The sequence below is a fragment of the Pseudomonas sp. SCPG-7 genome (assembly GCF_002156405.1).
GTDB classification, from domain to species: domain Bacteria; phylum Pseudomonadota; class Gammaproteobacteria; order Pseudomonadales; family Pseudomonadaceae; genus Aquipseudomonas; species Aquipseudomonas parakoreensis.
This window is the reverse complement of sequence record NZ_MVOO01000008.1, coordinates 57,672-112,355: the sequence shown is the minus strand read 5'-3', so window position 1 is coordinate 112,355 and position 54,684 is coordinate 57,672. Positions and strand designations below refer to the sequence as shown.

Sequence of the window (54,684 nt, the reverse complement as noted above, 5' to 3'; positions counted from 1 at the left end):
AACAGCAGCAGTGCATGCTCGCTGGAAGCGGTGTCGATGCGGCTCCACAAATGTTGCGTATTGATCGTCGGCACTGTCGGCAGTTGATTGTCCGGTGTACCGGGGATGCGGCTCAGGGCCAGACCCATGGCCGATTGCGTCTGTGCGTTAAGGCCAACGGCCAATCCGTCCCAGCGCGAAGTTGTCCACAGCTGTCTGGCGTCGTTCGACTCGACGGCCGATGGCAGGCAATGTTCAGGCAACGCCTTGAGCAGCTGACGGATTGGTATCAACGGCGCTTCCGGCCCTGCGTTGGCTGAATCGGCGTCAATTTGCGTCAGACATTTCAGCGCGTGTTCCAGGACACCGGGCATCGGCTCCTGCAGTCCCGTCAGTTTCAGCAGCCACTGAGTGCCGCTGGCACTGAACGCGATTTCGACGCCGGCCTGCCGTGCATCTTCCTGAGTTTCCTGCAGACTGCGTTGCAGCTTGCCTTGCAGATCGACGCCAGCCTGCGCTGCGGTTTGCCAACGCAAGTAGATCGCGCCGTGATCAGTGTGGTCCGGCAGCGCCTGACTGAACTGCATCGGTGAACGCTCACGCCGCCCGCGCGAGCGATCCTGAGCGAAAGTGCGCAATCCACGATGGGCGCTGGTCTGGCCGCGGATCAGCCCGGCGTTGGCCAGCGGTTCGCTGGAACCGAGGAATGGGTTGGCGGCAGGCCGATGCCAATGCGCGCTGAAGTTATCCACAACACCGATGTCGCGCAGGATGTGTTTGAGCACAACGACGCCGTTTTCCGACAAGCCGTGTGCAAGCTGTTCGCTGTCGCGGCGCGCCAGATGCAGTGCGCCACTGACTTGCTGCTGGCGTTCCAGCAATTTGGCGTATTCCTCGCGCAACGCTGCCCAGTCCCGTTGCGCGGCAAAGAAGCTCAACCAGTCCAGAAACTGTTCACGAATGGCGCTGAAGGATTCGGCTGGGGCGGTGAATTGCAGGTCCAGCAACGCTTGCCCGGCGAACTGATACAGCGGCACCGCTTTCAAACCGTCCGCGAGGCGTTGTTGCTGCAAATGGGCGAGCAAACCGCCGGACTTGGCGCTGTTCAGCCAATGGCAGAGAAACGCCAGCGCTTCGGCGGACGAGTCGGGCAACGCTTCGAAAGCGAACAACAGATGGCTGCTTCGCTCGCCGACCTGTTGATAACTGTTCACCGCCAAAGGCAGGGTCGCTGCCTGTTCGACCTTATCCCCAACCGGCAGCGCGGCGGCAAACTGCTGCGCCAGTACGCGCAATTCTTCAATGCTCTGCGGTCCGACCAGGCTCAGGGTCATTTGTCCGCTGCGATAAAACTGCTGATGGAAATACTTCAGCGCCTTTTGAAAGGCTGGTAACTCAACTTTCAGGCTGTCGCGATTCCCCGCATGAAATCCGCGCAGCGGATGTGTTGCCGGCAAACCGTCGTACAACGCCAGTTCCTGCTGAGCTGTGGGATCTTGCGACCACGCGACAAATTCCGCGTCCAGTACTTCCCGTTCGCGCAATTGATCGTCCGGATTCATACGCGGCTGGGCGAGCATGTCTGACAGACGCTCAAGCCCGGCACTGAAGGCCGAGGTCGGCAGTTCGAAGAAGAAGTCGGTGGTGCGTTCGCGGGTGCTGGCGTTCACTTGGCCACCGTGACTTTGCACGTAGGCCATCAACGCCTGACTCGCAGGAAAACGCTCGGTACCGAGAAACAGCAAATGCTCAAGAAAATGCGCCAGCCCCGGCCACTCGAGTGGCACGTCATGGCTACCGGCAGCCACCCGCAATGCAGCGGCACTGCGCTTCAAACCGGGCACCTGACGCAGGGTCAAGCGCAAGCCGTTGGCCAGGGTTTCAGTGTGGGGGCGGGGGTGAGTCGGCGCAGGCATGGGCACTTCCATAACAGTGAAGTGCCCATGCTAGCGGATTGCGTAGGGTCAGCGCTTGTTCAACGCGTGGTAAAGCTCGGGGCGACGGTCGTTGAGGTAGCGGTTGGCGGCGCGGGAATCGGCCATCAACTGCCGATCCAGCTCACCGACGATCAACGCTTCATCGAGGCCGGCCTGGGCGATACGGCTGCCGTCCGGCGCAGCGATGCTGCTTTGCCCGCAATAGTGGATCTCGCCTTCCTGTCCGCAGTAATTGGCGTACGCCACGTAGCATTGGTTTTCGAAGGCGCGGGAACGCACGGTGACGTCGGCGACGAAATCGAACGGAATCATGTTCGCCGTCGGCACCAGAATCAGCTCGGCACCGGCCAGCGCCAAACGCCGCGCATTCTCCGGAAACTCCAGGTCGTAGCAGATCAGGAAACCGATTTTCCAGCCGTTGAGTTCGACGATGGGAAAATCATCATCCCCCGGGCTGAACATCGACCGATCCAGATCGCCGAACAGGTGGGTCTTGCGGTAATTGCACAGGCGCTCGCCGTGCGCGTCGATCAACTGCACGGCGTTGTAGATCTGCCCGTCGGCCGTGCGCTCGGGGTACCCGTAAGCGATCGCCAGCCCGGCGGCTTTGGCGATTCGACCGATCTGTTGCGCCCATTCGCCGTTGTAGACCTCGGCCAAGGTGCTGACCGCTTCCTTGCCGATGTTGTAGCCGCTCAGAAACATTTCCGGCAGCACCAGCAGGTCGGCACCCTTGGCCTCCATCGCCAGTTGCTGCAGGCGATGCAGGTTGGCGGCGGGTTCCAGGGGCAGCGGTTGACATTGGTAAAGGGCTACACGCATCGGGGATTCCTCTTACTCGGGCAGGGCGATAGGGCCGATGTCTTTGAACACATCACCCGGGCCCGGGTTCTCTTTATGTGTCGAACCGCCGAAGTGTTTCATGATGCCCCACACCGCGTTGAGTGAAGTCTGCACCGCGCCTTCGACCCACGCCGGGGTCCACGACACGTCGTCACCGGCGATGAAAATCCCCCGCTGCTCCGCCGGCATGTCGTCCTGCATGAAGTGCGCGTACATCCGCTGGTTGTAGCGATAGTGGCCGGGCAGGGCGCCTTTGAATGCACCGAGGAAGTACGGGTCGGCTTCCCACGACACGGTGATCGGATCGCCGATGATCCGCGCGGCGATATCGACTTTCGGGTAAATCTTCTTCAGCGCGTTCAACGCCAGTTCCACACGTTTTTCCACAGGGTGCGGCAGCATCTTCAGTGCGTCGCTCATCCACGAGTACGACAGACAGATCACGCCGGGCTTGTCGTCACCGTTGTCGAACAGATAAGTGCCACGGGTCAGGCGATCGGTGAGGGTCATGCTCATCAGGTCGCGGCCGGTTTCCGGATCCTTGTCCTTCCAGAATGGGCGGTCGACCATCACGAAGGTCTTCGACGACTGCATGTAGCGCGTGCGATCCAGCGCCATCCACATCTTCTGCGAGAACAGGGTTTCGTCGCATTCGATCTGGGTGGTCAGCAGCCAGCTCTGGCAGGTGGTCAGCACGGCGGCGTATTCGCGGGTGTCGCCGTTGTTGTCGGTGACAGCGAAACGGCCGTCCGGCGCGTGGGCGATTTTCTTCACGCCGGAGCGCGGCGCGCCACGGTGCAGGGATTTCAGGCTGGTGCCTTGCGGCCAGTGCACGCAGCGCTCCGGCACATGGCGCCAGATGCCTTGCGGCACTTGCTCCACACCGCCCACCACCAGGTGCTGGTGATCGTCGCAGTTGGTCATCACCACGCGAAAAATTTCCAGCATCGAGTTGGGGAAGTCCGAATCCCAGCCGCCCGTGCCGAAACCGACCTGACCGAACACTTCGCGGTGATGAAACGACAGTTTGGCGAAGGCCTTGGAGGTGGCCACGAAGTCGTAGAACGTGCGGTCGTCCCACAGCGGCACGAGTTTGTTCCACAGTTCTTTGAGGCGTGGCACATCGCGGTCACGGATGGCTTGCTGGATATCAGCGAACTGCGAGCCCGCCTCCAGCGCATCTGCCCAGGCGTCAGCCACTTCCTGGAACAGTGCAGGAAGATCCTTCAGGCTTTGTGCGTAATGGGTTTTGCCTTCCAGATCGATCACCGTGCTGCCGGAGGCTGGCGTCAGCGGGTTCGGGAACGGTTTGGTCTCAAGCCCGAGCTTGTCGACGTAGTGGTAGAACGCCGTGGAGGACACCGGGAAACGCATGCCGCCCAGTTCCGCGACGATGCCGTCGGTACCGTTGAACGCCTGCGAACGCAGGCGTCCACCGAGCTTCGAAGCTTCGTATACCACCGGTTTCAGGCCGAGCTTCATCAGCTCGTACGCGGCCACCAGACCAGCGATACCGGCACCGACAATTGCCACTTCAGCGCCATGGTGGTGTTCAGGAATGCTGCCGAGACCGGCCGGGTGTTCGATCCAGTCGTCAAACGCGAACGGAAAGTCCGGGCCGAAAATGGTGACGGGTTTCTTACCGTCTGCAGGATGGCGATTGTTCTTGTTCATGGCTGACCCTGTTGGCGACCCGACGCAAGACGCGCGTCTGAGTATAGGAAAAGATGCCAGCCATTTTAGGGAGCGTAGAACACGTTAATAAGACGCAATATGTCGTCGTTTTGCCATTTAACTGATCAATATGACGATGGGTGACTGCATACCGACCAGGTGTAGAAGAGAACCTGCTCGCGAAGAGTCCCTCTCAGCCAACACATTTAAACCGGCTGCCCCCGATCGATCTTGCTACTCAAAATGATCGACGTCGTCGTCTTCTCCACCCCATCCACACTGCCAATCTGATCCAGCAACTGATCCAGCTGCTCCGGCGAGTCCGTGCGCAACCACGCCACATAATCAAATTCGCCACTCACCGCACATAGCTGCTGCACCTGCGCCATCGCGCTCAGCCGGCGCAACACTTCCTTGCCGGAACGCGGCTGCACCTTGATCCCGACATACGCCTGCAACCCGCCATCGACCACGCGCTGCCCCAGACGCACGCCATAACCGGTGATCACCTTGGCCTTTTCCAGCCGCGCCAACCGCGAAGTCACGGTGGTGCGCGCAATGCCCAGCTGCCGGGCAAGCATCGCCACGCTTTCGCGGGCGTTGATTTGCAGGGCGGCGATCAGCTGGCGGTCGATTTCGTCGAGGGCGGGGGGGCGGGTGTCTGGCAAAGGGGCGGCTCCTTAGAACGCGGTTCTTGGAGAGAGCATGTTACAGGCTCAACCGACGGGACGCTTGTGGGCGGTAATCGAATGTCTGGTCAATGGGGCGCGAAGAGCGGAAACGAAAAATCCGCGTAACTTCGCGGATTTCTATGCGCTGGATTGACCGTTATCTGGCCATTCTGCGTAAGGCTTGATCGATAAGTTCGATCTGGAAGCGGTATCGAAGATTCACTCGTTTGAGCAGTACCGCTCCTATGGAAAGACCGAGTACCAAGGCAATGATCATCAATAGGGCGCTATTACCCCAGTTCCCGTTCACAGGTCCGGCCAATAAGGTCTTACTGATCCAGGGAAAACCGCCGAATTTTTCCGCGCAGACGTAGGCCGTTCCCAGCAGAGCAAGGGCTGCAGCTTTTTCTCCAAAAAACAGGGCGACACGCGCTTCTGCTCGATTGATTCTGAGTTCGAGCCAATACTTCGCATCCAGAAGTGCCACTTCCGAATGAGGTTGAAGCGAATCCACTAATGCATTCTCGTGTCTGAAATCGGCAATCATGCTTTTCAAGGTGATGGTCTCCCATCGGAAGAGCGCATAGATCAGTGCCAACATGGGGGTAAGCAGTGACAGCAAAGTGGATATTGTCGAGAAGAGCACAAGATAGAGAGCCAGATACTTGGCCCCTTCCGGCAGCGGAGCCTGCGATGTATGCCAGTAGGCCATGCAGGCAGCGACGGCCATCCCGCCACCGCCGATAACGAGACACCAATTGGCAAATTTCTCCGCATTCAATTCGAGCCTGCTACGCCTTGCAGATGCCTTCAGCGGTCTGCATGTACTCAAGTGTTCAAGAACTTTGATGGTGTCGCCGATGTGTATTTCTGGAAGTTCCTTTTCCATTACGCTCATTGCGTGCTCCCTTGCGATTTGATTTTACCCATGTCCCGCATGCACCATTCACGTCCAGGTGGATGGGTTCGACTGATTGTATGACGAGCTACAAAAACAAAAGGCCTACGCCATTAAGCATAAGCCTTTGATTGTTTGGTGGGCCCACACGGACTTGAACCATTATGTGGTGCGTGAATTGTTCGTCCGAATACTGTCCGTCCGGTCTTGATCGTGTCAATCGTCAGTAGACACTGAGGAATGCTGGCGTTCATTGATTGCCGTGTAATATTTGTATAAATACAACCCGAGTGTTGTATTTATACGACTCCCTATCATTCCATCCTTTAGAGATGGGCTGAGCGGACTTAGGGAGAGATTGAGCCTGTGCGGTTGGCTACCCCTGCAGCGTACTGAGCCGATCCTAGCCCCTGTTGGGATGGTTGTTTTGACTACGCCCACCAGGCTTCATGCGGAGCGCTTTTGGATCAGATTCAGCAGCAATTGGCCATCGGGCATGGGAGACATCGTGCGCAAGAAGACGACATTTTTCTGTACCGCTTTCTTGATCTCCGCAGCCGAAATCGGCTTATCCAAGATGGTGAAATCCATCAGTCGCTGAAAATGGCACTCTTCGAGATAGCCGTGATGCTCACGTTTTTCAGTTTCGCCAGTACCTTGGCCGAAGGCGACGATCCCCTTGCCATTTTCGTACAAGAAGACCACGTCACCTTTCTTTATACGGTCAATGTTGTACTTCCAAGGGGCATAAAAAGCTGCTGCGCTACCCTCGCTCAGCATACGGTCATGGTCTTCCAATGAGTGACGCTTGTTCGTATTCAGAAGGTGGAAGCTCGACGGTTCGAGTAACTCGATGTCTACTGCCGCCTGCTCTTTGTCATCAAGCTTCAGAGCAGCCTTGGCAGCTTCAACCCCCTTCTCTAGCAGTTTCAGCATTGTCTCCTGGCGACTCAGATCGAGCTGATCAGCCAGACCTTCGATAAATGAGTAGAGCTCCTTGGGCATGCGGATAGATGCGGACGCCAGGTCACTCTTCGTCTTTGCGGCGTTTTCGATGAGCGAAATAATGTCGTTCATGGGATAGATCTCCTGTCAGATGCTAAGAAGCATCCCATAGCGATAAAATAAAAGCAATTATTGCTTCTTTATAAAAGCACCAAAAGAATCTCGAAAAATGTAACCCAGTGCTCAGCGTTCATGCACGCTTAAACACGCTTACCAGTGAGCCTTCCATCGGACAAGTGATCCTGGGTGGGGCCAAACGGCAGCCAACCGCTTTCTATAGGTGTATATTCATACAGTAATTCGTATGCTATGCCCTGCGGGGGACGCTAGGCATAACGCTGAAAAGGTGCTTACATCAATGCTTAATGTCATGTCGCCACCAGCAAGGATGAGGATTTAATTTGGCCACTCTTACGGATAAAGAAATCGAAGCCCTGAAAATCGAGAATTTCATTTTTCACGTGGTGCATCATCGAGCCGATGATCCGATCCTTTTTGACGACACCCCCTTAAGCACCTTCGAGCCGTTCTTCATTGACCGCATCAAAGAAACCCTCAAGGGCAATAAATTCTCTTTCGCTGAAATATCTCAAGTACAGGCCAAATTGAATAGTTGGGAAAAGGGCGAGTCGAATTTTGTCGATATCTCCAAGAGCTTGGCGCGGCAATTTCATCGCCTTGGTGATAAACGGATGAAGTCAGGCGTGTTGATTGTAATTGGTTTAATTACAGGGGCTAAAAGGTTTTATTCCTTAATCAAGTACGACTCTGAAAAAGTCGTGACATTTGAAACTAAGGGCGCCCAGGCAATACTTCAGGCAGTTACTAACAACTTTACTGAATCACCAAAAGCGTTGCAGAAATCAGCTCTTATTGATTTGGATTCCAAAGACTCAGAAGTAGTGATCATTGATAAAATGAGCCGCTCAGGAATCAGTGATTTCTTCAAAGAATTCCTGGGAGTAGAGCGCCTCCGGAACTCAAAGGAAATGACGGTAGATTTGGTTAAGGCAATCAAAAAAACTGTAAGGACACACCTGGGTGATCTGCCGCCTGCTATCACATCGAAGGTCGCTGAGAAAGTCGTTGAGATTGCGAAAAAGCGTAAAGACTTTGAAGTCGACGAATTCTTCACAGATTTTTTTGGCATCAATGGCCAAGATAAAATCCGGGCGACCTTTGACAAAGAATTGGAAAGCCTAAATTTGACTGGTGAGGTGTTCTCCTATGATGAGGAAGAGCTACCTACCAATGAGGCAAAGAAATACGTAACAAGTGAAGGCATAACCATCAATATGCCTGCGCGTGCAAAGGGAAGCTTAACTATTGAAAATGGAAAGGATGAAACTGTTATTACTATTCGTACAAGTCGCTTGCGTGAATCATGAAACAGCTAGCGCTGGAACTTCGCAGCTTCTTTGAGCGACTTACGGCGTCAGGTGGTTCTGCGCAGGTTGAAACTACGCATATTTTTCGAATTGATGAAGTAAGCGTTACATCTTCCGGGTTTGTTCGAGAATTGAAAGATCTTGCCCAGCGTGTTTGTTCTGTGGGCATCGGAAAGATGGAGCTTTTTGGAGAAGTTTCCGACAGCATCGAGATCAAAGATTTCGATTTGGAGGATGTGGAAAATGACAGACTGACAGTCATCTTGGAGAAGCCAACGGATGATGGCTGGTGTTATTTCCTAACTTTAAAAGGTTTCGAAAACTGGTTGAGGTCAAACCAATTTTCAGCACAGAACTCACAGAAAATGTGCGTGTGGGTTGCAGGTGAAACCTTTGAATTTTCCACTCATCAGTTCCTAGTGAAAGAAATGGGTGGAGATAAAAATTTACCGACCGCCACTCAACATCCTGAAAAACCTTGGAAAATGGTACGGGATCTTACCCACTCCCTTACCCCTCCGTCGCTTGAGCCATGGCTGCTGACTGCTGAGCCAATTGCTGAAAGCGAACCTTTTACAGCCTGGAAACGCGTGGCGGTGGAAAAGCTTTCCTTTTGCTTGCCAGCCGAGATTCGCAAGGAAGATGATGAGACTCATGTAATATTTCGAGGCGGGCGCTCACTCCCCATAGCTATAGACCAGCCTATTAACTGGGCTGATATCAATTTTGAGACGCTTCACGACACCTGCCAGTGGATCTACTCCACCCCTAGGGAGTGTGAAACGAAATTCCAACTTTTCAACAACCACATTGCTATCAACTGGAACAGTGGAACGACGTGGCCCTCTGGCTCAACGCCACTCTTAAAAAATAGCCTCTCGGGGGCCAAGGAAGCGTTCGCCTTTCATCTCCAGGATCAAAGCAAGGAGGCTGTCAAAAGCTTAGGGGATCTGCGCAAGGGTTTGCAGGACGAGGTTAATAAGACACAAACTGCGACAAGGGATTTAATATCAGCTCTCTGGCGTGATTTCGCGGTGGCGGGTGTTGTTTTAGCTCTCAAGACTCCGATAGCGACTGCAGGCGTGGCCGATACAGCTACCACGATTCTGTATCTCGGTGTCTCTGCACTTCTCATATTGAGCATAGTTATCAACACTCTATCAACCTTGCGTTTTAACAGTCTTGCTGACAGCAGTAGAGAAGGGTGGCGGAAGAAGATCTACAACTTTATGTCTGCCGACGACTGGAAGCGCTTGGTTGAAAAACCTATATCGTCCGGACGCACCGTTTACTGGCTTGCTTGGACTGTATGCTTCTGTCTATACGCAGCCATTGTCCACTACTTCCTATCGCTTGCGGCACCTAGCTTCGTGGCGAACCACGTCGATTATTATTTTTTCTGCGCGTGGAGTTACATCACAGCCTTTCCTTTATAAAAATATAAATAAAGCTACGGCTGAATCTTTATGGTGCCGTGTTACTACACAGATATTTAGAAACTATTCCAGGAGCCATCAAGGGGTTGCCTCAACATCAGAAGATAGCCTGGCTGAAGTTGGGGGCTATAGTCATTATTGGTCGCATTCCGTTGCTCAGCGTAATGTACCCAGATAGGGCCATTAAGCCCAAAAACGATGGTTAATGTCCCGTATTGGGAACATTAACGCTGCGAGTCATAGCCACGTACACCATCGCACGGCCCTAGGACGGCAATTAATTCTCTGATTCGCGGGCCTCATGGCGAGCCCAGCGCAAGGTAGCTATCGACATGAATTGCCTAATCGCCAGCGCTCCCCGTTCATTTCTGGCTTTCGAGCCAGGTAGGGTCAGTGCCGCCTCTACCTTGGCACGACTCGCTTCGTACATTGCAAATGCGTTGAACTCAGAATCAAGCAGCACCAAGAGCACTGTATCGAAGGGTTGTCGTAAATCAATTGCACCCATACGTCCCGTAATCTTTTGCGGGTTCAGGATACAGCGGCCCTTGATCTGGATTCTCGCGACGCCATCTTCCAGCGCCTCTGTAGCGTCGTAACCTGCCTGCCTTGCAGGATGTAGTAACAGGCCGAGCCTAGCAGCAGCTTCGTACTCTGCGACCTCGCCGGTCACGCCCAGCGGCTTGCCGGTCAGGCGATAGAATCTACGCGCAAGCACCTTGTCTTCTTTCAAGATATCTAGGATTTCATCCTGGATCAATGCAGCCCGCTGAGGTTCGTCGTAATTACCGAGCTCAGTCATCCGCAAATGCCTCAAGCGCAGCGAGCAGCTTGGCAAGCTCAGCCAGGTTGGGTGCGGTCACGATGTCATATTCTCCCCGACTACTCAGCCGATATACCTCTCGAGCCTTTTTGACCCGTTCCAGTAGAGGAACAACAATGCCTGACGCTCTTTCAAGAAATTCGTTAATGTCTGCCCGTGTTTGAGGGATCTTGTAGCCTTTTGCCGCGCTTGTGATGATGACGTCCGCATCCCGAAGCTTGGCAATGCCACTGGAACGAATTCTCTGGCCGTTGACCTCTCCCAGTCCGCTGTCTTTTAGATGGGCCATGATCTCCGTAGTCAGCACGTAATCCTTGGTGACGAATTCGCTTTGAAATCTTAAGAACCGCAGGATACTCAATTGCAGGCGCTCATCCTCATCAGGATGTTCACCAGCCCGCTCGCTAAAACGATCAGCTTGGCGGATAGCTTCTTGGTGTACCTGGTAGTCTGCATACCCAGATTCATCCGTCGGCGGTGGCAGAAGAGACTGGTACTTGGATGGCCACTCAAGCATTCCAAGAGTCAGACTGCGAAGGATTTTCTTGTAGGCAAGAACTGCTTCTTCCGATGCTTTCTCTTCGTAGATCTGAGCGACTGAGCCAGCAAAAAAGTCTGCGACCTGAACCAATACGTTGTCCTTGCTGGCCATCGTCTGGAAGGCATCCTTATCGCCAAAGAGGTCGTCCACGAATCGTTCTGCAACGTAGCTTTTGAGGCTCTCCTGAAATTCCTGGCCACCATGCTCGTCTACGATCATCTGGAGGTCAGGGTATGTGCGGAACAAACGTTCATAGAGCAACCCGTTCACGTATTTTATGAACGAGGTCTTGATACGGAGCCCGCCGTCTTTGTGAATTCGGGATTTATCAACGACGGTGAAATAGAGCTTGAATGGCAGCTCAGCTAGCTCGTTGAGGATTCGGACACGGCGATCTGAATCCTTCGGCTTCAGATTGCTGGATTTGATCTCGCCTGTTTGAAAATGACGCATGCGGAGTGCTTCAGCTTGGGCATAAGCAGCTTCCAGGTCTTTCTCTGCCACCAGAATGGAGCACACGACGAAGAAGCCCGAGCTTCCTCCCTTTGACGTATCAAGGTCGGAATTCCCGGACTCATCCACGAAGGCATAGGTTCTGTCCATGAGCTTGCTCCATCAACAACGTGCTGAGCGCAGTGGGTCGCCCAATGGCAAGGTGGCGAACTTAGTTCGTCGCAGTGGTAGTGCCTGGAGCGGGGCCTTCACTGAACGTGTAGTTGATGACCACGTCATTTCGGATCAAAACGTCGAGCGTTTTCTGAGTGCCCGTAGTCGTCACCTTCATGGTGACCACGTAGCTCTGGGCATGGGCTGAGCCATTGGTGTAGGTGTAGATCCACTTCTCGTCGGTCTCGCTGACTGCGCTCTTAGCGTAGGGCTCACCAAATAGCGACTTCAACTCAGCAGTCGTAGTTTTGCCTTTGGTGATGCTCGCTACACTAGCCGACGGAAAGTCTCGACCTGCGGTGTAGTGGGATGTGGCGCAACCGCCGAGCGCGACACACATCCCAATGACTGCGATGAGCTTTTTCATATCTATCCTTGATCGGAGAAAGCTCCAAATCTAGCTGGCATCGAGGCTAAAAGCCATCACCACCTTGATCACCTGCGCTCGCGCTTGTCGACAGCTCATAGCACACCATCCTGCACTGGGGCTGCAGCGTTGTTCGCCCTCGAGATCATCTCGGCATAAGGTGTCCTAATCGGCACATTAAGCCCTTAAACAAGGATTAATGTGCCGTTTTGGGATCACTACGCCAGCATTTATTCGGTGGGAAGCGCAAGGCTTGTGATGAAGCTAATCGCCATTAAAACGCACATACCAACCAACAGCGGGATTGAACCAAATTTCTCTAGAACAAGTGCTGCTGCTACAGGGCCTGCAGCCTGGGCGATCAGCATGGGGCGAGCCAACAGCCCCATGCGTGTTCCGTAGCCATCAGCGCCGAATAGAGCCAAGGGTAATGTTCCGCGAGCAATGGTCAGAATTCCATTACCTGCTCCGTAAAGCGCCAGGGCTACGAAGGCTAGCCACGGGATGGCCGGTAAAAGTAGGGCAATACCCACACCGCATAGCAGGATGGCGATACGAGCCGACCAGGTAGGGTGCAGGTTTCTCCCAATCGAATACTCAGCAAGGCGTGCCACGACTTGAGATGGCCCAATCATCATTCCTATGGCTAATGCCGTTGAGGTTGCGATGCCAAGCAGTTTCAGCACATCAAGTAGATGGACTGAAACGGAGGAAATCACCAGGGATTGGAATGTCAGTAGCGCTGCCAGCAGGATGAATATGCGATTGGTTAATTTGCTGGCAGTTGCAGTGGACTGGATACTTGCAAGAGGTGCAGATTCATCTGGGGGGCCTTTCTCGCTGGGAATTGCCAGAAGATGGATTGGTAGACCAACTACCAGATGCGTTGCAGCTAAGGCAAAGCAGCTGTACCTCCACCCGATCTGGTGCTCTAGGCCTGCGATCAGTGGCCAGCCTAAGGTGCTGGCAAACCCACCTAGCAAGGTTAGACCAGTCATCGAGGCACGTGCATGGTCGCCAAGTAGTCGTCCGAGTGTCGAAAACGCTGCGTCATAAAGACCAGCAGCCATGCCCGCGCCGATCAGCGTCCATGCTAGGTAATAAACGGCTAAGTTACTGGCTAAGCCCATCAACAGCATACCCATCGCCAAAAATAACGAGCTAGCTGCCAACACGGGGCGTCCCCCACTTCGGTCGATCCATCGTCCCACCATGGGCGAGCAAGCTCCTGCGACCAGCAGTCCCCAAGACAATCCAATTACTACGCTCGTAACTGACCATCCTGTTTCTTTGGTGATTGGTGTCGCAAGAACTGCTGGCAGGTAATAGGTCGAACTCCAAGCGAGGATTTGTGCGATGCCTAATGCCCACACAAGCCTGAGTCGGTTGATAGGTTGCTGGCTGCTTTCTAGGTTTTTCACTAGCTACGGGCTCTTGTGTTTTTCAAACGTAAGCTGCTCAGTTTTGCGTTACAAGCGTGGGGGCGGCTTCCAAATTACGAACTCGCTTTAGCAAATACGGGAGTATGTGTTCTGCATCAGGCCCCACGCCTCGTAGGGTTGCAGAGGCGAAGTTGCGTTGTTTGGGCAAGCCTACAAAGTACAAGCCTGGGACATGAACTGCTCGCCCGTCGCGTTGCGCCACTCGTCCCTGCTCATCCATTACTGGAAGGCCTTGGAGAAATGGCAGGTTCGGACGAAAGCCAGTGGCAAAAACGAGGCTATCAACGGTTTCATGCTGACCTTCGGCCCAAATCACGCCTGTTGAAGTGACCTCGGAGAACATTGCTGCTTGATTGAAGTATCCGGATCTCAGAGCCTTTCTGTACGTGCCGTCGTCCAGTACAGGCGTGCTTTGATCGTTTAGCCACTTAGTTTTCTCTAGGCCTGTCCATTTCAACCAAGTATGAAAATCTGCTCCTAATATCCGTTGTGGCGCGAATCGAATCGCCTCTCGCGTGGCCAGAGTCACTGTTGCAACGTTGGATAAGTCGTAAGCGATTTGTACAGCGGAGTTAGCAGCGCCAACTACGACGATGCGTTGCCCACTAAATGCTTCTGCATTCCGATAATGAGCACTGTGAAGCTGAGTGCCGCTGAAGTTTTTGAGCCCAGGGATATCGGGTACGTAGGGACGACTGAAGGCTCCTGAAGCCACGACAACTGCTCTCGCCGAAAAGCATTGTCCGTTCGTGGCAGTGATCCGAAATCCTTCGCCTTCCTGACATACGTTTGCGACCCTAATCCCTTGGAGAATAGGTAGCCGGAAGAAGTCGGCATACCGCTCCAGGTAACGCACGACTTCATCTCTAGTAGGGTAGTGGCCTGCTGCTCCAGGGAAAGGAAGCCCCGGAAGAGAGGAATATGCTGCTGGTGAGAACAATTCAAGGCTGTCGTAGTAATTACGCCAGTTCCCCCCAGGCAGCGGTTGCCCATCGAAAATAAGGAAATTGAGGCCTTGCTGCTTCAGGTGCCAACCGCTAGCCAGCCCTGCTTGGCCAGCACCAATGACAACAACATCAAACATCTGATTTTTTGCGTTCATGTATGCGCACTCATGCACGTTTTTATACAAAAAAGGATCAGTCTTTTTTGCCTGGACAGCACAACGGGGCGATGCTTTTGGTGTGGAGGAGGATGGCTTCTAGACGCTTGATAATGGCTGGGCCGTCCACTTCATAGAACATCTGGCGCCCTACCTTAGCAGCTCGAACAATCCCTGCTTCCAGTAGCACCTGAAGATGACGAGATACAACCGAACGCTCCTGAGGCAGCTCAGCCGCAATTTCAGTTACATCAGCGCGACCTAATAGCATGACTCGCTTCAGCACGGCGATTCGCGGTGGCTCACACAGGGCCTTGAAGAATGCGCCGTCCAACGATTCGATGGCGGCCTCAATGGCTTGGGTTCGGGTTAGTGATGTAGTCATAAAGGAACTATATGTGCATGTATGTGCACATGTAAAGGCTAGGTCGAAACTGGACACTACCTCCCAGGCTATCGGATGGGCAGACTATCAGCCATTGTCGAATGGTAACGCCTTGCACATGTAGCAAGCCGAGCCAGGGCAAAGCCCCATGAACTGCTCCGTCTGAGAAATCAGAGGCGGCGCAGAGACTCGTTGATTTACTGCATAGCCCTGCTGCTCGAAAAAGCTTGACGCAGTTGTTGTCAGCAAATGAAATCGAGCGATTCCCTGCTCGGCAGCTATCACTTCAATGACCCGAAGCACCGCGATACCGACCCCCTTCGATCTGTATGTCGACACTACGACCAGAGAACGCAACAACCCGTCCGTACCATGCGTTTCGAATCCTCCCCATGCGACCGTCTCACTGTCCAGTGTGAACTCAAAAAAGGTTCGGCCTGGAAGATCAATGTCGTCTGCTGGAAGATCAGCAGATTTCAGCGCATCGCGAAAGCTCTGCCACTGTCCTCCGGCTATTTCCTTTGCCTGAATCATCATCTTCCCCTCCAACCTCTCATCTCGTTTATGCCGACACGCATGGAACGTTAGGGCGCATACCGAAGCAGCAAACATCATATTCGCTTTACCGGATATCTGCCAAAGCGTATATTCGATTTTCCATATGCGTCGAGTTCAACCATGAGCCCTGCTATCAAAGTGCTTTTCGTGTGCGTTGCCAACTCGGCCCGCTCCCTGCTTGCAGAGGCTTTGCTGCGGCACACCGACCCGCGCTTCGAGGCCTTCAGCGCAGGATCTGAACCGTCTGAGGTTGATCTGCGCACGACTCAAGCATTGGAGGCAGTTGGAGTCGATGCAACGGGCCTGCGCAGCAAGTCCATCAGCGAGTTTCAAGCTGGCCGATTCGATTACGTAATCACTCTTTGTGATAAATCCGCAAGCGAGTGCCTACCAATACCCAATGCAGGTGAAGTCATTGCCTGGGATTTTCCTGACCCAGTAACTAGCGATGATCCTGGCGCATTTCGCCACACGCTCCACGACATCCACGAGCGCATCAAGCTCTTCGTTTTGGTCAAGACCAAACACCTGGAGGATCTATGACAGAACCCTTGAACCCCACCACCTTATTCAAGTGCCTGGCGGATGACACCCGAGCCAAAATTTCCCTGCTTGTCGTGAGTGAAGGTGAGCTGTGTGTATGCGAGCTGACGGCAGCACTTGACCTGAGTCAGCCGAAGATTTCTCGTCATTTGGCGCTGCTGCGCTCCGCCGGTTTGCTGTTGGATCGTCGCCAAGGCCAATGGGTGTACTACCGACTGAATCCTGATTTGCCCGCGTGGGTGACTGCAGTTTTGAAGGAAGTAGTAGACGCCAATCAGCAATGGCTGGAAACCGAGGCTAAGCGCCTCTGCGCCATGAACGACCGTCCGATCAACCAAGCCGTGTGTAGCTGATTCACGCCCAACCGGATTAATGAAATGCTGATTGCCGTATTGATCTTTATCGCCACCATCGTCCTTGTCATCTGGCAGCCCAAGGGGCTTGGGGTTGGCTGGAGTGCGATGTTCGGTGCCATCGTGGCGTTGCTGGCAGGTGTCGTTACCCTTGCCGACATACCAGAGGTTTGGCGCATTGTCTGGAATGCCACTGGGACTTTCATCGCGGTCATCATCATTAGTCTGCTGCTTGATGAGGCAGGTTTTTTCAAGTGGGCTGCGCTGCATGTGGCCCGATGGGGAGGCGGGAGCACCCGCAAGCTGTTCGCATTTATCGTCCTGCTGGGCGCAGCTGTGTCGGCCCTGTTCGCCAATGACGGAGCAGCATTGATCCTCACACCCATTGTGATCGCGATGTTGCTGGCGTTGCGTTTTTCTCCTGCTGCTACGTTGGCATTCGTCATGGCAGCCGGTTTTATCGCGGATACGGCGAGCTTACCGCTGGTGGTTTCCAACCTGGTCAACATCGTCTCTGCCGACTACTTCGATATCGGCTTCAACGAATATGCCTCGATCATGGTGCCGGTAAACATCGTCAGCGTGGCGGCGACATTAGCCATGTTGCTGTGGTTTTTCCGCAAAGATTTACCAAAGACCTATGACCTCAACCAACTGGACAATCCGGACGAAGCAATCCACGACCGGGCCACTTTTGTAGCCGGCTGGTGGGTGTTGGCACTACTCCTGATCGGCTTCTTTGTCATTGAGCCATTGGGGGTGCCAATCAGCGCCATTGCAGCGGTCTGTGCATTCATTCTTTACGTCATCGCGGCTCGTGGTCACGCCATCAATACAAGCAAGGTGCTCAAAGAGGCGCCATGGCAGGTGGTGATTTTTTCTTTGGGTATGTACCTGGTTGTTTATGGCCTGAAGAACGCCGGTCTGACCGACCACATCGCGCAGATCCTGAACGTGTTCGCCGGTTATGGCGTTTGGGGCGCGTCCCTTGGTACAGGGCTGCTAACAGCGTTGCTGTCTTCGATCATGAACAACATGCCCACCGTTTTGGTAGGCGCCTTATCCATTCATGCCGCCGAAGTCGATGGTGTTGTCCAGCAAGCGATGGTTTACGCCAACATCATCGGCTGCGACCTGGGCCCGAAGATCACCCCAATTGGGAGCTTGGCAACTCTGTTGTGGCTGCACGTGCTCGCCCGGAAAAATATAACGATCAGCTGGGGTTACTACTTCAAGACCGGGATCGTGCTGACCGTGCCCATCCTCGTCGCCACATTGTCCGCCCTGGCACTGCGCCTCAGTTTTTGAATCAAGGAATCGTCTGATGAAAGTCTTGTTCATGTGCACCCACAACAGCTGCCGCAGCATTCTGTCCGAAGCGCTTTTCAACCACTTGGCGTCCGAGGGTGTAGAAGCCGTCAGCTCAGGAAGCTTTCCCAGTGGCAGGGTGAATCAACGGGCATTGCAAACGCTGGAGGCGGCGGGTATCTCCACGGCGGGCTTGAGCAGCAAGGCTTCGGATGCTTTTGAAGCCTCACCTCCAGACATCGTGATCACTGTCTGTGACCGGGCAGCGGGTGAGGCATGCCCAATCTTCTTTGGGCCAGCTTTGAAGGCGCATTGGGGTCTGGCCGACCCGTCTGACGCTAGCGGTTCGGAAGCCGAGATCACCGCAGCTTTTGAAACCACACTCGCCAAAATTCACGAGCGCGTGAGCGCATTTCTTGCGCTGCCACTGAAGACCATCAGCGCTGAACAGTTGAAAGCTGAACTGAACCGCATCGGTTCGCTTTAAAGATCAACCGAGGCGGTGCCCAACCTGGCGCCGCCGTAGGAGTTTTTATGCAAGACACATTGCCGAACGTACACGCCGACCTGATCGACATTCCTTCGCTGGAGCAACTGTCGCCTCGTACGCCTTCGCTCCATAAACCTCGCATTCTTCTGCTGTATGGATCAACGCGAGAGCGCTCATTCAGCCGGTTAGTCACGCAAGAGGCTGCACGCCTGCTGAATGAGTTTGGTGCTGAAACCAAGATCTTTGACCCATCGGGTCTGCCGCTTCCGGATGACGCTCCCGATACACATCCCAAGGTCGCTGAGCTGCGCGAGCTGATGCAATGGTCTGAGGGACAGGTGTGGTGCTCCCCTGAGCGTCACGGCTCCATGAGTGCAGTATTCAAAGCCCAAATTGACTGGGTTCCGCTGGCGATTGGCGCTGTACGACCTACGCAAGGCAAAACCCTTGCTGTGATGCAGGTCTGCGGCGGCTCGCAATCTTTCAACGTGGTCAATCAGCTGCGCGTACTGGGTCGATGGATGCGGATGTTCACCATCCCAAACCAATCTTCGGTGGCCAAGGCGTTCACCGAGTTCGACGAGGTAGGCCGCATGAAGCCGTCCTCGTACTACGACCGACTGGTGGATGTGATGGAAGAGCTAATGAAGTTCACGCTGCTGTTGCGGGGTCGCCAGGACTACTTGGTTGATCGCTACTCCGAGCGTAAAGAGTCCGCTGAAGAGCTGTCCAAGCGCGTCAACCAGCGCTCCATTTAACGTCACCGCGAGGAAACTGTATGAGTCAGATAACGATCTACCACAACCCGCAATGTGGCACCTCTCGCAACACCTTGGAGCTGATCCGCAACAGCGGAGAAGAGCCGACTGTTATCGAGTACCTACAGACCCCACCTGACCGCACCACGCTTGTCAGGTTGATCAAGGATATGGGTATCGAGGTGCGGGCCCTGCTTCGTATCAAAGGCACTCCCTACGAGGAGCTGGGACTCGGTGATACGTCACTTACTGATGATCAGCTCATCGATGCCATGATGGCTCACCCCATCCTGATCAATCGCCCCATCGTCGTGACGCCTTTGGGGACGCGTTTGTGTCGTCCGTCAGAAGCTGTGCTCGATTTGTTACCGCAAGAACAGCGTGGGAGTTTCGCCAAAGAGGACGGCCAAGTGGTCATTGATGAGAATGGCCGCAGGGTTTAAACCGATGTAAAGCAGATGGGCCTGGAGGGATGCTGGTGAATCAAATCTCGAAATTTGATGTAGTGGTCATTGGCGGTGGCCAATCCGCGCTCACCGTAGCCTATTTTTTGAGGCGTACAGGCCTTTCCTACGTATTACTCGACGCCGAGTCAGCACCGGGAGGGGCCTGGCGGCATGGGTGGGACTCTCTGAGACTATTCTCGCCGTCTGCTTGGAGCTCAATTGCCGGCTGGCCCATGCCAGCAGTACCCGAGGGGACTCCTGGGCGGGACGATGTTGTCGACTATCTAACTCAGTACGAGCGCCGATATGACTTCCCCATCATCCGTTCCACGCGGGTGACCCATGTCGAGAACATCGAAGGCGGGTTGCGCGTTTTTTCCGGGGATACTTACTGGGATGCTAAAGCGGTCATCAGTGCAACAGGCACATGGAGCAGTCCGGTCATTCCAACCTATCCAGGGCAGGAGCTTTTCGAGGGGCAGCAAATCCATTCCGCCCATTACGTGGGGCCGAGAGAGTTCGAAGGGAAGGCAGTGCTTGTCGTTGGCGGTGGTAACTCGGGTGCCCAGATTTACGCCGAAGTTTCAAAGGTGGCTCACGCAACCTGGGTGACTCAGCAATCGCCAAAATATCTTCCAGATGAGGTCGATGGCCGCGTCCTGTTCGAGCGGGCCACTGCTAGATTGAAGGCGCAACAAGATGGGATTGAGCCTCAACAGCCCGTTGGAGGGCTGGGAGACATTGTAATGGTGCCACCGATAAAGGAAGCTCGCGAGCGCGGCGTGCTGAACACGGTGCGGCCATTTACGCATTTCACCTCAACAGGTGTTGTATGGCCATCGGGGGCCGAGACGAAGATCGATGCCGTCATCTGGTGTACTGGATTTTCTCCAGCGCTCGACCACCTGAGCAACCTGGGTATCGTTGGCGATGACGGCAAAGTCGCCGTGAATGAAAACCGGAGTGTTGCTTCACCTAAACTGTGGCTGGTGGGCTACGGCGATTGGACGGGGCTTGCCTCTGCAACATTGATCGGAGTGACACGCACCGCTCGAGATGTAGTCAACCAAGTCCAAAGCTATCTCAAAAGCGAACTCTGATCGCTCGCGACGCAAATCGAGTGCGCCTACTGTGATGCGACTTCAAGCTCAGGAAAGAGAATAGGCTCCAGTGGAGGAGTTGTCTGGCACAGCCCGAACCGCCAGTAACCGACGTCGTGCCATTTCCCGAGCTTGAAGCCTACCTCCGGATATGTCCCGATATGGACGAATCCCAGCGACTCGTGCAGACCCACACTGCCTTCATTGGGTTGAGCAATTCCGGCGTAAGCTGCGCGAAAGCACTGTTTTTCAAGGATCGGAAGCAAAGTCTCATAGAGCTCACGGCCAACGCCCTGTCGGCGAGCCGATTCAGCTATGTAAACCGTCACGTCCACCGCCCACCGGTAGGCCGGACGTGCGCGGTGCTGGCTGGCATAGGCGTAGCCCTTGATCTCCCCACCTTCTTCGGCCACCAAGTAGGGATAAATCTGAAGCGTTGTCGCTATTCGCTGAGCGATTTCTTCAGCGCTTGGCGGGATCTCTTCAAACGAGATCGCCGTTGCTGAAACGATGGGGGCGTAAATGCGCTGGATGGCTACAGCATCTGCCACCACTGCCGTACGGATTTTCATACCCATTGCAGTCATCCGTGATTCCAAAACACGAACATTACCTTTTTCGGCCACCTCTTGATAAGACTGGTATATGACGGTAGCGGTTTTTTTGGGGGGCCACAGAGCCTCAGCGTTGGCGAGGCTCTGTGGTTATTTCCAGGCAAGCTTACCGAGTAAGATTAACCGTGACAGGGGCAGGGAGAGCGCTGCGGCGCAGAATTAGCACGCCGCCAATTGCCGCTAGAGTCGAGCCAATCAGCACCCCGACTTTCACTTCATCGATCAAATGAGCCGAGCCCGCGAATGCCAAATTGCCTATGAACAGGCTCATGGTGAAGCCAATGCCACACAACAGCGCCACACCGTAAAGCTGTGCCCAATTGCTGCCTTCTGGCAGCTTGGCCAAGCCCATTCTGATGGCCAGAGCCGCGAGCAGGAAAATACCTACCTGCTTACCAACCAACAGACCCAGCGCTACTCCGAGCGGAACCGGATCGACCAGGTTTTCCATGGAGATACCGGCCAGTGAAACGCCCGCGTTGGCAAAGCCAAAAATTGGCACCACTGCAAACGCTACCCACGAGTGCAACCGCTCTTCTAAGAACAGCAGTGGAGATCGTGCCTCTTCCTCGGCTTTACCTAATGGGATGCACAGAGCTACAGCGACACCTGCCAAGGTGGCATGGACGCCGGACTGCAGTACGAAGAACCACAACACCCCACCAACAAGAAGATATGGAAAGAGTCGCCTAGCTCCCAGTCGATTCATTGCGACCAAGATTACCAGGGTTGCGAGCGATGCCAGCAACATCGGCATGGAAAGCCCCGAGGTGTAGAAAAAAGCGATGATGAGCACTGCGCCCAAATCGTCGATGATTGCCAGGGCGGCTAGAAAAACTTTCAGAGAAGTGGGGACTCGTTTGCCAAGCAGGGATAAGACCCCCAGGGCAAATGCTATATCGGTGGCGGCTGGAATCGCCCATCCTTTCAGAGTTTCGGAATTTCCCCAGTTGACTGCGATGTAGATCAGCGCAGGGACAACCATACCGCCAACGGCACCAAAGCCTGGCAGTGCACGTTGGCCCCATGTAGATAGTCCGCCCGCTAGGACTTCTCTTTTGATCTCTAATCCGACCATTAAGAAGAAAATTGCCATCAGACCGTCGTTGACCCAATGCTCAACCGACAGGCCTAACCAGACGCTGTGCAGTGCAGAGAAGTAGCTTTGGGAAAGAGGCGAATTAGCCACAATCAACGCCGCTAGGGCGGCGCCCATCAAGACAAGACCGCCGGCGGACTCCGACGACAGGAAACGAGCCAAAATTGCGGCGGCCCTAGGAGTTTCCACGGGGATCTTATGGTCTTTCATCACTGTCCTTGCACTTAAAACTAGATTGAGTATTTTAACAGCCGCGCCATATCTTTAACGACTCACCAAACAATCTGAAACAGTTGTAGCGAAGGGCCAGGAACGTTTCTTTCCGCGATAGATGCGGCAGTCCGGGTGTATTGACGTGCAAAATTAAAGACCGAAAACTCAGGGTTGGGGCAATCAATGGCGCCGAAGGAAAGAAGAGCAAAACCAGTTGTCTTCACCAGCGGTGCTGTAATTGGAGCCTTAGGTGGTCTGATCGGGTTGGGCGGTGCTGAGTTCAGGCTGCCTTTGCTCATTGGTCTGTTTGGCTTTGGCGCCTTGGAGGCAATCATCCTCAACAAGGCTATGAGCTTGGTGGTGGTTGCCTCAGCCTTACCGTTTCGCGCTTTCAGTGTCCCCTATTCACAGGTTTTCGAGCGTTGGGACATCATTGTTACGCTGCTGACGGGAAGCCTCGCCGGCGCATGGCTCGGAGCTGGATGGGCTACCCAGCTCAAAAGCAAAACGCTATACCGCGTTCTGGCTGTCCTGCTTGTTGGTATCGCCGCAGCTTTGCTGCTCGGACATGAGGCGAGCACCTCGGGTATCCCGTTACTTCATGGAGTAGCCCTGGCTATCACGGGAGTCGCGGCAGGGTTCGGAATAGGCGTGGTTGCTGCTTTGATGGGGGTCGCAGGTGGTGAGCTTCTGATACCGACAATCGTTCTGCTTTTTGGGGCTGACGTTAAACTCGCTGGCAGTCTCTCCCTTGCTGTGAGCCTGCCTACGATGATAGTAGGGTTTACACGCTACAGTCGTGACCAGAGCTTTTCCATCATACGAGCTCAACGCCCCTTCATCCTTATAATGGCTCTCGGCTCTATCTTGGGGACTTTCATTGGAGGTCAGTTGCTCGGGTTGATTCCGACGACATATTTGCTTCCCTTGCTCGCAGCCATCCTTCTCGTCTCCTCTGTAAAGGTTTGGCGTCATGGCTGACTTCTGTCAGGGCTTCTTGGCGATGACTAATAGGCCAGCGATGATGAGACCGGCCCCGGCAATCATGCGCAGAGTGATAACTTCTCGAAGCACCAGTCCGGCTAGCAACATCGCAACGACTACGCTGCCCTTGTCGATCAAGGCAACCGTGGCAACATCCCCTACCTTTAGCGCTTTGTAATAAAATATCCAGGATAATGCTGTGGTGACACCTGACAGCCCAAGCCAAGACAGGTTTCGGCTAGTGACGCTCGCAACCTCATGCGTAGGAACGGCCCAAGCAGCAAATATAAGGACGAAAGCACACACAAATAGCGTGCGGATTGTCAGACCGAGTTCGCCTGAAATCCCGGCGAGTCCCATCTTGGCAATTACAGAAGTGAACCCGGCAAAAAACATTGAGACAAAGGCATACGCCATCCATTTTTCCATGCGCACAATTCACCTAAGCAGTTGATGAGTAGTGCGCTGAGGTGGTGATTATCCCCACCTCAGCGCTGTAGGCTGGCTCGCTTTCTATTTTGGAACGTACGCAGCTACCGATTTGCGAATCTCTTCCCGCGCTTCATCTGCACTACCCCAGCGGCCCATCTTCACCCACTTACCCGGCTCCAATGCTTTGTAGTTTTCGAAGAAGTGCTGGATCTGCGCGAGGAGTAATGCAGGGAGGTCTGAGCACTCCTTAACGCCGCTGTACATAGAGCTGAGTTTTTCATGAGGCACAGCGATCACCTTGGCATCCGCTCCAGCTTCGTCAGTCATGTACATCACACCAACCGGGCGACTGCGGATGACAACGCCAGGTGATACCGGGTAAGGACAAATCACCAGAACGTCGAGAGGATCGCCGTCATCGCTCAGCGTATTTGGAATGAACCCGTAGTTGGCCGGGTAGAACATCGGCGTGCTGAGGAAGCGGTCAACGAAGATCTGTCCGCTTGGCTTGTCCACCTCGTACTTGATCGGCGAGTGGTTTGCAGGAATCTCGATAACGGTGAAGAAGTCATCGGGAATCGCGTTACCAGCTGGAATGTCCGTGTAGCTCATGCTCATATCTCCAAGCGTCTATGAAAGGCAAAGGCCGCTGACTTTTTTGCCAACGGATACACGTGATTCGATTTTTTACGCTGACCAACCAACAGATTTACTGGCTATACGACAAATAACCTTCTGATCGCATCCAAGTCAGCCCAAGGTTGCGAAAATTGCGAGCTGACCTCAGCACAGCCAAAGCCATGGGCGAATGGTTGATTACTCAATGTCTCGGGCTGTTGCGCCGCGCACTTTCGACAAATGACAATGCCGCTTTGGATTCTCCATCTCTTGTTCCATTCGACTAGCTTCTCGGACGGGGTCATTACTTCTCTCTCGCGTCAATCTGCTTGGCCTCAAATCGGTGGGTATCACCGCACAAATGCATCATGTCCTGCATAAATGGCACGGCTTCCCAGGTGCTCTTCTATCCGCAGAAACTGATTGTATTTTTCGACCCGCTCCCCCCGGCATGGAGCTCCTGTCTTGAGATGGCCAGTCCCCATCGCGACAGTCAGATCAGCGATGAAGCTGTCCACCGTCTCACCGCTACGATGAGAAACCATCGCCCCCCAATTTGCCCCATAGGCCATTTCGATGGCGGCTTTGGTCTCAGTCAGGGTTCCGATTTGATTGGGTTTGATCAGTACGGCATTGGCGACGTTTTCTGTGATGCCTCGCTGAATCCGTTCGACATTGGTGACAAATAGGTCATCTCCAACCAACTCGATCCGGTCACCCAGCGCAGTATTCAATAGCTTCCAGCCCGACCAATCGTCTTCCGCGAGGCCATCTTCCAGTACCGCAATCGGGTACTTGTCGACCCAGGAGGAATAGAGGCTAATCAGCTCTTGGGCATCGACCTTACGACCTTCCGAACGCAGATGGTAAAGACCGTTTTCATAGAAACCGCTGGATGCTGGATCGATAGCGATCTCGATCTGAGATCCAGGGGCGTAACCGGCCCTTTCAATTGCCTTGATGATCAGCTCAATGGCATCTGAGTTTTTCTTGAGCGTCGGAGCAAAGCCGCCTTCATCTCCGACCGCAGTTGAGTAGCCGGCGTCCTTAAGCACCACTTTCAGCTCGTGGTACACCTCAGCGCCCCAACGAAAGGCTTCCTTGAAACTGCCAGCCCCTGTAGGTGCAATCATGAATTCCTGAAAGTCAGGGCCTTGCCAGTTGGCGTGAACACCGCCATTGAGAATATTGAACATTGGGACGGGCATTCTTGCTGCTTGCTCGCCGCCCAGATATTGGAACAAGGGCAAGTTCAGCGCAGAAGCCGCCGCTCTGGCAACGGCGAGGCTCACGCCCAAGATCGCGTTTCCTCCAAGCCTGGATTTATCAGAGGTTCCATCCAGCTTAATCATCAGATGATCAATCTGTTCCTGGTCAGCCGCATCCAGGCCTCTCAAAGACTCAAGTATTTCGGTATTTACATTGCTAACGGCCTTCAAAACTCCTTTGCCGGAATACCGCTGTATATCTTGGTCACGCAACTCAACTGCTTCGTGAGCGCCTGTAGAGGCACCGGACGGTACTGAAGCCCGGCCCATGGCGCCGCACTCCAAGGTGACGTCGACTTCAACGGTAGGGTTGCCGCGTGAATCGAGAATTTCACGTGCATGAATGGCCTGGATTTGCGTTTTCATAGATCTTCTCCAAGTAACGATTCGGGAACGTCATTAACGATGTGAAACCGTTGAGAGGCCTCTATGTCGGACGTCAGCTTTCCCTGAGTATCCTGAACAGCTGGACTGTCGACACCGCAATGGCGGGAACCAAGAACCCTCCAATAATTAGTTCAGGAACCTCTCCCACCAAGGGCATGAACTGCCCTCCCTTTGCCATCTGGAAGAGCTCCAGCATCTGGTTTGACGCAACCATCACGGAGCAGCAGTACGCAGTCTGGGCTTGTAGCCTGGCCCGCCTTTGATTGAGCAGATGAAAGGTCAGCAATGACACGCCAATGCTAACGATGAACAGCACGGCGAATTCATAAACGGATCCTGTAAAAAACCTGCCCATCACAAGCCCAAATACGATGCTCGGCATCACTGCGCTCATGTGGTCTCCCATTTCTCTAGAGTGGTTTTGATGAGCCGACGTCGGTGAGCTCCAATTCGCAAGCTCATTTTTGGATTGCCCACCACCGTCGCGCTCGTAACGTTCAACGTTGGTGTGCTCTCAGCTCGTAGCCAGGTACACAGGTCTGGGCCAAATCGGCCTTACAGGATTTCTCACTGGGCATACGCATCGTCACCAAGGCGCCCTCAAGCTGGGTTACGACGTACCAGCCATCACTCGATACGCGCTGGCTACCTGCGATGCCCGCAAGAAAAAGTGACCAAAAAACCAGGCCCACGATGAGGTGCCTATTGTCACGGGCCCAGTTAGCAGGAGCTGGCTGTGGACGGAGGTTATAAACTCGATACATGGCGCTCATCCTTTTTTGTTGGTTGTCCAAAACGGGATTTTTTAGTTTTTCGCCTGGCCCACTCGACCGTACTCGATGGGTAATTTGATATAGCTCAGCGAAAACGATTCTTGAGCCAATGCTTCCAGCAACCTATCGCACACAGGTTCATCAGCGGATATCGTCACCGTGACGGGATGATCTGCACCACTCAGGAAATGTGCGGTGTGCAATTGTCCCAGATGGTCTAGACCCTCAGTACCGCTCACCAGAGTTGCACCCAGTACACCTTGTCGCTTGGCGAAGTCGACCAGCCACTCCCCCAGTGGGAGGTGCTGGTAGTTGGTACTCTGTTCAGTGAAAAACGTCAGTTGAAAGCCGTTCATAGCAACATCCTCTAGTGTTGGGAGAGCGACCAGCGCTTCGGTCAGCCTATTTCTTCAACCTAAATTACGAAGCGTCACTGAGCGGTAACTCGCATAAGAGGAGAACTGCCCGCACTTTGCGTAGCTCATCGGCGTGCTCGCGCAGGAAGGTGCGCAGCTTGCTCTCTGTATCCAGCAATTCCAGGCACTGGGGATGACGCATATCACCGAGCTCCGGGTGATGGTGGGAAATGCGATGGCCCGGCAAATAGCCTGCGGATATCGGCTTCAGCATGACTTGCTCAATCTTGGCTTTTTGGGCCACTTTAAGTAGGTGCTGGGCAAGCGCGGGCGCACTCAGGTGATGCCAGAAATTAGTTACTCGAGCCCTGCTAGCACCAGGAAAATAGAGCTGCAAAGCTGTCAGGCGATCTTGGTGATGTTCGGTCATTTCTCTTCCCCCATAAGAGTCACTTTCCGCTCGCTGGCGGATTCACTTTGAGCATGAAATTGCTTGATATCAGAGAGCCGGATTTCCTCCGGAAGAGGACGGTGATGCTTGCTGTGGCCGACGCGCTGGGCGTGATAGATCCCGGTGTGTCCGGATACGAGGTAACTTGCGATACAGGCAATGGCTGCAAGCGGAGCAATTTCGGGCCCGAAGAGCTCCATGGCCATAACGATGGTTGCCAGTGGCGTATTAGCTGCACCGGCAAAGACGGCGACAAAGCCGATACCAGCCAGCATGCCGAAGGGAAGGTGCAAGAGGGGAGCCAGCGCATTCCCCAAGGTGGCACCGATGTAAAACAGCGGTGTCACTTCACCGCCTTTGAATCCAGTGCCCAAGGAGACAACGGTGAACACCATCTTTCCGAGCCAATCCCAAGGGGCCATTGGCATTTGAAAGGATTGGACGATGCTCGGAATGCCTAGCCCGATGTACTTATCAACGTCGATGTAATGGTTACTACCGAGCGCCCACACTGCGACTGCGATCAGCAGGCCGCCGGCGAAGGGTCTTAATGGTGAATAGGTGATAAGCCGCTTAACGAAGGCTCCGAGCTTGTGGGTCGCTGTCGCGAATAGCAGGCCGGTAAGACCAAAGACAATCCCAGCTGCCACCACAGCCATGACGCTCCACAGCTGCACCGGAACCACTTCGCCAATGACGTAATGCGTGTGAACCACTCCCCAGGCTTGCCCCACCTGGTCAGCAACGATTGCGGCAACCACACAAGGGAACAGCGCGTCGTAACGCATACGTCCAATGGCCAATACTTCAAGTCCGAACAAAGCTCCCGCGAGAGGTGTGCCGAAGACGGACGCAAAGCCAGCACTGATACCGGCCATGAGAATCACCCGACGATCTTCGCGGCGTAGCCTGAAGATATGCGTCAGTTGATCGGCAAGAGCACCGCCCATTTGCACAGCCGTACCCTCACGTCCCACAGATGCACCGAAGAGATGGGAAACCACGGTTCCGATTAGCACCATCGGCACCATGCGCAAAGGCACGATCTTCTTAGGATCATGGATTTCATCGATGATCAGGTTGTTTCCGGCATCAACGGGTTTGCCTATCAAGTGATATGCAAGTCCCACAGCAAAGCCAGCCACTGGCAGGAGCCAGATCACCCAGGGATGGGCTTCTCGCCACTGGGTGGCATGATCCAAAGATAGGAGGAATAACGCAGAAGCAGAACCTGCCAACAAGGCTACAAGACCTGCAAGCGCAAGCCATTTCGCTATATAGGGCAGTAAGTCGAGTTGTTCAGGTCGTCGAAATTTAGACATTTGGCCAGCCACAAAAAAGTAAGTGGGCCTGACCAAAAAGGGGATTCTGAGCGCGAACGCCTACAGACCTGGTTTGATCAGGTTTCTGTAGGCATCATCAGCTGCTACGGGCGCAGCGGTTGGTTAATGGAGGAATGCCATCTCCAATGAATCGATCTTAGCTAGCCGCGATGAAAATGTAAAATCTTGTTACGGATTCCGCAGGCTTGGTCAGGGAAAATGCTGTGTCGGTGGGCATTTCCCTGAAGGACATCGACGTAGCTCACCCTAAATCTTTAGCAGGTTTTGGTTGGTTTGACTCAATCTCACCCTGGCCGACAAAGCCCATCTCAATGGGTGACTTGATGTAGAACAGGCTAATCTGCTCTGCCTCTAATCTCTGAAAAAGACTGTCGCACTCGTCCTCTGTAATGGCGAGCTGAATTTCCACCGGCTCATCAGCCATCTCAAAAAAATGTGCGGAATGTAATTTGCCTGTATGCCCGAAACCTTCAATGCCTGTTGAAAGAGTCGCACCCCGAAGCCCCAGATCTTTCGCCAGGTCGACAACCCAATCCCCCAACATTTTTCCTTTATAACGGCGATTTTGTTGAGTAAAGAAAACGACCAGAAAGCCTTTCATGATTAGCACCTCAGCTTGAGCTCAAATATTGATATGTCAGCAGTCCGAGCGCAGTCATAACCAGCGATCCCGTGACATGTATGCCTATGGCTCCCAACGCCCAGAAAATCCTACCTTCCTGAATCAGCGTCAGCGTTTCTGCGGAAAACGTAGAGAAGGTTGTAAGACCACCGCAAAAGCCAGTCATGATCAGGAGGCGCCACTCCTGGTTGATCGACGGATTCGAAGCAAAGAATGCCAGCGCCAGACCGATGATGTACCCACCGACAAGATTGGCTATGACTGTTCCAGGAGGAATTGTCGGGAACAGAGCATTCAGGCGCATGCCTAATCCCCAGCGTATCCAAGCGCCGAGGGAAGCTCCTACGGCTATCGCAAACAGTGATTTCAGCATCGCTTCAATCCCTACCAATAAATTGCGATAGAACTGGGAACCCACGAAAGCTTGGTATGCAGAAAAATATGAGATGGGGAGTCATGTCCTGTCCTCGATTGGGACAGGGAGCGCACCTACGCACCCTGTCCAGGGTTCACGTAGGCATCATCAGCACGGAGGCGGTTTAAGGAGGAATGCCATCTCCTGTTCTGATCCTATAGCAACAGCGCCAATGGCATCAAGAGCAGCTGCATGCGAGCGATCTGAAGGCTCTGTCGGCTAGCAAGATGGCTGATCAATCATCCAGGTACGGGCCGACCCTTTGCACAACTAGCTCAGTTGGCGCGTCTACATCGATTTAACCGATACCACATCCACATACTTGTACTTTTTCCTAGCAGCCTTCACAGCCTCTTGCTCAGCGAGCAACGAGCTCAACGTGTCGGCCTCGTGGATAAACTCATGCATCTTCCCCTCGAATTCGTTCCCAACTCGAAGCGTGACCTTCAGCCTAGGCGTAAATGATTTTGTCACTTTCTTCTTCGCTGCTGGAGCGACCACCGGTTTGGCCAGCACAACTTCTTCCACAGGCTCCGGCACTAGCGGGGTAGAAACTTGCTCCTCTGGCTGAGGTGTGCCGAAAAGGGCATGACGCATTTCTTCTTCGGTTAATTCAGAGTTCATAGAGCATCTCAAGGGGACGCGTTTCGCTGGGCAAGTTGTAATAGGGTTGTTGCTGACTGGTGTTCGGGGAGCCTGCACGGACGTTAAATCCCCAATTCTATTTCAATACAAGAGCCTCGCAAGGCTCGCGAAAGCTGCGCCTTTGGCAGCAGTGTAATGAGTCCATCAACTAAGTCGCTGGCGTGACGAGCGTATAGCGTGACTGTGCCAAAATCCGGCGTTCGACCTGGCACGATGGCACCTACCCGCTGCTGAGCAATTTTCAGTATGCTCAAGACGTCCTGACTCACCTGATTGATGGACAGGTGCTCAACCAATGGTCTTGGCGGAGGCGCGGCGCGGCTCCACATTTCTATGACCGCTTGGAGGAGTCCGTCTGAGCCAAGATGCTCGAGGGCCATTTCCCATAGCTGACCTTCCTGCACCATATCCAGGCGAGCCCTAGTCATAACGGAGTTCCAGCAAAATGAGGCTCTTTCTTGATTGCGAGTTCACCAAGCTCTCAGCCACAGCGAAGCTGATATCACTCGCACTGGTAGCTGAAAATGGACGCGAATTCTACGTGGAATTGCTCGACACATGGCGAGAGGAAGATTGCAGCGACTTCGTCATAGAGATCGTTCTTCCGCAGCTCTGGGGCGGTGGCAATGCACAACCCATTATCAGGGCAAGAACTGCACTGCTCGATTACCTAGCCTCGTTCGACGAAGTCCTGGAGATTGTCACAGACGCTCCACAGTACGACTGGGAGCTTTTCTGCGAACTCGCATATGACAATGGTACATGGCCAAGGAACGTTCGGAATTACCCCACCGATGCAACCACTCTAGATGCCTCAAGTGACGGGGCTCCGCTTCCGCATCACGCTCTTCTTGACGCCCGTATCATCGCTAGCATGTTCACCGAAAGCGATCTGAAGAAAGGGTAATGAAGTCCTAAGAGGCCAAGGTGAGCTAAAGCTGTCTTTCACAGCAAACCTTCCTGAGGCATTTTCAACCTGGTGCTGGTCATTCAAAAATCAGGCCTGTTCGGACTTGCTGGTCAAATACCTACGAATAGTAGTTTTAGACAGACCCAACGCTTCCGATATCTCAGTCACTGACACTCCCTCACTGTTCAGGCGATTTGCCTCTGCGGCTTTCTGCGCTGCTCCGGATCGCGCCGGTCGACCAGGAGGAAGCTTCCCTGCACTTACCAACGACTCCATCTCAATATCTACGCTGTCCTTTTTTATCCTATTTAGTTGCTTATTCAGACGCTTCAGCCCCTCCCTAAGCGGCTCGTTGGACTGTAGACACGTCGCCATGAGAATCAATGAGGCCGGCTCAACCTCAAGCAGCGCTGCGAGACGAATGAGCACATCAATCGTGATGTTCACCTCCCCACGCTCAATCCGGCCCCAATAGGAACGGTCAATAGTGATCAGGTTTTCTTGCGTAAGACCTTTTTTTCTACGCAGTGCTCGCACCACTACAGCTAGGGCTTCTGCGGCCTCCATGACATTTCCCCACGCAAATCGAGGATAAGGCCATATTGCGACGCACCATAACACGGGCTATGATCCGTATTACGGCGCTATCAGCGTTTTTGAGGCCTGCTTTTCGATGCATATACATCCGTAAGCGGAGCTAAGCACCTTGCTTGCGGCAGCCATCTGCTCGAGTGCGAGCGACAACAAGCGGGATTGAATTGTCAATTTCCCGGTTATTAATGAAAGGAAGCCCTATGGCTAGCGTCGAAGAACCCGACTTCATGAATGCGCCACGGACACCACTTGAGGGCCTGTCGAGCACCTCTGCAGCTCGAGCTTTAGCAGTCGAACGCTTTCCTAAAAAGCCTTACTGCCTAGTCCGCGACTGGACAATATTTCGCATTGAAGTCACCCGCGACGAACTCTTCAAATGTCATGCAGCGGGCCAGCTCCCGATGATCCTGTTTGCTCACAACGTGGCCGAGGACAGCCAAGGCCGTTTCGAACGCGGCGATTGGGTTCGTTCAAGCATGTGCACCGGTCTCCACGACGGTGTTGCGTTCGAGACCAGAAACTCTGTTTACGTATTGATTGGCCCTGGTCATGAACAGCTCGCAAGCCTGAAAGACGTTTTCTCCCTCTTCTAACCTGCGCTCTGTATCGGAGCCCCTTCAGGCCAAGGACATACGATGTTTAGAACACACGACGCCGACATGCTGGGCCTACCGGGCATGTTCGGTGAGGGTCAATACCAATGGCAACAGGTATCCAAAGTGCTTCGTAATCACTGGTATCACGTAACTGTCCAAGCCATGTACGAGGACAGAACTTCAGAGGCGGTTCTGATGATCGACAGCGAACCACGGCTTCAGCAACTGCTGATTGCCCAGGACTCGGAGACGATCATCACAGAGGTGCAAGTTGTCACACCTGCCCACATGAATGGCACGGGAGTTTGGCGCATGGAGAAGCTGACCAAAGTGACGCTTGGTGAAGACCAAAACGAGTGTGTTGTGTGCCTGCTAGAGGTGGAGACCGGCTCCAAATACCACAGCTCTCACCAACCTAGCTTCAACACTGATGTGCTGAGCAACCTTCGTCCGATCTATCACGCAAACATGATTCGTACAGCCTGAGATTTACCAAGATTTCTGCACGATACCAGCACAGATGGTTGCGTGTGGAATTCCTGGTTACGCCGTATATACCGCCAACGGAGTGCAACAATGCTGAACATGATTGGCTTGGATTTTTATGGGAAGCGCCACACAGAATTCGACCTAATACGAATCAAAAAAGCTCAGGCGCAAGGCTTCGATAGACCGATCACAGCGTATCTTTGCAGCGCCTCCATCAAAGCCCGAACGGGCATAGGCGTAGTGTTTGGTCACAACCGTAAAGACCAGTATGGGCGGTTCGGCGACGGCCATTTGATCCGCACTTCTGATGTGATCAAAGTCGAGCGTGAAGGCAGGTTTTGGGTGATGACGACGGAGAATAGTCGTTACGTCTTGGCGACGTTCCAGAGGGGTAATGGACGTGCAAGCCTGCGTGAGTTTCTGCGGCTTTCACGGGGGATGCACCATTTCACCCCGCAAGTGTTGCAGTAATGGTCGTGTTTATCCTGGCCATGAAGCCCCATGAACAATCATAAGGTGGGGTTATGATCGTGAAGGCCGGAGAAGTCATCTGCATATCATCCGGCATTTTCGAAGGGTACGCCCGCGCAGGGCCATTTGTCGCAACGCAGGACTTCGACCTAGACTCATTCGTTGCAGAGACAATGAAGCCGTTCACTGAGAAATGGGAGGTGTCGAGCATGTTTAGGGATATCCCCAGGATGCTTTTCGAAATCGGATTCATCACCGAGTTGCCCTGTCGAAAGATCTATTTGGGGGCTATGGGCGAGGTCGACATCCGGGAAGAAAAGGAAGACTTCTGAAGTCTGGATGGATTCGGGGGTGCTCACCCCCGGTGGCATCGCGGCGGACAAGGCACTAAAGCTGTGAAAGCTTCCCGAACCCAGGGCCACTGATTTTAAGTGGCCCTGGCTCTGTCGATGCTTCAGCCAATTATTACGCCGTCAAGTTAAGTAAATCTAAACCACCAAATTGCTAGTGCGTTGATGATGAAAGCGATGGCCCCATGGGGCCCCGCAAAGTTAAGTCGTTGCGCGGTTAGACCGACAGGTACTCGTCCACCGATTTGACGGTGGCATAGCCGAACTCAAAGGCTGCCATCATCGTTGCATGTGCATGAGCGGCTGGAACGTTTACACCACCAAATGTGAGATCCAAAGTGGCGCAGGCATCGTGCAGCACAGTAACCGGATAACCCATATCCACCGCCGCACGTACTACTGCGTCGATGCACATGTGGCTCATCGCGCCTATGACTACGATTTCCTGAACATCAGCGGCTTCCAACTGCTGCTTCAGATCAGTTTCCCTGAAGGCGTTGATGTGTTTTTTTACGATTACAGGTTCATTACCTTGTGGAGCTACATCTGGTTGAATTTCCGCACCAGTGGATCCCTTTGCAAAGATCGGAGCACCTTCAGCGGACTCATGTCGTATGTGGAAAACAGGAAATCCCTTATCACGGGAGTGGCTGATCACCCGGATAGCATTCTCGACAGCGGTGTCGATGCCGGTCAAAGGCAGCTTGCCAGTGGGCAGGTATTCGTTTTGCAGATCAACTACTACAAGGCCACGTTTCATGAACGATCTCCGGTCAAATTATCCGAGCATAGGGATTGGTGGTGAAGGCTCAGGTCGGCAGGTAGAGCACCTGCCTTATTCCGAACCTAAAAGGTTTGAGTCAGAACTCCAGTGAAGCGCCGTCTTCCGGAATATCGACCCGGCTCTCGATACCTTGCTTCTTGACGTATGTGCGCAGCTCTTCACGACTCAGGGACATGTGGTTAATTGCATCCATGTGCACTGCGACGATTTTCGCGTCCTTCGCAGCCTTTGAGGCGCGTAAAACGTCTTCCTCGCCCATGATGATCGATCCCGTATAGCCGGTCATCATTGCTTTCCCAGCATTCAGTACGATGACTTCGGGATGATATTTCTCAATGGTCTGGTCGACCTCTTTACGCCAGACAGTGTCACCGGCTAGATAAAGGGTCTTGTAGCCTGTAGCTTGAAAAACGACGCCCATTGCTTCGCCAAGAGGCTTCGCTAAAGCGGGTACTGCATACATTTCGTCGGTGCCATGCTGACCACCGGTCTTGGTGATTTTGACGCCGCCGAATTCAGCTTCGTCAGTCAGTACGCGCACATTCCTGAAACCTTGGGAGCGAATTAACTTCGCATCGTCCTCATGCTGCGTGAACAGAGGGATGTCTTTCGGCAGTGCTTTTTGTGCGGCATCGTCCCAGTGGTCAAGATGCGTATGAGTGACGATGACGGCGTCAACACCAGAGATCACTTTTTCGGGCGACTCGGTCAGATCAACCAATGGATTGCGAAGGTTGCTCCGATAGGTATTTTCAAATCCTGGATACGCTCCCTTCTTGGCAAGCATCGGGTCGATCAGGAAGGTGGTGCCGCCGTAGGAGATTTTTACGGTGGCGTTACGAATTTCCTGCAAACCCACTTTATGAGATGCATCAGACGGCTTCGGCGTAGTTGTTTCCGCGAATGCCGTGGTGGCCCCTGCCGCGCAAGCAATGCTAAGGACGAGGGGAAGAGCTTTGAAGTTCATGGGGTGAATCCTGTTAATACATTGATGCCTCAATTCTTGCTCAATGCAATAAAGGTCAACAGTGGCCTGAATGACATATTTCGATATAATCGGGCCAAACGATCAGCCTTGTCCGCGAGTCCACGGGATCAGTTGCTTATACCGCCCACGCGATGCATCACCGTTGACCGTTGCTCATATATTCCTGTGCGCGCTCGATGCAAGCCACACAGCTACCTCGAGGATCACTGATGCAATCCATACGTGTTGCTGTTCTGGCTTTTGACGGCGTCAGCCTGTTCCATCTTTCCGTGCCGGGAATGGTGCTGGGGACGGCGCAGTCCGCACCTGGTGAACCTCAGTATGAGGTCAATTACTTCGCAGAGACGCCGGGTATGGTTACTAGCGACCAAGGTCTCGACTTAGCGGTTGCTCAAGGCCTGGAGCTGATGGAGGCCTCTGATGTAATCGTCATTCCAGCGTGGGCTGATCCATCGGTCGCTGCATCTGCGCAACTTGTGAACGCGCTGCAGCTCGCCCACACGCAGGGTAAGCTCATCGTAGGGCTGTGCTTGGGCGCGTTTGTGCTAGGGGATGCAGGGCTACTGGATGGGAGAGAAGCAACCACTCACTGGGCAGGCCGAGAAAAGTTTGCCCAACGTTTTCCCGCCGTTCGTTTCAGACCCGACGTGCTTTATGTTAGTGATGGCAATATCATAACCTCTGCAGGAACCGTAGCGGCTATCGACTGTTGCCTTCACCTGGTACGCCAGAGACTCGGCGCTGGGGTGGCGAATCGCACCGCGAAGATGCTGGTGACGCCGCCGCACAGGCAGGGCGGCCAAGCTCAGTACGTGGAGCATCCTGTGCCACAACTGTCCAGCGAGACTCATCTGTCTGATGTTCTAACGTGGGCCCGTGTGAACCTTTCGAGTGATCTGTCGCTCGACGTGCTGGCGGACAGGGCGAGAATGAGTCGGCGCACATTTACTCGGCGATTCAGGGAAGCCACCGGAAGCACATTCTCAAAATGGTTAAACGCCCAGCGCGTTGTCAGGGCGCAAGAGCTGTTGGAGACGACTGACTTGCCTATTGAGTGTGTGGCGGGTGAGGCAGGGTTCGGAACGCCCTTATCTTTGAGGCAGCAATTCGGCGTTCATCTTGGCACGTCGCCGTCTGAATATCGGCGTACGTTTTTTCGTGAGATGAGTCCGGGCCGAAAAGCAGACGGAAGTGGGCCCACTGCCGAGTCATTTACTGAGTCTCAGGCAAAAGTTTACTGATGCGCATGAGCTCAGGCTGCATTATCCCTGACAACAGCGCGCAGCGCCTGCAGGGGATGCTAGACGGTCACACCATCTTGCCGTTTCACTTGGCTTCGGCAAGAATATCTGTCAGCCAATAACCGGCCAGGGGCACGAGCGGCGCCCAAGACTGCTTGTAGATCACCTCTGAAGTACCGGCGTTTTTTGTCTCATGCCCATAAGTACCAGACATGCCGCAGCACCCGCTCGCTTGAACCTGTAAATTCAGTCCCATGCGCTCATAGACTTGCTGCCAAAGGCCAATGCTGTTTGGCTCATTTGTCTTTTCAGTGCAGTGGGGAAGGAAGTAATACAGGGCAGCATCTTTGACGCTTTGAGTCTGTGGAAGCGCTCCGGCGAGCCACTCCTGAGGTAGTAATACGATGGGGACTTTGTCGCCCAGGGTCGACGGTTTGAGGTTGAAGCTTACGGCGAAGGGTTCTTCCGAGTCAGTCTCCACTTTGGCTTTATCGAGGAGCCTGACGTACCCGCAGCCTTGAGTGTTTGTCATTTGAGTGAGCTGGACTTCAGTCCGATGCGTACGACCTACGTCCTTAGCCGCGAGACCGTTATCCCGACCAAGCGGATCGGTATGGCTCGTTGGCGAGAAGGCTTGTTCGCTTTTCTGCTGAAGAACGCCAACAGCAACCTTAAATATTTCAACTTGCCGCTGAACCGAGTGATCGAACTGGGTACGCAGGTTGAGATGTAGAAACAAACAAGGCCGCAACTGCGGCCTTGTTCTATTCAGGGTGTCACTCGTGTGAGTGTCCGTGTGCAGCGGACTCGGAGGTTTCTCCTTTCTCACCACCGCCGCATGCCGTCATCAGGCCGAAGAAGCAGATCAGGAGCATCGAACGAAACAGGGTGGTTGGGATTTTCATGGAAGGACTCTTCAAAATTTGGATGAAATAAATGGTCTGGTGCTGGCTGAGCGCTGAATTATCGGCAGCAGGACAGCCATCGCTGTTTTGAATTACTGTTTGACGCTCAAGTAATCGCCGTTGGTTTTAAGTGCAATGGTCACGTCGTTGTTGCTGCGATTACGCCAAAACCAACCATGGGTGCCGTCAAAAATGGCCGTAAATTCACCCTTGTCACTTTTGACCTGCTTGCCCTTGCTGTAGCTGTGGAAGTAACCCTTCTCGCCGTTGTAGGGTTCGCCATGGGTATCGAAGTTCACAGGCCCACCAACCGCAGTCCATTCGTAGCTAACAGACTTGCCCTTCAAGACTTCGAGCTTTATTTCCGTCCCTTCACCTGGCTTGAGCGTGACGCTCATTTGATTCGTCTTCAAAGCTGAAGTTGGCGTGGGTGCCGGCTGAGCAACAGGTTTCGCAACAGGCTGGACTTGCGCGACCTGCATAGCTGGAGCTGGAGCTGATGCTTGCGGCGGAGTTGCATCCGCCAAAGCCTCTTGGGCCAGGATGATCTTCAGTTCGCCCATCTGGGTTAGCCCTAATGCTCGGCCCACACCTGTTGGATCAACGGCGTATTCCGAAGGCATGACAACAGTCACCAGCAGACCGACAGCAGTCAGCAGTGCAATGACAGTCGAGCGCACCAGTTTGCGAGTGCTTGGCAATTCATTAACAGTTGGAAGCGGAGTATTAAACATGGTCAGAATTCCTTACGCGGAGAGAAACAGGCCGGTGATTTGGTAACCCATTAGCAGAAACCCGGCACTCATCATGGCGACGTTGGCGGTATAGGCGTGGCGCCAAAAACCACCAGTGCGACGCCAGTACCCCATCAGGATGAGAATCGCGCTGAGGGCCAGTAATTGACCGATCTCAACGCCAACATTGAAGGCGATCAGGTTCGGAATCAGGCCATCAGGCGAGATCTCGTACTCCTGGATCTTCGTCGCCAGACCAAAACCGTGGAGCAAGCCGAAGATCAGCGTGGCCACTTTGGTGTTGGGTTGGAAACCGAACCAGCGCTGGAATGCGCCCAGGTTGTCGAGCGCCTTGTACACCACCGAGAAGCCAATGATGGCGTCGATGATGTACGAGCTGATGCTGACCTCTGTAAGTACGCCAAGCAGCAGCGTGACCGAGTGTCCCACCGCAAACAGCGTGACGTAGAGGCCCACGTCTTTCAGGCGGTAGAGGAAGAAGATTACTCCGAACAGGAACAGCAAGTGATCGTAGCCCGTCATCATGTGCTTGGCGCCCATATAGATGAACGGCAACAACATGATTCCGGTGCTTTCTTGGATGAAACCCTTGTCACCTTCAGCGACGGCATGCGCCATCGCTTCGGGCATGCCGAAGAAAAGTGCCGCCAAAAACAAAAACAACAGTAATAGCGGGCGATGCGAGGGCGCAGAGAATGCGCCAACACCGCTCATTGAGTACGAATGCATGAATTAATCCTACGTTGCAGTGATCGTGGGCCGCATTGCGGCCATGGTCAGGATGCGAACGCAGGACGGGGTGGACGCTCGATCAAAAATATCGGCGGCAGCGGAACAGAGTGTCGAAGCGCATCGACCCGGATGGCTAGCATAGGGGATGTCGCCAGCATCAACGCGGCAGTGAGTTGCGGCGTCTCGTGCTGATGATCAGGGGTCAATGGCGAATGGTAGTGATCTGAAAGACTTGAATAGCTGGATGAGGCCTCTTCGCCGTGGGAATGATTGGCGTCTTGTGTGATCTCCCAGGCTGGCTGTGTCGACGTCACTGATACCGAATAGGTATGCCCGGCCCAAGCCACCAACATAGCGAGAGCAAGCGCGATTACCACCGTTATTGTCAGTGTCCTGCTGAACATGGAGTTCGGTTTTCTACCTGTTGAATGGGGCTTTCTTACGTTTGACTATATCCTCCTAGGGGGGATAGGATGCCAGCATAATTCATTGAAGCCTGAGCCTCAAGTCATGAGTGAACACGAACAAGAACACAGCCATCCCCACACTCACCAAAGTCATGAGGCAATCATCAAGCGCCTCAAGCGGGCGGACGGTCATTTGCGAGGCATCATCACCATGATCGAAGAGGGGCGCCAATGCGTGGACATCGCACAGCAGTTGCATGCTGTAGAAAAAGCGGTGTGCCAAGCCAAGCGGACGCTCATCCAGGATCACATTGATCACTGTCTAGAGGACACCGTTTCGGCACTGGGTAATGGCGAGCGCGCACCGTTGGAAGCGTTCAAACAAATCACCAAATACCTCTAGGTTAAACATGCCAAACTTCGCTGAACTGCTACAACAAGGCGGGGCTCACGCCTGGTTGTATTTCCCGAGTGCTATCTTGCTCGGAGCCTTGCATGGCCTGGAACCTGGTCATTCAAAAACTATGATGGCGGCCTTCATTGTGGCCATCCGTGGCTCCGTCAAACAGGCAGTTTTGTTGGGCTTGGCCGCGACGCTGTCGCACACCGCAGTGGTGTGGTTGGTCGCCATCGGCGGCATGTACTTGGGCAAAGGCCTGGATGCCCAAACCACGGAGCCGTATTTCCAGCTAGCCTCTTCTGCACTGATCATCGTGATTGCGCTGTGGATGCTGTGGCGGACTTGGCGTGGCGAGCAAATGTTCAAGTTCGAGCAAGGTGGCGATCAACACGATGGCGAGCATGATCATGGGCATCATGATGAGACTCACCGTATTGACACTGGCCATGGCCGCGTTGAGCTTTCGATATTCGAAGAAGGCATACCACCGCATTGGCGTGTGAAGACATTGGCCGGCCACGCATGGACAGCCTCAGATGTCCGCTTGGTAACTACTCGCCCGGACGGTAGCACCCAATCGTTCTCTTTCGTTGAGCGCGAAGGCTTCCTGGAGTCGACGGTCGATATTCCCGAACCACACGAGTTCAGTGCTCGCTTGAGTTTGGGTCATGCAGGTCACTCCCATGACTATGATCTGGAATACCTAGAGCATGATCACGGACATGCCCATTCCGAATTGGAAGGCCTGGAGTTGTCGATTGATGGCTATCAGGATGCGCATGAACGTGCGCATGCCAACGATATCCGTAAGCGTTTTACTAACCGCGAGGTCACGACGGGCCAGATCATAATGTTTGGCCTGACTGGAGGACTAATTCCCTGTCCTGCCGCCATCACAGTTTTGTTGCTTTGTCTTCAGGTCAAAGAAATTGCGCTGGGAGGCATGCTCGTCCTGTGCTTCAGCATAGGATTGGCGCTCACATTGGTCATCGTCGGAGCGGCGGCGGCAATTGGCGCTAAGCAGGCTTCCAGCCGCTGGCCGTGGCTAGGCACAGTAGCTCGTCGAGCACCGTATCTGTCCAGTGTCCTAATCATCGGTGTTGGTCTGTACGTAGGTTTCCATGGCTGGATCGGCCTGAACGCATAAGGGCGATGTCCAAGTGTTTGAGCTCACCAGCTACGTCGGTCTTTTCCTGGCGGCATTCGGCGCCGCTACGCTGCTACCAATGCAGTCTGAAGCGGTACTGGTTGGAATGTTGCTTTCCGATCAGTACGTCACCTCAATACTTTTGGCGGTCGCTACTTTCGGCAACGTGCTTGGGTCTGCATTGAACTGGGTGCTGGGCCGCTCCGTTGAACGGTTCCGCCACAAGCGATGGTTCCCTGTGAGCGAGGATAAGCTGGAGAAAGGCCAGCTGTTCTATCTTCGCTATGGGCGCTGGTCTTTACTGCTGAGCTGGGTGCCAATCATTGGGGATCCGCTGACTGTCGTCGCCGGCGTGATGCGAGAGCCTTTTTGGAGTTTTCTGCTGATCGTAACTTTGGCCAAGGGTGTGCGCTATCTTGTGCTGACCGTCGTAACAATGGGGTGGGCATGATAGCTGCTCATGCGTTTCTTCGCTCCTCACTTGAGGGACGAAGCAGTAGCCTGGATCTGATCAAGTGGCTTGCAATGATGACCATGGTTATTGATCACTTACGATTGGTGTGGCCGGAGATGAGCAATCTGTTCATCCCAGGGCGCCTTTCCTTTCCTCTCTTCTGTGTGGCCATTGCTGCCAACGTGGCGCGTTCCAAACCAGGTGAATTGCTGACACCTTCGAACGGTCGATATCTTACGCTGATACTATTGTTCGCCGTTATTTCAGAAGTGCCATATCGCTACATCAGTAACTCGGGCTCATTCAACGTCCTGGTTACCTTAGCGTTAGGATTGTTGATTGCATGGGGATGGCAATATCGCACTCTTTTGAGCTGTGTTATGGCGCTGATTGCCGCAGCTATTGCCTACATCCTAGACGACCCACTGATGTATGGGCTTTATGGAGCACTGGTTCCAGCGGCAGTTCTCCTCGCAATCAAAAAACCCGGTGTTCTTTGGTTGTTGCCTGCTGCTTTATGCCTATTGATCAATACCCGGAGCAGCATAGTAGCCAGGGCGTTGGACTTTGAAGTCTATTCACTGATGGCATTGAGTACCGCGTTCGTCGCCCCCTTGATAGGGCTTTGGCTATTGCGTCAGAGCTTTACCTTCAAAGTCTGGCCAGTGCGGCAATGGGGATATTGGTTCTATCCAGGGCACCTTACCCTACTACTGGCTCTACAGCGCGCAATATAGCTAGCGATACTCTCATTAGGGATAAATAGGGCCAGGATGTACCTGCCCTGTTCTGCGTGTGGGCCAGCGTTGCGGTTTATTTTACTATTTGGGAATAGCTAAGCTGGTTGAAAACATATCGAGAGTTAAAGTGAGGTGCATTACCTACAGCAAATAATTGCGAAGATGTAATCTCGGCGCAATCACCTGGATATCTTGGTTTTGCTAAGCTGGCTTCATTATCCAATGAGGCTTTCCAATATGAAAATTTACAAAGTATGTATGCTGATAACCGCTTTTTTCATCTCATCCCTTGCCCTGGCTGAGGGAGGAGGAGATCGGACATTTGAAAGAATGATGCAAGCGAGTCAGCAGGCCATGAAAAATCATGCTGAAAAGAACACTCAAGGCCAATCCATCTCGTTAAAGAAAAATAGCTCGGGCAAAGAAGAGTGATTTTAGATAGGACTTAATAAACCTGTCATCAGTTTTGATAACGGATTTTCACGTAATTGAATTGCGTATGTTCAAGCGCCTCCTCTTGACGTTCCATGACTGTTGCGTGTAGCTCGTTGAGGTCTGATCAAATGAAAAGTTTTAAGGTGCTCTTTATTGCAGCGATTTTTGCCTATTCATCAACCATACTTGCTGAAAGTAGCGGAGATGACGCGTTTGATAAGAAAATGCTTGATAACAGTGTCGCTATGGATCTATATGCCGCTAGCAAGGGAAAGATTGCACCAATAGTGAGGCAATATAACTATGGAATGAAAATTGATATGGTTAAAGTTGTCAGCGTGGTAAAAGCCGCTAAAGCTTGCGGGCCCACGCCAGCTGCCATGACGTATGAGGATTCACAAGGCGAGCTTAACACGCTTAGATATATGGTTTATGGTGACTGCAAAGCTCATGGTGGTTGAGACGCTCAACATCAAAAGTTAATAGTTTTAGTTTATTTCGGTAAAATGTATCCCTGACGGGCTAATAACCCGATTAGGGCAAAAATCAAAACTCTTTCGTTTTCATAGCAAATGACAGGGGCCTCACGGCCCCCCCCCGTGTATCCCCAGCTGACATACCACGCCTTCTGTATTTAATCGGGACGTCGGATCACGGGCAAAATCGATGAAGACCTTCCTCACAAATTCTCCCAATACCCCATGCCGGCTCCCCAAAAATATTATTGCCTGAGTTACTTGCTACTGCAGCCTGCCTATTACCGGCTACGGCTACTAGGCCATGACTAACTATTGGAAAGTCGCACAATATTAACAAAGACGCTGCAAGCTAACCCTGACTGATAATTAAGATGAGGCCTTGGAAGTATAAACCGGGAACGTTTAGATACGTAACTGGATGGTCATGGCAGAATTCGGACTATCTTAGTGCTCCAGCAAAGCGACTAAAACCGCGCTAAAGCGCAGAGTTCGTTTGTGTGGTCGGATACTTGATTTATCAGGAACTGATGAGTAGAGAAATAACGACAATGCCTCATGGCTAAGAGAAGTATTTATCCTCGGCAAGGATGGGAGAACGAAAAAAAGACGCCCCGAAGGACGCCTGAAATATCACCTTAAAGGAGCCACATAAGGTGAATGGTACAGCATAAGGACAACGCTGAGTCATAGACCTACAACCATTGGCCTACGTAGAGCTAACCGGATGCGCCAGTTAAACTCTATAACTCATGGTAATTATAATGAAATGAAGTTAACGAGAAGATGATTCCAAGCTTACATTTTTGACATTTTTAATTATGACTGCTTTGTGATACAACCCTCCCGATAAATCCAAGATCTAAAATATACGTGCAGAGGTAAGGGGGTAGATAAAGAAGCCAGCTCAGTTCTCCTGAAGACCCTACAGTCATAAAATGCGTAGTTGACAACTTAACTGTTCGTATCCATTAAATTGGATACACTAGATCAGGCGGGCAGTAGTAGCCTGACTCGACTGCACCACTGGAAAATCGAGGAAAAATAGTGTGTAGCCATCAGTGGAAGTATCTACACTAGCCTTACCCTGATGCAGGCTCATAATTGATCTGACGATAGCTAACCCAAGTCCGGTTCCCCCTTGGCTTCTAGCGCGCCCTTTATCTGCACGGTAAAACCGCTCGAATAGTCTAGGAAGGTGTTCACTGGATATGCTGACACCTGGATTGCCGACCCCTAATCGTACAGAGTCCTGCAGCACCTCAATTTTAAGCTGTATAGTTTCATTCTTTATACAATAACGAATCGCATTAGAAAGTAAATTTGAAACTGCTCGCTGGATCATTAACCGGTTTCCCCTGACCTCCCCTTCCCCTGTTAGTACAATCCTCAATCCTTTCTCTTCCGCAGGATAACTGAACAAATCCATAATTTGCACAACTTCATTGTGTAGCTTTACTGTTTCAAAGTGAATTGACGAAGCAGGATGACTAACATGAGCAATGAAAAGCATGTCAGATACAATGCGTGTGACCCGCTCCAACTCCTCAGTGCAGCTTTCCAATACTTCCTTGTACTCTGGCAGGTCTCGTTCCCGCGATAAAGTTACCTGGGCCTTGCCCATAAGGTTTGTAATAGGCGTGCGCAGTTCATGCGCCAGATCGTCTGAAAACTGCGAAAGCTGTTGAACTCCTCCATCTAGGCGATTCAACATCGAATTGATACCGTTGGCGAGTTCGCGTAGCTCAAAAGGTAGATTAGCGACAGGGAGACGTTGCTCAAGGTTCTCAGTCGATATCCGGGAAGCTACTCGCAAAAAATTTGTTAGAGGTTTCAGCCCCCTGCGGACGGTCAGCCATGCTAAGGCAAATATGAATAACAAGAGAAACGGAGCAGCGATTAGGGCTCGCCTCATCAGCGAGTTTAAAAGCTCCGTATTTGCCGATTGATCCATAGTTAAATATGTAAAAACCTGAGCATCATTTTCCAGTCTCATAATTTGTGAAGCGCTGAGCATAGGGCGCCCGGATTGATCTTGCCATTCATGGTAGGTAATTGAGGGTGTAGCGGAAAATCTATGCAGTTCAAGAGTGCTTGGCTTAGGCCCAATTGTGAAGATAGGCTCATTTAAAGTAGTAGCATCAAATATACTGACAAATAGATTATTGTGCCCCATGGCGAGGTCAATTAGCGTGTGAGCATTTGGCTTGACTTCTTCAACGCTTTTTATATCTGATAAATTATGGGCAACACTATTCATTTTAGCTTCAAGCGCGGATGTTGCAATTTGATCGAGCCCTTTGGCGACAAATTGATACCCAAAAAAACAAACAGCCAGTACCAAAAGTGTGCTCATGGCTCCGACTTTCAACCCTAACTGAGTTGCAAGACTATCTCGACTCATGAGCGATCCTCTAATACATATCCCACTCCGCGAATTGTGTGAATGAGTTTGTTTTCAAATGGGTCGTCAACTTTGGCTCGTAGACGGCGAATAGACACCTCAATAACGTTCGTGTCACAGTCAAAGTTTACATCCCACACTAGAGATATAATTTGAGATCGAGTCATTACCTGACCGCTTCTACTTAATAGCAAATGTAAAAGTGAAAACTCTTTTGTCGAGAGATCAATGCGCGTAGTGCCACGATAGGCTCTACGTCGGCCCAGGTCGAGTTCAAGATCAGCCACTTTCATTGTGGCCTCTTCAATTCTCTCCTGGCCACGACGAAGCATTGAACGAACACGAGCGAGAAGTTCTGGAAATTCAAAAGGTTTAATTAAATAGTCATCAGCTCCGGCATCGAGACCTTTAACCTTGTCTACTAGGCGCCCCCTCGCCGTAAGCATCATGATTTTTACCTGGCTCGTTTTACGAATTAGTCCCAAAACGCCCCACCCATCAACACCTGGAAGGTTCACGTCGAGAATAACCAGGGAGTATAGGTTATTATTGAACATATGCAGCGCATCAATGCCATTAGCAGCATGGTCTACAATATACCCACTTTCAGTTAAGCCTTGCTGTATATACTCAGCTGTCTTAATTTCGTCTTCAACGACTAATATACGCATATCGACCAATTACCCGACAATAAAAGATTTATTTGAACACGAAATGTGCAATCAAAGATCCCTATCAAAGAGGTTGTGAAAATACTGTAAATCGTAACTGTGACATATCGACGCACCCCGCTCAGCGGTTCAATCTAATAGTTTTTACGATTAAGTAGTCTTCGCTATTCTTGCACCGGTTATAGCAAATAAATTAGCTGTTTCTGAATCCTACAGAATTGTAATTTAAGCGTCACCTTCCTGATATTTGCTGCCCGTTAACATTAGATGCGAATAGGCCAGCTTTAAGCAATCCGGCTTTACTTGACTCGTAAGGCCAGATAGAGAGCGCCCAATGGCTTGGCGAGCGACTTACGTTATTAGGAAAGAAGATGACGAAAACCACTAGCTTCAAACTTCGCCGGAACATCACGCTTTTGGTTTCCTGTTTTTTAGGAAGTCAAGCCTGGGCGGTTGAACAGCTTAATATAAGCACCGATCAGATGAAGACGATGGGAATCCAGACAGCACCAGTTCTTAGTAACTCTGGAGATCTAAAAAATCGTTACCCTGCTCAGGTGGTCGTACCTCCCGGCGCAGAACAGATCGTTACGTCACCGATGCAGGCTATGGTTTCGCAGCTTCTCGTCTCGGAATTTCAGGTTGTAACAAAAGGTGACCCGGTGGTGCGGTTGACAGGCCCCGCCATGAGCCAATTGCAGCTTGAATTGCTACAGGCTTCATCTCGAGCAAGCCTCGCTAGAAAAGCCTACAACCGCGAAAATACTCTCTTTGAAGAGGGCATTATTCCTCAACGGAGGGCGCAAGAAGCGGAGGCAGCCTTACGTGAGGCTGAGGCAACGCTATCACAGGTGCGCTCAGAACTTTCACTTGCAGGTCTCTCGAAGTCTGACACCGATAAAATTATAAAGTCGGGTTCGCCTTCGGACGGAATTATTTTGGCGGCGGCTCAAGACGGTATTGTCACGTCTATCTCGGTGAAGCCCGGCCAGAGAGTTGATGCTGCTACAGCTTTATTGAATATCGCCCAAGTCAAGGTTCTGTGGGTAGATATACAGGCCACTTCAACGGCTGCGCAAAATATAAGCTTAGGTACTATTGTAAATGTTGTAGGTAAAGATGTATCAGGGAAAATTAAAAGCATCAGCCCCATTATAGCGTCGGGCAATCAGTTTGTAATAATGCGAGCAGAAATAGAGAACGTTCAAGGTAAGCTGAGGCCTGGTGAGTATATTTCAGTCGATATTCCAGTAGCATCTTCAGGAAATACTTGGGATCTACCATTGTCCGCTATCGCTCGCAATAAGGCAGACTCAGTCGTATTTGTGAAAACTGAGCAGGGCTTTTCAGTCCGCCCTGTCGAAGTTATGGCCAGTACAGGCCAATACGTGCGAATTGAAGGTGACTTTCAACCACGAGACCAAGTAGCTATCAGTGGTGTGATTGCGCTGAAAGGCGCCTGGCTTGCTGAAGGGGAAGCAGAATGATTTTGAACAAGCTCATTCAATTTTCTCTGGCCCAACGATTATTTATAATTTTGGTTACGGTTTTGATTTCTGCTGCGGGTTGGTATGCCTATCGCGGCCTGCCGATTGATGCGTTTCCAGACGTTGCAAGCACTCAAGTTAAAATTATTATGAAAGCCCCCGGCATGACGCCGGAAGAGGTAGAGAGTCGTATCGCAGTACCCGTCGAAGTTGAGATGCTTGGCATTCCGAACACCAAAACACTTCGATCAGTGACGAAATATGGTCTGGTAGACGTCACCATCGATTTTCAGGATGGCATCGACATTTTCTGGGCTCGCCAACAGGTTGCTGAGCGACTCGGAAATCTGTCGGACAGTTTACCGGAGGGTATTTCCGGTGGCATGGCTCCTATCACTACCCCGTTAGGGGAAATGTTCATGTTTACGGTCGACGGAGACTCTTTATCGCTGGTAGAACGCCGAAGCTTGTTGGACTGGGTAATTAGGCCGGCGCTGCGGACAGTGCCTGGAGTTGCCGATGTCAACTCCCTGGGTGGTTTGGTGCGCACTTTTGAGGTGCTTCCTGACCCTATGAAGATGGCAGCCAATAAAATAACCCTGGAGCAACTATCGAATGCTCTAAGTATAAATAATCGGAACGATGGTGCAGGACGTTTGGCCGAAGGCGATGAAGTATTATTGGTGCGAAGTGAGGGTAGCATTAACTCGCTTGACGATCTAAAAAATATAGTGGTGAGTGCGACGACCGGAACTCCGGTTCGAGTTAGCGACATTGCGAGAGTACAGATCGGAACGCTCACACGCTATGGCGTAGTAACTCAGAATGGCACCAATGAAGCAGTGCAAGGATTGGTACTAGGCCTTGCTGGTTCAAATGCGCGTGAGGTGGTTAAAGGCGTGCAGGACAAATTGGCAGAGTTAGCACCTACCTTACCTGCAGGGATATCGATTACGAGTTTCTATGACCGCTCGTCTCTGGTAGATAAAGCTGTCGGTGCTGTTTTCAAAGCTTTACTTGAAGCAACCGTACTCGTCATCATTCTACTTGCACTATTTTTGGGGAACATTCGTGCGGCTTTGACCGTTGCGCTCGTGCTGCCACTTGCGGCGCTGATTACTTTCATCCTTATGCGACTATTTAATATGTCTGCCAACCTTATGAGCTTGGGGGGGTTAGCAATTGCAATCGGGATGCTGGTCGACGCGGCAGTGGTCGTTGTTGAAAACATCGTGCAGCGACTGGCTACCGATGAGTCTCGTGGAAAAGTTCCAAGGCTTCATCTCATATTCCGAGCCGTTCGAGAAGTCGCTGTTCCTGTAACTTCTGGTATCTTGATCATCATTACTGTTTTCCTCCCTCTAATGACCCTACAAGGCCTTGAGGGCAAGTTTTTCGTCCCTGTAGCGCTGACGATTGCTTTTGCACTGGCAGGGTCGTTGCTGCTTTCCTTAACTGTTATACCTGTGCTTTCATCTTATTTTTTAAAAGAGGTAAAGCATGAAGATCCTTGGTTGGCGAGAAAGCTTCTAGGGCTCTATAACCCGATTTTGAGTTGGGGCATGCAGAAGCAAAAAGTAGTGTTTGTTGGTGCTGCAGTTATGCTTTTAGCCGCTGGGATTGTGTACACACAAGTCGGTAAAACCTTTATGCCTACAATGGATGAAGGGGACTTGATCGTGGGTATAGAGAAATTGCCATCCATCAGTCTCGAGCAAACTGCCGAGCTGGATAAAAAGATTCAAATGGCGTTGATGACGGCTATACCAGAGATAAAAGGAGTTGTAGCTCGCGCTGGCTCTGATGAGATTGGTTTGGATCCTATGGGTCTCAATCAGACTGACACCTATTTGCTGCTCAAGCCAAAAGACCAGTGGCGCATGAGCTCTAAGGAAGATTTGCTGAATGAGATTCGTAAAGTTCTAGATAATTTACCTGGTATCGAATACAGCTTTACTCAGCCTATCGAAATGCGTGTATCTGAAATGATTATTGGTGTTCGGGGCGACTTGGCCGTGAAGGTATATGGCCCAGACCTTGGCACACTCAATAAGCTCGGAACCCAAATTGAAGAATTACTGAAGACAATCAACGGTAGCCAGGACGTTTATACGGTTCAAAATGACGGTGTCCAATACTTGCGAGTCGAAATTGACCGATTGCAAGCAGGTCGATTAGGACTTGATGTTGAAACCATTCAAAACATACTTAGAGTTCAGATTGAAGGTAAGCAAGCTGGCATTGTGATCGAGGGCAATCAGCGTACGCCGATCTTGATTCGTGCTGATAAAAGTGTTCGTACCTCACCGGCGGAGTTCGATGCTTTGATTATCACTACACCTTCAGGAATGTCTGTTCCTCTGCGCGATGTCGCCAAGTTAGTTCGTGCGGACGGCCCCGTTAAAATTGACCGTGAAATGGGTAGCCGATATGGCGTAGTAATTGCGAACGTGAGTAACAGGGATCTGGTAGGTTTTGTTGAGGAGGCCAAGGCTTCGGTTGCCAAAAATATCGAATTACCCAAAGGTTACACAATTACTTGGGGTGGGCAGTTCGAGAATCAACAGCGCGCTGCTGCGAGATTATCTATTGTGGTTCCAGTCGCACTTGGCTTGATTTTCGTGCTGCTGTTTTCGACATTTGGATCCGTCAGACAGGCTCTGCTTATTCTTAGCAATATTCCTTTTGCACTTGTAGGCGGTATCGTTGCCCTTTGGGTTACTGGCGAATATCTGTCAGTGCCAGCTTCAGTCGGCTTCATCGCACTGTTAGGTATCGCGGTACTCAACGGGATCGTCTTGGTCAGCTATTTCAATCAGCTCTATCATGAAGGGATGGCTATTAAAGACGTAGTCATCCAAGGTTCAAGGCGCCGGTTAAGACCAGTCCTCATGACTGCTTCTATTACTGCTTTTGGACTGGTTCCACTTCTATTTGCAACGGGCCCTGGCTCAGAAATTCAACGCCCTTTGGCTATTGTAGTGATAGGCGGCTTGATCACTGTTACGGCATTGACACTTCTCCTCTTACCGATACTGTATTTGCGTTTTGCTCATTCGAAAAAGGAGAGCTCCAATGCCTAACTTGCGAATTACTCTACTTTTGCCGCTAAGTCTTGAAGAGAAGGTTTCTGACTATTTTCTTTGTGATCCTAGCATCGGAGTCTTTACGAGCAGGGTGGTTTCAGTACATGGACTATCCAACTCCATGTTGAACTCTGCGGAGCAGGTTATGGGAAGCGCTAAAGAAACGGAAATCGTTGTCGTGGTAGACGAGGAACGCTTCGAACTCTGGATTAGTGAATTTGAGAGGCTTTTCACTAGCTCGGGTATTCGCTATTGGTCGACCCCTATTTACCGTTCGGGAGTTCTGGTGTGATGGAAAAGTTATTACTTCTAGTATTACTACTGGGTGCCAGTGGAGCGGCTCAGCCTCAGTCTTTTGAAATGCCATTGCCACCTGCTCAAATTTTACCAGCAAGCATTGCGACAAAGCTATTGGATGCAGATCCACGAGTAGAGTCAGCCCGGGCCAGTCTGGATGCGGCTATACAGGAGGCGGGGATTATTAAAAGATCTCCTTACGAATGGATAGTTAACGGTACCTCTCAGCAGCGTCGTGTCCAGGGGGGGCCTAACTATAACGAGTGGACGGCTGGAGTAGAGCGCACCATACGGCTCCCTGGAAAGTCTAGTGCTGACTCGGATATCAGTACCGCAACCCTTGAAATTGCGGAGGCTAGTTATGGTGAAGCTAGGCATGAAGCCGCCCGTGAACTGATGTTAGCTTGGCTTGATTGGCAAGCTGCTGAGGAGGCCCGAGATATTGCGGCGAGAGGAGTAGAGTCGGCTAAAGATAGCCTGGCAGCAGTGCAGAAACGCAACAGAGCGGGGGACGCATCTACGCTTGACGTGAATATCGCTAAGGCAGAGCTCTCCGATCAATTACGCTCGGGTAATGATGCAAAGGTGAAGGCAACTACGACTTGGATTGCGCTTACCACCAAGTTTCCTGGCGTTGAGCGAGCGCGAGTCGCTCTGCCGGCTCCCGTAAAAGTTACTGGAAATGATGAGTCCTGGACGGCGAGAATTATTGAGCAAAGCGATGAGCTGAGGCGCACCATCGCAACTGCAAGGCGCGCTGAAGGTTTGTCCGGACGTGCCCGGGCGGATAAAATACCCGACCCCACATTTGGCGTATTTACGAACTCTGAGCAGGGTAACAGAGAGCGTATCTATGGCGTCAGCGTGAGTATGCCAATACCTAGCCGGTCACGTAGTGCGCGTTATGCTCAAGCGTTGGCGCAGGAAGACGCTACTAGGCACGATTCAGCGCTTGTTAAGCGACAACTTACGACCTTGATTACACAAAATCTGGCGTTGGCTGAAGGCGCCTTTGAAAGCTATCTGCTTGCCAAGGACGGAGCTCAGGAGATGGAAACGAACAAGAGCCAGACTCAACGAGCGTATGAGTTGGGGGAGGCGGATCTTCAATCATTGCTTTTAGCCCGCCGCCAATCCGTTTCGGCAGCCACAACGGCCCTAGAGGCACAAGTAGAGACGTTAAAGACAAACTTATCCCTCCTGATTGATGCCCACTGGATCTGGGATCTCGATCACAGTTGAGCCACCATTCCGGCAGCGCAATCAGCTGCCGGAATTCTTTCAAATTTGTAATTCTTCAATCATCTTGAGGTTATGTTTGTAGGTCAGAATGAGTGGCGGTCATTGCAATCACCATTATAAAAAAGGCCGTCATCATAAGAAACTGCCAAATCTTCGGAGCAGACATGACTAGGATAACCAAGATCTCAACAGGCGTATTAGCGGCAATAGCTGGGTTTAGCTCAGTCGCCTATAGTGCAGAGAAGTCAGAAGGTTTTGTTGAAGGTAGTAAATTTACCGTTACCAGCAGAACATTCTATTTCAACAGGGATAATCGTAATGGTGAAACTGCACCAGGGGGGGGCGGGATATTCTGAGGCGACTGCTCAAGCATTCATTGCGAAATTCAATTCTGGTTACACCCAAGGGACGATTGGTTTCGGACTAGATGCTTTCGCCATGATCGGCTTGAAATTGGACACTGGTGGCGGACGCAATGGTGGGCGAAGTTCGTTTGATGTTCTTCCAGTTGACAGTAACGGGGATGCCCGTGATGAGTACACTAAAATTGGAGGCGCCGCGAAGATTCGCGCCTTTGATACGGAGCTCAAAGTAGGCGACGTGTTTCCTACCAGCCCAGTAGTGTATTACGGTGATTCGCGTCTACTTCCTGAGTCTTTTAGAGGTACTATATTTTCCAATAACAGCATCAAAGGCCTGACATTGCAAGGTGGCCGGCTCCATTCTATGAGTCAGCCTGTATCAAGCGATATGAGGGATGGTTTTGCGACCTTCTACGCAGGCCCTGTAAACTCACCAGGAATGAGCTATTTCGGTGGTGACTACGTTCTAAATGAGAACGTAAGTTTCGCGTTGCATGCTGGCCAACTTCAGGATGTATGGAATCAAACGTATTTCGGTACGAACCTCAGCTACGCTCTCACAGATAATCTCGCGTTGATCGGTGGTTTTAATTACTATCGTGCAGTTGACGAAGGCAAGAAGTTATTAGGTGAATTTGATACCAATATTTGGAGCGGGCGTTTTGGTGTTCAGTTTGGTGGCCACACACTCGCCTTAACCCACCAACGAAACAATGGCGAAAACGACTTCGACTATTTACGACAATCCGACTCTGTTTTCTTGGACAACTCAATACAATATAGTGATTTCAACGCCCCCAAGGAAAAATCTTGGATGCTGCGTTTTGATCTGAGCATGAAGTCGTACGGGGTTCCTGGACTCAGCTTTATGACGCGTTATGGCCGAGGTAGTGATATTGACTACTCGAGTGCGAATAGTGTCTACATGCGCCGTGATGCCGAGGGCAGTCCGCTCGTGAATCAAAAGAGGTGGGAGCGCGACATCGAAGCAAAATATGTAGTTCAAACTGGAAAAATGAAAGATATGTCATTCCGCATACGCCAGTCTAATACACGCGCGACTCAATTTGAGTCTGACCTGGATGAGTTTAGGCTAATTGTAGAATACCCTCTTGTTTCTTTGTAAGCGGGCTAGACGTAAACGGAACAAAATTTGATTGTGAACTTGGCCTTGATCTAATTTGCACGTCGCTATTTTTATAGATTTTTAGCTATGAATGTTTGCGTGCAAGTTTGATTGGGGGCTGATTGATCTTTCAGCCGTCTAGATCACTGTTAAAGCTAGCGCCCTTTGGGCGCTTTCTAATTCAAATCTTGTGGTTTAAGGC

Annotated in this window: 60 protein-coding genes, 3 pseudogenes and 2 riboswitches (1 of these 65 cut by a window edge); of the genes and pseudogenes, 28 read left to right on the top strand and 35 right to left on the bottom strand. The window is 52.2% G+C overall.

The window, feature by feature from the left end; translation table 11 throughout:
• The 6 genes from pqqF to B1722_RS16630 form a co-directional block, all read right to left on the bottom strand.
• Positions 1 to 1,895: the 5' portion of a pyrroloquinoline quinone biosynthesis protein PqqF gene (pqqF, locus tag B1722_RS16655; RefSeq protein ID WP_086793525.1), read on the bottom strand. 523 nt of this gene lie to the left of the window's left edge; 1,895 of the gene's 2,418 nt are visible here — the first part of the coding sequence; it begins with the start codon at positions 1,893 to 1,895; the stop codon falls past the left edge of the window.
• A gap of 48 nt (positions 1,896 to 1,943) precedes the next feature.
• Positions 1,944 to 2,738, bottom strand: a complete 795-nt coding sequence (locus B1722_RS16650) for a carbon-nitrogen hydrolase family protein (protein ID WP_086793523.1) — start codon at positions 2,736 to 2,738, stop codon at positions 1,944 to 1,946.
• A gap of 12 nt (positions 2,739 to 2,750) precedes the next feature.
• A complete protein-coding gene (locus tag B1722_RS16645; protein WP_047297002.1) occupies positions 2,751 to 4,433 on the bottom strand; it encodes an NAD(P)/FAD-dependent oxidoreductase in 1,683 nt (560 codons plus the stop codon).
• Between the two features lie 206 nt (positions 4,434 to 4,639).
• Positions 4,640 to 5,101, bottom strand: coding sequence for an Lrp/AsnC family transcriptional regulator (locus B1722_RS16640; RefSeq protein WP_007966501.1), 462 nt, complete (start codon positions 5,099 to 5,101; stop codon positions 4,640 to 4,642).
• A gap of 160 nt (positions 5,102 to 5,261) precedes the next feature.
• On the bottom strand, positions 5,262 to 6,002 hold the full coding sequence (locus B1722_RS16635; RefSeq protein WP_041070024.1) for a hypothetical protein: 741 nt from the start codon (positions 6,000 to 6,002) through the stop codon (positions 5,262 to 5,264).
• Between the two features lie 447 nt (positions 6,003 to 6,449).
• Entirely contained in the window at positions 6,450 to 7,079 is a 630-nt protein-coding gene (locus B1722_RS16630; protein ID WP_086793521.1) for a hypothetical protein, read from the bottom strand.
• A gap of 329 nt (positions 7,080 to 7,408) precedes the next feature.
• Here B1722_RS16630 and B1722_RS16625 point away from each other — a divergent pair, with 329 nt between their 5' ends.
• Both B1722_RS16625 and B1722_RS16620 read left to right on the top strand, forming a co-directional pair.
• Positions 7,409 to 8,395 (top strand): nucleoid-associated protein, encoded by a 987-nt coding sequence (locus B1722_RS16625; protein WP_086793518.1) that lies wholly within the window; start codon positions 7,409 to 7,411, stop codon positions 8,393 to 8,395.
• The gene (locus tag B1722_RS16620) at positions 8,392 to 9,831 is read left to right on the top strand and encodes a hypothetical protein (protein ID WP_086793516.1); all 1,440 of its coding nucleotides are present in this window, start codon (positions 8,392 to 8,394) and stop codon (positions 9,829 to 9,831) included. The genes B1722_RS16625 and B1722_RS16620 overlap by 4 nt, the downstream gene beginning before the upstream one ends.
• 277 nt (positions 9,832 to 10,108) lie before the next feature.
• Here B1722_RS16620 and B1722_RS16615 read toward each other — a convergent pair whose 3' ends face one another.
• The 7 genes from B1722_RS16615 to arsN2 all read right to left on the bottom strand — a co-directional run bounded on the left by B1722_RS16615 (position 10,109) and on the right by arsN2 (position 15,694).
• Positions 10,109 to 10,633, bottom strand: coding sequence for a hypothetical protein (locus tag B1722_RS16615; protein ID WP_086793514.1), 525 nt, complete (start codon positions 10,631 to 10,633; stop codon positions 10,109 to 10,111).
• Positions 10,626 to 11,798 carry a DUF3800 domain-containing protein gene (locus tag B1722_RS16610; RefSeq protein ID WP_086793512.1) on the bottom strand — a complete coding sequence of 391 codons (1,173 nt, stop codon included), beginning with the start codon at positions 11,796 to 11,798 and terminating at the stop codon, positions 10,626 to 10,628. The genes B1722_RS16615 and B1722_RS16610 overlap by 8 nt, the downstream gene beginning before the upstream one ends.
• Positions 11,799 to 11,859: 61 nt before the next feature.
• On the bottom strand, positions 11,860 to 12,228 hold the full coding sequence (locus tag B1722_RS16605; protein WP_086793510.1) for a hypothetical protein: 369 nt from the start codon (positions 12,226 to 12,228) through the stop codon (positions 11,860 to 11,862).
• Between the two features lie 230 nt (positions 12,229 to 12,458).
• The gene (locus B1722_RS16600) at positions 12,459 to 13,649 is read right to left on the bottom strand and encodes an MFS transporter (RefSeq protein WP_086793508.1); all 1,191 of its coding nucleotides are present in this window, start codon (positions 13,647 to 13,649) and stop codon (positions 12,459 to 12,461) included.
• Between the two features lie 37 nt (positions 13,650 to 13,686).
• Positions 13,687 to 14,772 (bottom strand): NAD(P)/FAD-dependent oxidoreductase, encoded by a 1,086-nt coding sequence (locus B1722_RS16595; protein WP_086793506.1) that lies wholly within the window; start codon positions 14,770 to 14,772, stop codon positions 13,687 to 13,689.
• A gap of 37 nt (positions 14,773 to 14,809) precedes the next feature.
• A complete protein-coding gene (locus B1722_RS16590; protein ID WP_086793504.1) occupies positions 14,810 to 15,157 on the bottom strand; it encodes a helix-turn-helix transcriptional regulator in 348 nt (115 codons plus the stop codon).
• Positions 15,158 to 15,244: 87 nt separating this feature from the next.
• Positions 15,245 to 15,694 (bottom strand): arsenic resistance N-acetyltransferase ArsN2, encoded by a 450-nt coding sequence (gene arsN2 / locus B1722_RS16585; protein ID WP_256578861.1) that lies wholly within the window; start codon positions 15,692 to 15,694, stop codon positions 15,245 to 15,247.
• A 141-nt stretch (positions 15,695 to 15,835) separates the two neighbouring features.
• On the opposite strand from arsN2, the gene B1722_RS16580 reads away from it, so the two are divergent.
• From B1722_RS16580 to B1722_RS16550, 7 genes are read left to right on the top strand one after another with little or no spacing between them, the layout of a single operon-like run.
• Positions 15,836 to 16,258, top strand: coding sequence for an arsenate reductase ArsC (locus B1722_RS16580; RefSeq protein ID WP_086793500.1), 423 nt, complete (start codon positions 15,836 to 15,838; stop codon positions 16,256 to 16,258).
• Entirely contained in the window at positions 16,255 to 16,611 is a 357-nt protein-coding gene (locus tag B1722_RS16575) for a metalloregulator ArsR/SmtB family transcription factor (RefSeq protein WP_086793498.1), read from the top strand. Before B1722_RS16580 ends, B1722_RS16575 begins: the two co-directional genes overlap by 4 nt.
• Positions 16,612 to 16,635: 24 nt before the next feature.
• The gene (locus B1722_RS16570; RefSeq protein ID WP_007247284.1) at positions 16,636 to 17,919 is read left to right on the top strand and encodes an arsenic transporter; all 1,284 of its coding nucleotides are present in this window, start codon (positions 16,636 to 16,638) and stop codon (positions 17,917 to 17,919) included.
• A gap of 16 nt (positions 17,920 to 17,935) precedes the next feature.
• On the top strand, positions 17,936 to 18,406 hold the full coding sequence (locus B1722_RS16565) for an arsenate reductase ArsC (RefSeq protein WP_086793496.1): 471 nt from the start codon (positions 17,936 to 17,938) through the stop codon (positions 18,404 to 18,406).
• Positions 18,407 to 18,453: 47 nt separating this feature from the next.
• Positions 18,454 to 19,167, top strand: a complete 714-nt coding sequence (gene arsH / locus B1722_RS16560) for an arsenical resistance protein ArsH (protein ID WP_086793494.1) — start codon at positions 18,454 to 18,456, stop codon at positions 19,165 to 19,167.
• 20 nt (positions 19,168 to 19,187) lie between these two features.
• Positions 19,188 to 19,610 (top strand): arsenate reductase (glutaredoxin), encoded by a 423-nt coding sequence (gene arsC, locus B1722_RS16555; RefSeq protein WP_086793491.1) that lies wholly within the window; start codon positions 19,188 to 19,190, stop codon positions 19,608 to 19,610.
• A 29-nt stretch (positions 19,611 to 19,639) separates the two neighbouring features.
• Positions 19,640 to 20,713 carry an ArsO family NAD(P)H-dependent flavin-containing monooxygenase gene (locus tag B1722_RS16550; RefSeq protein WP_086793490.1) on the top strand — a complete coding sequence of 358 codons (1,074 nt, stop codon included), beginning with the start codon at positions 19,640 to 19,642 and terminating at the stop codon, positions 20,711 to 20,713.
• A gap of 26 nt (positions 20,714 to 20,739) precedes the next feature.
• On the opposite strand, the gene B1722_RS16545 is transcribed toward B1722_RS16550, so the two are convergent.
• Both B1722_RS16545 and nhaA read right to left on the bottom strand, forming a co-directional pair.
• Positions 20,740 to 21,291: an arsinothricin resistance N-acetyltransferase ArsN1 family B gene (locus tag B1722_RS16545; RefSeq protein ID WP_086793488.1), complete on the bottom strand. Its 552-nt coding sequence runs from the start codon at positions 21,289 to 21,291 to the stop codon at positions 20,740 to 20,742.
• Between the two features lie 142 nt (positions 21,292 to 21,433).
• On the bottom strand, positions 21,434 to 22,636 hold the full coding sequence (gene nhaA, locus B1722_RS16540) for a Na+/H+ antiporter NhaA (RefSeq protein ID WP_086793486.1): 1,203 nt from the start codon (positions 22,634 to 22,636) through the stop codon (positions 21,434 to 21,436).
• A gap of 186 nt (positions 22,637 to 22,822) precedes the next feature.
• Between nhaA and B1722_RS16535 the strand changes: the two genes are divergently transcribed.
• Positions 22,823 to 23,620 (top strand): sulfite exporter TauE/SafE family protein, encoded by a 798-nt coding sequence (locus B1722_RS16535; RefSeq protein WP_086793484.1) that lies wholly within the window; start codon positions 22,823 to 22,825, stop codon positions 23,618 to 23,620.
• Between the two features lie 6 nt (positions 23,621 to 23,626).
• Here the strand turns inward: B1722_RS16535 and B1722_RS16530 are convergent, their stop codons facing one another.
• From B1722_RS16530 to B1722_RS16475, 12 genes are all read right to left on the bottom strand, one after another.
• The gene (locus B1722_RS16530) at positions 23,627 to 24,052 is read right to left on the bottom strand and encodes an EamA family transporter (RefSeq protein WP_086793482.1); all 426 of its coding nucleotides are present in this window, start codon (positions 24,050 to 24,052) and stop codon (positions 23,627 to 23,629) included.
• A gap of 84 nt (positions 24,053 to 24,136) precedes the next feature.
• A complete protein-coding gene (gene ppa, locus B1722_RS16525) occupies positions 24,137 to 24,667 on the bottom strand; it encodes an inorganic diphosphatase (RefSeq protein WP_086793480.1) in 531 nt (176 codons plus the stop codon).
• A gap of 356 nt (positions 24,668 to 25,023) precedes the next feature.
• Positions 25,024 to 26,307, bottom strand: a complete 1,284-nt coding sequence (gene eno / locus B1722_RS16520) for a phosphopyruvate hydratase (RefSeq protein WP_086793478.1) — start codon at positions 26,305 to 26,307, stop codon at positions 25,024 to 25,026.
• A 73-nt stretch (positions 26,308 to 26,380) separates the two neighbouring features.
• Positions 26,381 to 26,722 carry a hypothetical protein gene (locus B1722_RS29605; protein ID WP_169855723.1) on the bottom strand — a complete coding sequence of 114 codons (342 nt, stop codon included), beginning with the start codon at positions 26,720 to 26,722 and terminating at the stop codon, positions 26,381 to 26,383.
• Between the two features lie 103 nt (positions 26,723 to 26,825).
• A complete protein-coding gene (locus B1722_RS29900; RefSeq protein WP_086793473.1) occupies positions 26,826 to 27,092 on the bottom strand; it encodes a hypothetical protein in 267 nt (88 codons plus the stop codon).
• Between the two features lie 41 nt (positions 27,093 to 27,133).
• Entirely contained in the window at positions 27,134 to 27,457 is a 324-nt protein-coding gene (locus B1722_RS16505; protein ID WP_086793471.1) for a DUF190 domain-containing protein, read from the bottom strand.
• 64 nt (positions 27,458 to 27,521) lie between these two features.
• The gene (locus tag B1722_RS16500; protein ID WP_086793469.1) at positions 27,522 to 27,887 is read right to left on the bottom strand and encodes a hypothetical protein; all 366 of its coding nucleotides are present in this window, start codon (positions 27,885 to 27,887) and stop codon (positions 27,522 to 27,524) included.
• On the bottom strand, positions 27,884 to 29,230 hold the full coding sequence (locus B1722_RS16495) for a voltage-gated chloride channel family protein (protein ID WP_086793467.1): 1,347 nt from the start codon (positions 29,228 to 29,230) through the stop codon (positions 27,884 to 27,886). The genes B1722_RS16500 and B1722_RS16495 overlap by 4 nt, the downstream gene beginning before the upstream one ends.
• Before the next feature lie 81 nt (positions 29,231 to 29,311).
• A riboswitch (Fluoride riboswitch) is annotated at positions 29,312 to 29,384 on the bottom strand.
• Positions 29,385 to 29,492: 108 nt separating this feature from the next.
• Positions 29,493 to 29,852 (bottom strand): DUF190 domain-containing protein, encoded by a 360-nt coding sequence (locus B1722_RS16490; protein ID WP_086793465.1) that lies wholly within the window; start codon positions 29,850 to 29,852, stop codon positions 29,493 to 29,495.
• A gap of 10 nt (positions 29,853 to 29,862) precedes the next feature.
• Complete coding sequence (crcB, locus tag B1722_RS16485; RefSeq protein WP_086793463.1) at positions 29,863 to 30,246, bottom strand: fluoride efflux transporter CrcB; 384 nt, start codon at positions 30,244 to 30,246, stop codon at positions 29,863 to 29,865.
• Positions 30,247 to 30,380: 134 nt separating this feature from the next.
• Positions 30,381 to 30,442: riboswitch (Fluoride riboswitch) on the bottom strand.
• A 134-nt stretch (positions 30,443 to 30,576) separates the two neighbouring features.
• Entirely contained in the window at positions 30,577 to 30,912 is a 336-nt protein-coding gene (locus B1722_RS16480) for a hypothetical protein (RefSeq protein WP_086793461.1), read from the bottom strand.
• A gap of 83 nt (positions 30,913 to 30,995) precedes the next feature.
• Positions 30,996 to 31,361, bottom strand: coding sequence for a hypothetical protein (locus B1722_RS16475; protein WP_086793459.1), 366 nt, complete (start codon positions 31,359 to 31,361; stop codon positions 30,996 to 30,998).
• 17 nt (positions 31,362 to 31,378) lie between these two features.
• On the opposite strand from B1722_RS16475, the gene B1722_RS16470 reads away from it, so the two are divergent.
• On the top strand, positions 31,379 to 31,840 hold the full coding sequence (locus B1722_RS16470; RefSeq protein ID WP_032894853.1) for a 3'-5' exoribonuclease: 462 nt from the start codon (positions 31,379 to 31,381) through the stop codon (positions 31,838 to 31,840).
• A 90-nt stretch (positions 31,841 to 31,930) separates the two neighbouring features.
• Here the strand turns inward: B1722_RS16470 and B1722_RS16465 are convergent, their stop codons facing one another.
• Entirely contained in the window at positions 31,931 to 32,410 is a 480-nt protein-coding gene (locus B1722_RS16465) for a helix-turn-helix domain-containing protein (protein ID WP_050499464.1), read from the bottom strand.
• 227 nt (positions 32,411 to 32,637) lie between these two features.
• On the opposite strand from B1722_RS16465, the gene B1722_RS16460 reads away from it, so the two are divergent.
• From B1722_RS16460 to B1722_RS16445, 4 genes are all read left to right on the top strand, one after another.
• Positions 32,638 to 33,030 (top strand): hypothetical protein, encoded by a 393-nt coding sequence (locus B1722_RS16460; RefSeq protein WP_050499463.1) that lies wholly within the window; start codon positions 32,638 to 32,640, stop codon positions 33,028 to 33,030.
• A gap of 66 nt (positions 33,031 to 33,096) precedes the next feature.
• A complete protein-coding gene (locus B1722_RS16455) occupies positions 33,097 to 33,519 on the top strand; it encodes a hypothetical protein (protein ID WP_256578859.1) in 423 nt (140 codons plus the stop codon).
• 90 nt (positions 33,520 to 33,609) lie between these two features.
• Entirely contained in the window at positions 33,610 to 33,993 is a 384-nt protein-coding gene (locus B1722_RS16450) for a hypothetical protein (RefSeq protein ID WP_086793454.1), read from the top strand.
• A 53-nt stretch (positions 33,994 to 34,046) separates the two neighbouring features.
• A complete protein-coding gene (locus tag B1722_RS16445; RefSeq protein ID WP_038443841.1) occupies positions 34,047 to 34,325 on the top strand; it encodes a hypothetical protein in 279 nt (92 codons plus the stop codon).
• A 235-nt stretch (positions 34,326 to 34,560) separates the two neighbouring features.
• Here the strand turns inward: B1722_RS16445 and B1722_RS16440 are convergent, their stop codons facing one another.
• Both B1722_RS16440 and B1722_RS16435 read right to left on the bottom strand, forming a co-directional pair.
• Complete coding sequence (locus B1722_RS16440; protein ID WP_034139977.1) at positions 34,561 to 35,103, bottom strand: cysteine hydrolase family protein; 543 nt, start codon at positions 35,101 to 35,103, stop codon at positions 34,561 to 34,563.
• A gap of 100 nt (positions 35,104 to 35,203) precedes the next feature.
• Positions 35,204 to 36,094 carry an MBL fold metallo-hydrolase gene (locus B1722_RS16435; protein ID WP_034139978.1) on the bottom strand — a complete coding sequence of 297 codons (891 nt, stop codon included), beginning with the start codon at positions 36,092 to 36,094 and terminating at the stop codon, positions 35,204 to 35,206.
• A 230-nt stretch (positions 36,095 to 36,324) separates the two neighbouring features.
• Here B1722_RS16435 and B1722_RS16430 point away from each other — a divergent pair, with 230 nt between their 5' ends.
• Positions 36,325 to 37,356 carry a GlxA family transcriptional regulator gene (locus B1722_RS16430; protein WP_034139979.1) on the top strand — a complete coding sequence of 344 codons (1,032 nt, stop codon included), beginning with the start codon at positions 36,325 to 36,327 and terminating at the stop codon, positions 37,354 to 37,356.
• A gap of 59 nt (positions 37,357 to 37,415) precedes the next feature.
• Here the strand turns inward: B1722_RS16430 and B1722_RS16425 are convergent.
• Positions 37,416 to 37,783 (bottom strand): annotated as a pseudogene (locus B1722_RS16425) (hypothetical protein); the annotation flags it as partial.
• Here B1722_RS16425 and B1722_RS16420 point away from each other — a divergent pair.
• Positions 37,778 to 38,089: pseudogene (locus tag B1722_RS16420) on the top strand (potassium transporter Kup); the annotation flags it as partial. The pseudogenes B1722_RS16425 and B1722_RS16420 sit on opposite strands and share 6 nt — an antisense overlap.
• 264 nt (positions 38,090 to 38,353) lie before the next feature.
• Here the strand turns inward: B1722_RS16420 and B1722_RS16415 are convergent.
• Entirely contained in the window at positions 38,354 to 38,995 is a 642-nt protein-coding gene (locus B1722_RS16415; protein ID WP_034139980.1) for a hypothetical protein, read from the bottom strand.
• Positions 38,996 to 39,007: 12 nt separating this feature from the next.
• Positions 39,008 to 39,745, bottom strand: a complete 738-nt coding sequence (locus B1722_RS16410; RefSeq protein WP_033902320.1) for a HupE/UreJ family protein — start codon at positions 39,743 to 39,745, stop codon at positions 39,008 to 39,010.
• Between the two features lie 513 nt (positions 39,746 to 40,258).
• On the opposite strand from B1722_RS16410, the gene B1722_RS16400 reads away from it, so the two are divergent.
• The 6 genes from B1722_RS16400 to B1722_RS16375 all read left to right on the top strand — a co-directional run bounded on the left by B1722_RS16400 (position 40,259) and on the right by B1722_RS16375 (position 43,792).
• Positions 40,259 to 40,558, top strand: coding sequence for a metal-sensing transcriptional repressor (locus tag B1722_RS16400; RefSeq protein ID WP_033902319.1), 300 nt, complete (start codon positions 40,259 to 40,261; stop codon positions 40,556 to 40,558).
• 7 nt (positions 40,559 to 40,565) lie between these two features.
• Positions 40,566 to 41,702, top strand: a complete 1,137-nt coding sequence (locus tag B1722_RS16395) for a nickel/cobalt efflux protein RcnA (RefSeq protein WP_034139981.1) — start codon at positions 40,566 to 40,568, stop codon at positions 41,700 to 41,702.
• Between the two features lie 13 nt (positions 41,703 to 41,715).
• The gene (locus tag B1722_RS16390; RefSeq protein WP_034139982.1) at positions 41,716 to 42,153 is read left to right on the top strand and encodes a YqaA family protein; all 438 of its coding nucleotides are present in this window, start codon (positions 41,716 to 41,718) and stop codon (positions 42,151 to 42,153) included.
• Positions 42,150 to 42,893: a TraX family protein gene (locus tag B1722_RS16385; RefSeq protein ID WP_052199027.1), complete on the top strand. Its 744-nt coding sequence runs from the start codon at positions 42,150 to 42,152 to the stop codon at positions 42,891 to 42,893. The genes B1722_RS16390 and B1722_RS16385 overlap by 4 nt, the downstream gene beginning before the upstream one ends.
• A 240-nt stretch (positions 42,894 to 43,133) precedes the next feature.
• The gene (locus B1722_RS16380) at positions 43,134 to 43,328 is read left to right on the top strand and encodes a co-regulatory protein PtrA N-terminal domain-containing protein (RefSeq protein ID WP_034139983.1); all 195 of its coding nucleotides are present in this window, start codon (positions 43,134 to 43,136) and stop codon (positions 43,326 to 43,328) included.
• 131 nt (positions 43,329 to 43,459) lie between these two features.
• On the top strand, positions 43,460 to 43,792 hold the full coding sequence (locus B1722_RS16375) for a DUF2790 domain-containing protein (protein ID WP_034139984.1): 333 nt from the start codon (positions 43,460 to 43,462) through the stop codon (positions 43,790 to 43,792).
• A 1,000-nt stretch (positions 43,793 to 44,792) separates the two neighbouring features.
• On the opposite strand, the gene B1722_RS16370 is transcribed toward B1722_RS16375, so the two are convergent.
• On the bottom strand, positions 44,793 to 46,211 hold the full coding sequence (locus B1722_RS16370; RefSeq protein WP_086793452.1) for a heavy metal sensor histidine kinase: 1,419 nt from the start codon (positions 46,209 to 46,211) through the stop codon (positions 44,793 to 44,795).
• Positions 46,208 to 46,882 carry a heavy metal response regulator transcription factor gene (locus tag B1722_RS16365; protein ID WP_086793450.1) on the bottom strand — a complete coding sequence of 225 codons (675 nt, stop codon included), beginning with the start codon at positions 46,880 to 46,882 and terminating at the stop codon, positions 46,208 to 46,210. The genes B1722_RS16370 and B1722_RS16365 overlap by 4 nt, the downstream gene beginning before the upstream one ends.
• 371 nt (positions 46,883 to 47,253) lie before the next feature.
• Here B1722_RS16365 and B1722_RS16360 point away from each other — a divergent pair, with 371 nt between their 5' ends.
• The 5 genes and pseudogenes from B1722_RS16360 (at position 47,254) to B1722_RS16340 (ending at position 54,482) form a co-directional block, all read left to right on the top strand.
• On the top strand, positions 47,254 to 48,369 hold the full coding sequence (locus B1722_RS16360) for an efflux RND transporter periplasmic adaptor subunit (RefSeq protein WP_051422214.1): 1,116 nt from the start codon (positions 47,254 to 47,256) through the stop codon (positions 48,367 to 48,369).
• On the top strand, positions 48,366 to 51,452 hold the full coding sequence (locus B1722_RS16355) for an efflux RND transporter permease subunit (protein WP_186352427.1): 3,087 nt from the start codon (positions 48,366 to 48,368) through the stop codon (positions 51,450 to 51,452). Before B1722_RS16360 ends, B1722_RS16355 begins: the two co-directional genes overlap by 4 nt.
• A complete protein-coding gene (locus B1722_RS16350; protein ID WP_033902318.1) occupies positions 51,445 to 51,747 on the top strand; it encodes a DUF3240 family protein in 303 nt (100 codons plus the stop codon). Before B1722_RS16355 ends, B1722_RS16350 begins: the two co-directional genes overlap by 8 nt.
• Complete coding sequence (locus B1722_RS16345) at positions 51,747 to 52,994, top strand: TolC family protein (protein ID WP_033902317.1); 1,248 nt, start codon at positions 51,747 to 51,749, stop codon at positions 52,992 to 52,994. Before B1722_RS16350 ends, B1722_RS16345 begins: the two co-directional genes overlap by 1 nt.
• 164 nt (positions 52,995 to 53,158) lie before the next feature.
• Positions 53,159 to 54,482: pseudogene (locus B1722_RS16340) on the top strand (OprD family porin).
• Positions 54,483 to 54,684 lie beyond the last annotated feature (202 nt).

What these genes read in the sequence shown, in the direction of transcription:
- B1722_RS16650 (WP_086793523.1), bottom strand. Translation starts at nt 2,738, where the DNA reads ATGCGTGTAGCCCTTTACCAATGTCAACCGCTGCCCCTGGAACCCGCC.
- B1722_RS16645 (WP_047297002.1), bottom strand. Translation starts at nt 4,433, where the DNA reads ATGAACAAGAACAATCGCCATCCTGCAGACGGTAAGAAACCCGTCACC.
- B1722_RS16635 (WP_041070024.1), bottom strand. Translation starts at nt 6,002, where the DNA reads ATGAGCGTAATGGAAAAGGAACTTCCAGAAATACACATCGGCGACACC.
- B1722_RS16630 (WP_086793521.1), bottom strand. Translation starts at nt 7,079, where the DNA reads ATGAACGACATTATTTCGCTCATCGAAAACGCCGCAAAGACGAAGAGT.
- B1722_RS16620 (WP_086793516.1), top strand. Translation starts at nt 8,392, where the DNA reads ATGAAACAGCTAGCGCTGGAACTTCGCAGCTTCTTTGAGCGACTTACG.
- B1722_RS16615 (WP_086793514.1), bottom strand. Translation starts at nt 10,633, where the DNA reads ATGACTGAGCTCGGTAATTACGACGAACCTCAGCGGGCTGCATTGATC.
- B1722_RS16610 (WP_086793512.1), bottom strand. Translation starts at nt 11,798, where the DNA reads ATGGACAGAACCTATGCCTTCGTGGATGAGTCCGGGAATTCCGACCTT.
- B1722_RS16605 (WP_086793510.1), bottom strand. Translation starts at nt 12,228, where the DNA reads ATGAAAAAGCTCATCGCAGTCATTGGGATGTGTGTCGCGCTCGGCGGT.
- B1722_RS16595 (WP_086793506.1), bottom strand. Translation starts at nt 14,772, where the DNA reads ATGAACGCAAAAAATCAGATGTTTGATGTTGTTGTCATTGGTGCTGGC.
- B1722_RS16590 (WP_086793504.1), bottom strand. Translation starts at nt 15,157, where the DNA reads ATGACTACATCACTAACCCGAACCCAAGCCATTGAGGCCGCCATCGAA.
- arsN2 (WP_256578861.1), bottom strand. Translation starts at nt 15,694, where the DNA reads ATGATGATTCAGGCAAAGGAAATAGCCGGAGGACAGTGGCAGAGCTTT.
- B1722_RS16580 (WP_086793500.1), top strand. Translation starts at nt 15,836, where the DNA reads ATGAGCCCTGCTATCAAAGTGCTTTTCGTGTGCGTTGCCAACTCGGCC.
- B1722_RS16575 (WP_086793498.1), top strand. Translation starts at nt 16,255, where the DNA reads ATGACAGAACCCTTGAACCCCACCACCTTATTCAAGTGCCTGGCGGAT.
- B1722_RS16570 (WP_007247284.1), top strand. Translation starts at nt 16,636, where the DNA reads ATGCTGATTGCCGTATTGATCTTTATCGCCACCATCGTCCTTGTCATC.
- B1722_RS16565 (WP_086793496.1), top strand. Translation starts at nt 17,936, where the DNA reads ATGAAAGTCTTGTTCATGTGCACCCACAACAGCTGCCGCAGCATTCTG.
- arsH (WP_086793494.1), top strand. Translation starts at nt 18,454, where the DNA reads ATGCAAGACACATTGCCGAACGTACACGCCGACCTGATCGACATTCCT.
- arsC (WP_086793491.1), top strand. Translation starts at nt 19,188, where the DNA reads ATGAGTCAGATAACGATCTACCACAACCCGCAATGTGGCACCTCTCGC.
- B1722_RS16550 (WP_086793490.1), top strand. Translation starts at nt 19,640, where the DNA reads ATGCTGGTGAATCAAATCTCGAAATTTGATGTAGTGGTCATTGGCGGT.
- B1722_RS16545 (WP_086793488.1), bottom strand. Translation starts at nt 21,291, where the DNA reads ATGGGTATGAAAATCCGTACGGCAGTGGTGGCAGATGCTGTAGCCATC.
- nhaA (WP_086793486.1), bottom strand. Translation starts at nt 22,636, where the DNA reads ATGAAAGACCATAAGATCCCCGTGGAAACTCCTAGGGCCGCCGCAATT.
- B1722_RS16535 (WP_086793484.1), top strand. Translation starts at nt 22,823, where the DNA reads ATGGCGCCGAAGGAAAGAAGAGCAAAACCAGTTGTCTTCACCAGCGGT.
- B1722_RS16530 (WP_086793482.1), bottom strand. Translation starts at nt 24,052, where the DNA reads ATGGAAAAATGGATGGCGTATGCCTTTGTCTCAATGTTTTTTGCCGGG.
- ppa (WP_086793480.1), bottom strand. Translation starts at nt 24,667, where the DNA reads ATGAGCTACACGGACATTCCAGCTGGTAACGCGATTCCCGATGACTTC.
- eno (WP_086793478.1), bottom strand. Translation starts at nt 26,307, where the DNA reads ATGAAAACGCAAATCCAGGCCATTCATGCACGTGAAATTCTCGATTCA.
- B1722_RS29605 (WP_169855723.1), bottom strand. Translation starts at nt 26,722, where the DNA reads ATGAGCGCAGTGATGCCGAGCATCGTATTTGGGCTTGTGATGGGCAGG.
- B1722_RS29900 (WP_086793473.1), bottom strand. Translation starts at nt 27,092, where the DNA reads ATGTATCGAGTTTATAACCTCCGTCCACAGCCAGCTCCTGCTAACTGG.
- B1722_RS16505 (WP_086793471.1), bottom strand. Translation starts at nt 27,457, where the DNA reads ATGAACGGCTTTCAACTGACGTTTTTCACTGAACAGAGTACCAACTAC.
- B1722_RS16500 (WP_086793469.1), bottom strand. Translation starts at nt 27,887, where the DNA reads ATGACCGAACATCACCAAGATCGCCTGACAGCTTTGCAGCTCTATTTT.
- B1722_RS16495 (WP_086793467.1), bottom strand. Translation starts at nt 29,230, where the DNA reads ATGTCTAAATTTCGACGACCTGAACAACTCGACTTACTGCCCTATATA.
- B1722_RS16490 (WP_086793465.1), bottom strand. Translation starts at nt 29,852, where the DNA reads ATGAAAGGCTTTCTGGTCGTTTTCTTTACTCAACAAAATCGCCGTTAT.
- crcB (WP_086793463.1), bottom strand. Translation starts at nt 30,246, where the DNA reads ATGCTGAAATCACTGTTTGCGATAGCCGTAGGAGCTTCCCTCGGCGCT.
- B1722_RS16480 (WP_086793461.1), bottom strand. Translation starts at nt 30,912, where the DNA reads ATGAACTCTGAATTAACCGAAGAAGAAATGCGTCATGCCCTTTTCGGC.
- B1722_RS16475 (WP_086793459.1), bottom strand. Translation starts at nt 31,361, where the DNA reads ATGACTAGGGCTCGCCTGGATATGGTGCAGGAAGGTCAGCTATGGGAA.
- B1722_RS16470 (WP_032894853.1), top strand. Translation starts at nt 31,379, where the DNA reads ATGAGGCTCTTTCTTGATTGCGAGTTCACCAAGCTCTCAGCCACAGCG.
- B1722_RS16465 (WP_050499464.1), bottom strand. Translation starts at nt 32,410, where the DNA reads ATGGAGGCCGCAGAAGCCCTAGCTGTAGTGGTGCGAGCACTGCGTAGA.
- B1722_RS16460 (WP_050499463.1), top strand. Translation starts at nt 32,638, where the DNA reads ATGGCTAGCGTCGAAGAACCCGACTTCATGAATGCGCCACGGACACCA.
- B1722_RS16455 (WP_256578859.1), top strand. Translation starts at nt 33,097, where the DNA reads ATGCTGGGCCTACCGGGCATGTTCGGTGAGGGTCAATACCAATGGCAA.
- B1722_RS16450 (WP_086793454.1), top strand. Translation starts at nt 33,610, where the DNA reads ATGCTGAACATGATTGGCTTGGATTTTTATGGGAAGCGCCACACAGAA.
- B1722_RS16445 (WP_038443841.1), top strand. Translation starts at nt 34,047, where the DNA reads ATGATCGTGAAGGCCGGAGAAGTCATCTGCATATCATCCGGCATTTTC.
- B1722_RS16440 (WP_034139977.1), bottom strand. Translation starts at nt 35,103, where the DNA reads ATGAAACGTGGCCTTGTAGTAGTTGATCTGCAAAACGAATACCTGCCC.
- B1722_RS16435 (WP_034139978.1), bottom strand. Translation starts at nt 36,094, where the DNA reads ATGAACTTCAAAGCTCTTCCCCTCGTCCTTAGCATTGCTTGCGCGGCA.
- B1722_RS16430 (WP_034139979.1), top strand. Translation starts at nt 36,325, where the DNA reads ATGCAATCCATACGTGTTGCTGTTCTGGCTTTTGACGGCGTCAGCCTG.
- B1722_RS16415 (WP_034139980.1), bottom strand. Translation starts at nt 38,995, where the DNA reads ATGTTTAATACTCCGCTTCCAACTGTTAATGAATTGCCAAGCACTCGC.
- B1722_RS16410 (WP_033902320.1), bottom strand. Translation starts at nt 39,745, where the DNA reads ATGCATTCGTACTCAATGAGCGGTGTTGGCGCATTCTCTGCGCCCTCG.
- B1722_RS16400 (WP_033902319.1), top strand. Translation starts at nt 40,259, where the DNA reads ATGAGTGAACACGAACAAGAACACAGCCATCCCCACACTCACCAAAGT.
- B1722_RS16395 (WP_034139981.1), top strand. Translation starts at nt 40,566, where the DNA reads ATGCCAAACTTCGCTGAACTGCTACAACAAGGCGGGGCTCACGCCTGG.
- B1722_RS16385 (WP_052199027.1), top strand. Translation starts at nt 42,150, where the DNA reads ATGATAGCTGCTCATGCGTTTCTTCGCTCCTCACTTGAGGGACGAAGC.
- B1722_RS16380 (WP_034139983.1), top strand. Translation starts at nt 43,134, where the DNA reads ATGAAAATTTACAAAGTATGTATGCTGATAACCGCTTTTTTCATCTCA.
- B1722_RS16375 (WP_034139984.1), top strand. Translation starts at nt 43,460, where the DNA reads ATGAAAAGTTTTAAGGTGCTCTTTATTGCAGCGATTTTTGCCTATTCA.
- B1722_RS16370 (WP_086793452.1), bottom strand. Translation starts at nt 46,211, where the DNA reads ATGAGTCGAGATAGTCTTGCAACTCAGTTAGGGTTGAAAGTCGGAGCC.
- B1722_RS16365 (WP_086793450.1), bottom strand. Translation starts at nt 46,882, where the DNA reads ATGCGTATATTAGTCGTTGAAGACGAAATTAAGACAGCTGAGTATATA.
- B1722_RS16360 (WP_051422214.1), top strand. Translation starts at nt 47,254, where the DNA reads ATGACGAAAACCACTAGCTTCAAACTTCGCCGGAACATCACGCTTTTG.
- B1722_RS16355 (WP_186352427.1), top strand. Translation starts at nt 48,366, where the DNA reads ATGATTTTGAACAAGCTCATTCAATTTTCTCTGGCCCAACGATTATTT.
- B1722_RS16350 (WP_033902318.1), top strand. Translation starts at nt 51,445, where the DNA reads ATGCCTAACTTGCGAATTACTCTACTTTTGCCGCTAAGTCTTGAAGAG.
- B1722_RS16345 (WP_033902317.1), top strand. Translation starts at nt 51,747, where the DNA reads ATGGAAAAGTTATTACTTCTAGTATTACTACTGGGTGCCAGTGGAGCG.